The sequence below is a fragment of the Streptomyces sp. NBC_01298 genome (assembly GCF_035978755.1).
Taxonomy (GTDB): domain Bacteria; phylum Actinomycetota; class Actinomycetes; order Streptomycetales; family Streptomycetaceae; genus Streptomyces.
On record NZ_CP108414.1, the window covers coordinates 910,123 to 966,752 of the forward strand.

Sequence of the window (56,630 nt, forward strand, 5' to 3'; positions counted from 1 at the left end):
GGGCGCGCAGGCGCTCTGCGCGGCGGACAACTCGTGTCTGATGCACCTCGGCGGGACCATGTCCCGGCTGAAGGTGGACATGCGACCGGTCCACATAGCGGAGATCCTCGCGAGCACGGAAGAGAGGTCCGCGCGGTGAGCGGAACCTTCCTAGGAATGCCGGCGTTCCCGAAAGCAGCCCGTGAGGCCGTCGGGGACGAGCGGCTGCGTGCCAACCTCCGGCACGCCACCCACACCATCCGCGACAAACGGGCCCGCGCCGTCGGCGAACTCGAGGACTGGGAAGCCCTGCGGGAGGCGGGGAAGCAGATCAAGGACCACACGCTCCGTCACCTCGACCGTTACCTCGTCCAGCTGGAGGAAGCCGTCACGGCCGCCGGTGGCATCGTCCACTGGGCCTGCGACGCCGCCGAGGCCAACCGGATCGTCGCGGACCTGGTGAAAGCCACCGGCGAGACCGAAGTCGTGAAGGTCAAGTCGATGGCCACCCAGGAGATCGGCCTCAACGAGGCCTTGGAGGCCGAGGGCATCCGGGCCTACGAGACCGACCTCGCCGAGCTCATCGTCCAGCTGGCCGACGACCGGCCCTCTCACATCCTCGTCCCCGCCATCCACCGCAACCGCGGCGAGATCCGCGACATCTTCCACGACACGATGAAGAACTGGGGCCGTCCGGCGCCGGAGGGCCTCACGGACGAGCCGGCCGAGCTCGCGGAGGCGGCCAGACTGCACCTGCGGGAGAAGTTCCTGCGCGCGAAGGTCGCGATCTCGGGGGCGAACTTCATGGTCGCCGAGTCCGGCACCCTCGTGGTCGTCGAGTCGGAGGGCAACGGCCGCATGTGCCTGACGCTGCCCGAGACCCTCATCTCCGTCGTCGGCGTCGAGAAGGTCGTTCCGACCTGGCGGGACCTGGAGGTCTTCCTCCAGACCCTGCCCCGCTCCTCGACCGCCGAACGCATGAACCCGTACACGAGCACGTGGACCGGCACCATCGACGGCGACGGGCCGACCGCCTTCCACCTGGTGCTGCTCGACAACGGCCGCACCGACACCCTCGCCGACGAGGTGGGCCGCCAGGCGCTGCGCTGCATCCGCTGCTCCGCCTGCCTCAACGTCTGCCCGGTGTACGAGAGGGCCGGCGGCCACGCCTACGGCTCCGTCTATCCCGGGCCGATCGGTGCGATCCTCAGCCCCCAACTGCGCGGCACCACCTCCGAGATCGATGCCTCGCTGCCCTATGCCTCCTCGCTGTGCGGCGCCTGCTACGACGTGTGCCCGGTCGCCATCGACATCCCCGAGGTCCTGGTCCACCTGCGGGAGCGCGTCGCCCAGGGAGGCCCGGCGGTCACCCGCGGCGAGAAGGTCGTCCTCAGGCCCGCCCGGGGGCACGCGGCGGAGCGGGCGGCGATGCGCGCGGCCCGCTGGGTGCTGGGCAGCCCGGGCGTCCTGCGCACCGGTCAGCGCTTCGCTGCCCGCACCCGGCGCCTCCATCCCCGTACGCTCCCGGGCCCGGGTCGGGCCTGGTCGGCGAGCCGGGATCTTCCCTCGATGCCGGCGGAGCCCTTCCGCGACTGGTGGCAGCGTACGAACGGTGGAAAGGGAGAGGCGCAGTGAGCAGCAGAGAGATCGTTCTCGGCCGCATCCGGCGGGCGCTGGCCGACGTGCCCGCCGGCGACCACGCGTACGCGGATGCCGTCACCCGCGACTATCTGCGCGAACACGGGACGCGCACCCGGGAGGAGACCGCCGCGCTCCTCGCCGAGAACCTGAGCGAGTACCGGGCCGTGGTGCACCGCACCGATGCCGACGGTCTGCCGGCCCTGCTCGCCCGGTTGCTCACCGAGCGCGGTGCGACGAGCGTCCTGGTTCCACCGGGGCTGCCGGCGGACTGGCTCGGGGCGAGCGAGGTGACCCGTGTCCATGATCGGGCCGCGAGCAGCGCCTACGAACTGGAGAAGGCCGACAGCGTCGTCACCGGATGCGCCGTGGCCATCGCGGAGACCGGCACCCTGGTCCTGGACGGCTCCCCCGACCAGGGGCGCCGTCGCATCACGCTGATGCCCGACCATCACATCTGCGTCGTCCACGTCCCGGACCAGCTCGTCTCCTCCCTCCCCCAGGCCCTCGAACGGCTCGATCCGGCCCGGCCGCTCACCTGGATCTCGGGGCCCTCCGCGACCAGCGACATCGAGCTGGACCGGGTCGAGGGGGTGCACGGCCCCCGCGCTTTGGAGGTGGTGCTGCTCGGTGGGCGCTGACGCACATACCTGTGGACGCCCCCTCACCCGATGGGTGAGGGGGCGTCCACAGGTAATCGGGTACGTTCGTCAGCCCAGTTGGACGGCCTGCTCTCCGGCGAGGCTCCTCGACGAGCTGCCCACAGCGAAGCTGTACGTGCCGGGTGTGAGGGCCCAGGTCCCCGAGTCCCACACGGTCAGGTCCTGGTCGGGGACGGTGAAGGCGAGGCGCGTGGACTCCCCCGCCTTCAAGGTGATCTTGCGGAACGCCACGAGGCGGCGCGGCTCGGCTCGGGCGGCCTCGGGGAGGGTGGCGTACGTCTGGACGACCTCGGTGCCCGGCCGCGAGCCGGTGTTCGTGAGGGTGACCGAGACGGTGGTGCCCGTCTCGTGCCCGCCGCGCGCGACGGCCAGGGAGCCGTACGTGAAGGACGTGTACGAGAGGCCGTGGCCGAAGGGGAACAGCGGCTGCTGCCCCTCGGCGTCGTAGGAGCGGTAGCCGACCGCGATTCCCTCGTCGTAGGAGACGGCGCCGCCGGTACCGGGGTAGGAGGCGGGCGTGGTACCCGGCCCCTGCGAGGGAGCCGCGGGGAAGGTGACGGGCAGCCGGCCGGCGGGGTCGGTGTCGCCGAAGAGGACCTGTGCCAGTGCCGTACCCGTGCCCTGGCCGCCGTACCAGGTGTGCAGGACGGCCGCCACGTCGTCGAGCCAGGGCATGGCCACGGGGCCGTCGGTGTTGAGGACCACGATGGTGCGCGGGTTCGCGGCGGCGACGGCGCGGATCAGCTGGTTCTGGTCACCGGGCAGGTCGAGCTGGTGGTGGTCCATGTCCTCGCCGGCGATCCGGTTGACGACGACCACGGCAGCGTCGGCGGCGCGCGCGGTCTCCACGGCGGCCGGGATGAGGGAGTCGGGCTGCCAGCCGAAGGTCAGGCCGCAGGTGTTGGTGTCCGCGGTGGCGTTGGTGTACTCCAGCTCCACGGTGACCGGGTGGCCCGCGGTCAGCTCGATGGCGCCCTGGAGGGGGTAGTCGTAGGTGCCGAGGAAGAAGCGGCGGCAGTGTCGGGTGCCGGAGACGACGGTGACGCCGTCGATCGTCAGCTTCGCGGTGCCGGCGGGAAGCAGCGAGAGGCGGTGCAGGCCATCGGCGGCGGGCGTCAGCGTGCCGGTCCATGTCGCGGACCAGATCTCGGGAAGGCCCTCGTCCGGTGTGACGGCGAAGTCGACCGTCGCGTCGGTCCTTCTCAGCACGGGGGTGCCGGAGGCGTCGGAACCGGCGTAGTAGGTGCCGTCCAGCCCGGAGGACCCGTCAGCGGTGCGCAGGGAGGTCTGCGGGACGACGGCGAGCGGCAGGTCCCCGAGGGTGCCCTGGGCCTGCGTGACGAGAAGGTCCTCCTGGTCGGCGCGGGCGCGGATGGCCTGGAAGGGTGTGGTCCAGGCACCGGGGTCGACGTAGGTGGACCCGCTGACGCCGGTGAAGGCATCGGTGTCGGCAGGCCCGATGACGGCGAGGGAGGTCAGCCCGGTCGGCAGGGGCAGGGCCGCGCGGCGGTTGGTCAGCAGAACGGTGCTTGAGACCGCGGCCTCGACGGCGAGCGCTCGGTGCGATGCCGTACTGACATCGGCGGCCGGTTCCGTCACGGGGTGGTCGAAGAGGCCGGTGGCGAAGAGGGTGACGAGGATACGGCGCGCGGCGTCGTCGAGCCGGGTCGCGGGGATCGAGCCGTCCGTCAGGCCGCCGGCAGGGATCTTCACTCCGACCGGACCGAGGCCCGCGAGGTCCATGCCCGCCCGGACCGCGGCGATCTGGTCGTCACCGGCCCAGAAGTCGGGCACGGTGTAACCGCACAGTCCGAGGCCGTCCTTGAGGTCCGAGAGCAGTGCGGGGCTCTGCGTCGCGAACGTGCCGTTGATCTTCGGGTAGGCCAGCATGACCGACGTGTACGGGACCGCCGCCAGGACGTGGCGGAACGGGGCCTGGTAGATCTCGCGCAGGGCCCGCTCGGGGACGTGGGTATCGATGGAGAGCCGTCCGGCCTCTTGCGTGTAGGCGGCGAAGTGCTTGACGGTCGCGGTCACGTGGCGGCTCTGCATCCCGGCCGTGAGGGCGGCTCCCAAACGCCCCGCGAGCAGCGGGTCTTCCCCGAGGGTCTCGGCCTGGCGCCCGAAGTGCCAGGTCCGGACGAGGTCGACCGTGGGGCCCAGCAGGTTGTTGAAGCCCTTGGCGCGGCCTTCCTCGCCGATGGCTTCCCCGATCCGGCCTGCCAGTTCCTCGTCGAAGGTGGCGGCTTGGGCAAGCGGAACGGGGAAGGCGGTCACGTTCTGTTCGCCCCGCAGGCCCGCGGACGCGTCGACCATCGTCAGGGCCGGGATGCCCAGCTCCTTCAGGGAGGTGAAGTCGGCGCGTACGAGCGACTCCTTCTGGGCGGCGGTCATGCGCGCGAGCAGAGCACCGGCTCGGTCCTCGGCGGAAGGACGCGAGGTGGTGGAGACCTCGGGTACGGGCTCGGCCGTGTCGGCGGTATCTGTCGTGACCGCTGAGGCGGAGTCGGGCGTGCGGCTGTTCATAGCGGGTCTCCGAACCGGATGTGCGGGCCGTCGTGGGCGGTGAAGAGGGGCCGGCCGTGTGTCAGGGCACGGCCGGCCCCGGCTTGGGTGGGGCCTCTGGCCCCGGGCGGGGACGATCAGGAACGCAACGCCCTCATGCCGCCTTCGGACCGGCGACCGCAGTACTGAGCGTGTGCTCGCCGGGACCCAGACCATGCGGCGGACGGCCGGAAAGTTCCACGGTTCCCGTGCAGCCCGCGGGCACGGTGACCTGCACGGTCATCGTGCCGTCGGCCTGTTCCCAGAACAGTGCCGCGGTACCGTAGGGGGTCTGATGGCGGGTCCGCGCCCAGGTGATGTCGCCGCCGGGACGCGGGCGGAAGACGAGTGCGCGCGAGCCGGGTGCGACGGGGACGATGCCGCCGACCACGCGGTGCAGCCAGTCGGCGACGGCTCCCAGGGCGTAGTGGTTGAAGGAGGTCATGCCGCCCGGATTGAGGCTGCCGTCGGGGCGCAGGCTGTCCCAGCGCTCCCATATCGTCGTGGCGCCCTGGGTCACGGGGTAGAGCCACGAAGGGCACTCGGTCTGCCGCAGCAGCCGATAGGCGACGTCGAGATGGCCGGTATCGGTGAGGGCGTCGCAGATCAGCGGCGTTCCCACGAAGCCGGTGGCGATGCGGGCATCGCCGTCGAGGACGAGTCGGGCCAGCCGGTCACCGGCGGCCGGGCGCTGTGCGGGCGCGAGCAGATCGAAGGCGAGCCCGAGCGCGTAGGCGGTGGGAGTGTCGCTGGTCATGCGCCCGGAGGGCAGTACGTACGCGCGCCGGAAGGCGGATACGACGTCGTCGGCGAGCTTCGTGTACCTCTGGGCGTCGGTCGCGTTGCCGAGTTCCGCCGCGGACCGGGCCAGGTGGCGGGCGGAATGGGCGAAGTACGCGGTGGCGACCAGGTACCGGTCGGTGAGCCCGGCGGCGGGGTCTTCCGGTGGCGCCGCGGGATCGAGCCAGTCGCCGAGCTGGAAGCCGGTGTCCCACAGGTGACCCGGGCCGGCCAGGCGCTCCTGCAGGTGGACCCAGGCCTTGCCCATGGGGTAGTGGCGGCGCAGGAGTTGAAGGTCTCCGAAGCGCTGGTAGAGCACCCAGGGGGTGAGGGTGGCGACGTCTCCCCAGGCGGCGCCCGGCTGGATGGGCGTCCACATGGGTGCGCCGGGGATGACGGGGACGTACCAGGGCACCGTACCGTCGGGCAGTTGTTCCAGGCGGACGTCGGTGAGCCAGGAGTCGAGCATGCCGGCGCAGTCGTAGAGGAAACTCGCGGTGGGGGCGAAGACCTGGATGTCGCCGGTCCAGCCGAGGCGTTCGTCTCGCTGGGGGCAGTCGGTGGGGATGTCCACGAAGTTGCCGCGCATGCTCCACACGACGTTCTCGTGCAGCCGGTTGACCAGCGGGTCGCTGCACTCGAACCAGCCGGTGCGCCGCATGTCGGTGTGGTAGACCCGGGCGGTCACCTCATCGGCATTCAATTCGCCTGGCCAGCCCGCGACTTCCGCGTAGCGAAACCCGTGCAGGGTGAAGCGGGGCTCCCATGTGTAGGGCCCGTCGCCGGACAGGACGAGGGTGTCGGTGGAGACCGCCTCGCGCAGTGGGCGCGTGGCGAGCTCCCCGTCCTGAAGCACTTCGGCGTGGCGCAGGGTGATGGTGGTGTCGGCCGGGCCGTCGACGGTGATCCGGAGGCGGCCGACGAGGTTCTGGCCGAAGTCGAGAAGGTAACGACCCTCGCCGGTACGGGTGATGGCGACCGGGGCGATCTCCTGGGTCCGGCGCACCGGTGGGCCTTCAGGTGCGACCAGGGTGCGAGGGTCTCGCCGCCCGACGCGGACCCGCTTCCAGGAGCCGGTGTCGGCCGCGGACGGCGTGGACCAGGTGGGGTCGTCGAGTCGGGCGTCGAACGCCTCCCCCTCGTAGAGGCCGCTGGTCAGGATCGGTCCGGGGGCGGCGCTCCAGGAGGCGTCCGTGGCGATGACGGTGGTGGTGCCGTCGTCGTGGGTGATCTCCAGCTGGGCGATGAGGGACAGGTCGGTCCCGTAGATGTTGCGGGTGCCGCCGTCGAAGCCGTACCGGCCCCGGTACCAGCCGTCGCCGAGCCAGGCGCCGATGGTGTTGGTGCCCTCGGCGAGGTGATCGGTGACGTCGTAGGTGCGGTAGCGCAGCCGTTTCGGGTAGACGGTCCAGCCCGGGGCGAGTGCGTCGTCGCCGACGCGGCGGCCGTTGATCTCGGCCTCGTACAGTCCGTGCGCGGTGACGTAGAGACGGGCCCGGCTGATGGGCCGCTCGACGCGGAAGTCCTTGCGGACGCGTGCCGGGCGCCGCTCGGCGTCGTGGTCCTCCGGCCAGGCGGCACCGACGGGTACGGCCCGCCAGTCGGCGGGATCGAGCAGGCCAGCCTCGACGGCGGCGGGTTCGCTCCACCGGGACGGCCGGGCCGCGTCGCCGGTCCAGACCCGGACGCGGACGGCCACGCGCTCGCGTGAAGCAAGGTCTTCGCCGGGCCACGGGACGAGGACCGTCTCGGCGCTGTCGATACGGGCGGTGCGGTGGCGGTGGCCGCCGCGGTCGAGTTCGAGTTCGTACGCGTCCTGCGGTCCCGTGCCCGCCGGCAGCTCCCACGTCAGGCGCGGTGCGGCGGCGCCGATGCCGAGGCCGTCCGGCAGGTGCTCGAACGACACCGGACCGGGCTGAGCCGACGCCATGGGAGGCCTTTCCGCGAGCGGGCGGGCGAGGTGGGCGGTGGTGTCTGCCGTCATCCCTTCACCGCTCCGCCGGTCAGGCCCTTCATCACCTTCTGGTTGAGGAAGAGGTAGATCGCCAGGGTGCCGAAGACGTTGATGCAGATCGCCGCGAAGAGCGGACCGTACTGCGTCGCACCGAAGTCGGCCGTGAAGTTGAGCAGGCCGACCTGGACGGTCCGCAGGTCCTGGCTGTTGGTGAAGGTCAGCGCGATCAGCAGGTCGTTCCAGATGAAGAAGAACTGGACGAGGGCGACGGTGAGGACCGCGTTGCGGACCACGGGCAGGCTGATGGTCCAGAAGGCGCGCAGGATGCCGGCTCCGTCGATGGTGGCGGCCTCGAACAGCTCCCTGGGCACGGTCTTGTAATAGGTGGCCATCATGAACACCGTGAGCGGCAGTCCGGTGCCCGTGTAGGTGAGGATCAGCGGCCACAGGGTGCCCGAGAGACCGGTCTGGAAGTAGAGGGTGAACAGGGGCAGGAGGATCATCTGCGGGGGCACCATCATGCCCACCAGGAAGACCACCAGGGTCAGGCTCCGCCCCTTCCACACCATGATCTGCAGGGCGAAGCCGGCAGCGGTGCCCAGGAGCAGGATGAGGGCCAGGGACGGGACGACCGCCATCACGCTGTTCTGGACGTAGAGGCCGATGTTTCCGGTCGTCCACGCCTCCGTGTAGTTCCCCCACTCCCAGGTGGTCGGCAGGCTCCAGCTCGGGTTGTTCAGGTAGTCGGCGTTGGACTTGACCGAGGTGAGGAACATCCACACGAGCGGATAGGTCTCGACGACCAGGAGCAGGGCGACGACGACGCGCATCACCCACGGCCGGGCTCTTCCGCGGCGGCGCGGCGGGCGGCCTGCGGCCGGGAGACCGCGGCGGTGCCCGCGCGGAGTGGACTTCAGGGGTGTGTCAACGGCCATGGGTCAGCCCTTCGTGAGGTCGCGCCGCGTGAGGCGGAAGACGACCAGCGACACCAGCAGGCTCACCACGGTCAGCAGGAGCGCGATGGTGCTGCCGTAGCCGTATTCGCCGTAGGTGAAGGACGTCTGGAACATGTACAGGGTCAGTGGGGTCGTGGAGCTGCCCGGGCCGCCGTTGGTGAGGGCGACGACGGCGTCGAAGATCTTCAGGGTTCCGTTGATGCTGAAGATCAGCGACGACATCAGGACCGGGAAGGACAGCGGCAGCACGATGTGGCGTACGAGTCGCAGGCCCGAAGCCCCGTCCAGGCGTGCGGACTCCAGCACCTCGTCGGGTATGTCCACGAGGCCGGCGAACAGCAGCACGGCGTAGAAGCCCATGGAACGCCAGATCTCCATCACGATCAGCACCCAGAAGGCGGTGCCGCCGCTCGCGAACCAGTCGACCGGTTCCAGTCCGAGGGCGCCCAGGAGGGAGTTGACCGGTCCGGGCTGCGGGGCGACCTGGAACAGGTTCTGGAAGAGCAGTCCCACGGCGACGGTGGGCAGCACCACGGGGAAGAAGACCAGGGTGCGCACGAGCGCCGACGCCCGCTTGAGGTGGAAGACGTACAGCAGGGCGAGCAGGTAGCCGGCGAGCACCTGGCCGATCGTGACGACGAAGGAGAACTTGAGGGTGAACCACAAGGCCTCGTGGACGGCGGGGTCGGTCAACAGGCGCTCGAAGTTGGCCAGTCCGTTGCCGGTGAAGCCGTCGATGGAGTTGCCCTTGGTGAAGGAGTACCCCAGTGACCACACCATCGGGACCAGCATGATGAGGGAGTAGACGAGCAGGGCGGGGCCCAGGAGGATCAGGATGGCCCTGCGGTCACCGAGTACACGGTGCATAGGTGGTGTCCAGTTCGTCGAGGTGGTGGGGCGCGGGCGGCAGGGCTCGGAAGCCCGGGCGATGGCGCCGCGGGACTCCCGAGCCGGTCGGGGCCGCTCGCCGCCCGGCTTGCCGGCCTACGGGCCTACTGGTTCTTCAGGGCGTCCTGGACGGTCTGCATGAACTGCTGGGGGCTCATGCTTCCGTTGACCAGCGACGCCGCGTTGGAGGTGCTCACGGTGGTGGCCTTGGTCCCGAACAGCGCCTCGAACCAGAGGACGTTCTGCTTCGAGTCACCGATGGTCTTGCGGATCTGCGCGGTGACCGCGTTGGCGTCCTGGACGGGCGTGTTCGTCTTGAAGCCCGAGATCGTTCCCGCGTCCTTGAGCGCCGTGCTGCCGTAGTTCTTGGCGATGCAGGCCACCCAGTCCCCCGTCTTGCCGTCGAAGGACTTCGCGCCCAGGGTGATGCCCAGACCCACGTTGGACGGGTACTGGTCGGCGGAGCCCTTGCCGCCGGCGACCGTGGGGAACGGCATGAAACCGATGTTCTCGACGCCGACCGTGTTCACCTTCGGGTCGGCGATGTTGGCCAGCGCCCAGCTGCCCATGTAGAACATGGCGGCCTTGCCGGAGAGGAACTGGTTCATGGCGACGTCGTAGCTGATGGAGGCGACGCCCTCACCGAAGTACCCCTTCTTGCCGAGGTCGGCGATCTCCTGGGCGGCCTTCACGTAGGCGGGGTCGGTGAGCTTGGCCTTTCCGCTCCGGATGTCCTGGAGCGCGTCCGGGCCCAGGCTGCGGTAGAGGTAGCCGCTCAGCACACGGGTCAGCGGCCACCCCTCCTTGCCCGCGGCGGAGAACGGCTGCACGCCGCCGGCCCGCAGCTTCTCCGCGCTCGCGGTGAGCTCGTCCCAGGTGGTGGGAACGGCCACGCCGCGGTCCTGGAAGAGCTTCTTGTTGTAGAAGATCCCCTCGATGTTGTACTCGTACGGCAGCACGCTGACCTTGCCGTCGTACAGCGCCTTGATCGTGGAGACGGCCGCCGGCTGGAGCTGGTCGTACACACCGAGGAGCGACAGCTCTCCTTCCAGGTCCGCGATCTTGCCGGACTTGTCGAGCTGACCGGTGAGGGCGGGAGAGTTGCCCGCGGCGAACTGGACCGGGAGCGCGTCCTGTCCGGCGAGGAGCTGCAGCTTCTGGTCGAGGCTGCTCTGCGGCACGTTCTCGACCTTGAGCGGACGCGCCTTGTTCTCCGCGGCGCACGCCTCCTTGGAGAGGGTGGTCAGCACGTTCTTGACGGTGGTGTTCTCCGTTGCGCTCAGGTAGCTGAACTCCTTGGGCGCGGCCGCGGTGCTGCCGCCGGTGCCCCCGCAGGCGGTGACGAGCAGGGCGACCGAGGCGGTGCCGGCCGTGAAGGCGGTCCGGCGCGCTCGGCGGGCACGGCGCGGGTTGTTGGACACAGAGGTCTCCCTGTCATCGGTACGGAGAGGTGGGTGGTGAGGAGAGAGGAGAGAGGAGAAAGGCCGTCGGAAGTGGCGACGGGCGGACCCTCGGCGAGAAAGTGTGTAGAACGTTCTCCACTCGGGTGGCTCAAACACTGCGCCCCTTCCTCGCGAAGAGTCAAGACACGGATCTGTAACTCCTGCGAAATAAGCCCTTGGCGTTGACGTACTGTGCCGTTAGCGATGTAGACCGTTGCATTGCGAGGCGAGATCGGAGTGATGGCCCATGGACGCGACGCCGAAGCCCAAGAAGCGGGTGACGATCACCGATGTCGCACGGCACGCCGGCGTGTCCACTGCCGCGGTCTCGAAGGTCCTGCGCAACGCGTACGGATCGAGTCCGGCGATGCGGGAGAAGGTCCACGCGGCCATGGCCGAGCTGGACTACCGGCCCCACACCGCGGCACGCGGCATGAGGGGCCGGACCTACACCGTCGGCGTCCTGCTGGACAACATCCGCAACGCGTTCTTCGCCGACATCCTCGACGGAATCCACGACGAGCTGCAGGACGGCGCGTACACCGTGATGATCGGCGCGGCGGGGTTCGGCGCCGAGGCCCAGACCCGGACCGTTCGCGCCATGGTGGACCGCCAGATGGACGGCCTCGTCCTCATCGCCCCGGGCTGCCCGCGTCCCGAGGTCCTGGCGACGGCCGCGACCACACCGACCGTCGTCATCGGCCATCACGACACAGCGGACGCGCACGACTCGGTGGTGGACGCCGACGGCATCGGAGCGGGCCTGGTCGTGGACCATCTCACCGAGCTGGGCCACCGGGACATCGCATTGGTCTCCGCGTCCGGGACCAAGGCCGGCGCCTGGCGGCGGACCCCGGAAGCCGTATTGACCAGCGGTTACCTGGCGGCCATGGACCACCACGGCCTGGGGGCGCACGCCCGTGTCCAGCATGCCGCCTACTCCGACGAGGGCGGCTTCGAAGCGGGCATGGCCCTGCTGACGGCGCGGCGCCCACCGACCGCCATCATGGCGGGCGCCGACGTCGCGGCGCTCGGCATCTACCGGGCCGCGCACGAGCTCGGCCTGCGCATCCCGCGGGACCTGTCGCTGGTCGGCTACAACAACACCGCCCTCGCGGCCCTGGCTCCCGTACAGCTCACCAGCGTCGACCAGGCGGGACACACCATGGGGGCCACCGCGGCACGCATGCTCATCGACCGCGTGGAGGGCCGACGGGACCGGGCCATGCAGACCACCATGACGCCGCGCCTGGTGGTGCGCGGCAGCACGACGGCGCCGCGAGCCCGTTAGACCACGGCCGACACCTCCTCGTTGTCCCGCCTGCGGGGAGGACAGCGCGACGCGCCAGGCAGTGTGTGGGGGCATGGCTGAAGTCCGGAACGCAGGGCCGAGGAAGCGGGAGGGCGAGGTTGGCCCTGGCGCCCGGGCGGCGGGGGTGTCATCGGCGCGTGCGCTCGATGTACACGACTATGGGCGGTCCGAGATGCTTTGCCCACCCACTGCGTGATTCATGTTCCTGATGCTGATCATCTGTCGCATGGATGGGTGCCCCTGGACAGGCCCCGTCAGGTCGGCCCGTGTGGCACCCCGCGCTTCAGGCCCCGGGCGCGTCCCCCATGCGTCGGCCGACGCGCGCGGCCGTCTCGCGCAGCCAGATGTGGGCGGCGTCGTGGGTGTGGACGGGATGCCACCAGAGCGCCTCACGCAGCGGCACCGCCTCGTACGGCGGTTCCAAGACGCGCACGGCCGTGAACGGCGCGAGGAGCTCGGCCAGACGGGCTTGGACCAGGGCGATCCTGCGGGTGCCGGCCACCAGGAGCGGGAGGAGCTGGAAGCTGTCGACGGAGACCTCGACCCGGGGCTCGATGCCGAGCATGCCCAGTTGCCGCACCGCGGGAGCGTCGTACGTCCGCCGGTAGGCGACCCATGGCAGACGGGCGAGATCCTGGCGGGTGAGGTGCTCTTCGACGCTCGGATGATCGTCCGAGACGATGAAGACCCAGCGGTCGTCGTAGAGATCGGTGGCCGGGAAATCACTGATGACCCCGTGCGGCATCAGTACGCCGTCGGTGGCGCTGAGCAGGCTGGCCGTGTCGTCGACGACGGTGACGGGCGTCTGGGTGAAGCGCAGCCGGATGCCGGGGGCTTCCTCGTGTACGACGCGGGCGAACTCGGCTCCGAAGACGGCGACGGCGTAGTCGGACGCCACCAGACTGAACTCCCGGCTCTCCTTGGCGGGATCGAAGCTCGCCTGGCTGGAGAAGAGCCGCTCCAGCACGTCGTATGCGGTGGAGGTGCGGTCGAGCAGCACCTGCCCGAGGGCGGTGAGCTCGTAGTGGCCGCCGACCCGGGCGAGCAGGTCGTCGTCGAAGTGACGGCGCAATCGCCCCAGGGCGGCGCTCATGGCCGGCTGGCTGAGCCCGACGCGCTGCCCGGCCCGCGTGACGTTGCGCTCCTCCAGCAGGGCGCGCAGAGCCACCACGAGGTTGAGGTCCAGACGGGCCAGATTCACGGCATTTCCCCTTGCTGTTCGGGCGCCGACCGTGGGGTATCCATCCGACGGATGACAACCATCCGAACAATCGATTTCCCTGATCAAGGTGGCAGGTCCAGATTAGTCCCATCGCAATCAGGAGGACATGTCCGTGAAACCTGGATCCCCGTCCGCGCTCTTTGCCGGACCTTTCGCCCTCGCGACGCTTTCCGTCCCGGAGGGGCCCGCCTTCCCCGCCCTGCTCACCCCGGACGCCCAGGTGCTCGACCTGCGGATCGCCCTGGGCGATGCGCAGGTGACCGCCGTGGGTCTGCTGGAGAACTGGGAGGCCACGCTGCCGAGGCTGCGGGCCCTGGCCGAAGAGGACCGCACCGATCGCAGGCCCCTTTCGGAGCACCGGGTGCACGCGCCGGTCGAGCCTCGCCAGGTGTTCCAGTCGGGCGCCAACTACCGGCAGCACGTGATCGACCTGCACGTGGCGCACCGGGCCCCGGATGACGAACGCTCCGAGGAGGAACGGCGCGCGGAGGCTGCAGAGATCATGGACCGCCGGGCGGCCGAGGACCTTCCCTACGTCTTCATCGGCCTGCCGAGCTCCCTCACCGGCCCGTACGACGACGTCACCCTCCCCGCCTGGGCCGAGAAGCCCGACTGGGAACTGGAACTGGCGGCCGTGATCGGCCGTCCCGCCTACCGGGTCTCCGTGGAGGAGGCGATGGAACGCGTCGCCGGCTACACGATCGCCAACGATCTGACCGACCGGTCGACCGTCTTCCGCCGGGACATGCCGCAGATCGGCACCGACTGGCTGCGCAGCAAGAACGCGCCGGGCTTCACCCCTCTCGGGCCCTGGATCGTGCCCGCCGAGTCGATCGCGGACACCGGTGACCTGCGGCTGACGCTGAAGCTCAACGGCGACACCATGCAGGACGAGTCCACCAAGGACATGATCTTCAGCGTGGCCCGCGTGGTCTCCTACATCTCACAGACCGCCCGGCTCCTCCCCGGCGACCTGGTGCTCACCGGCTCCCCGGCGGGCAACGGCATGCACTGGGGCCGGCTGCTGCGCGACGGCGATGTCATGGACGGCGCCATCACGGGCCTCGGCGCGCAGCGCACCCGCTGTATCGCGGAGGCGTGATGAGCCTGGACCGCCGCGACCCCGAGGGTTCGATCGCCCGTACCGCCAAGGCTTGCTCCAACTGGGGCCGCTGGGGCGCGGACGACGTACTCGGCACACTGAACTTCCTCGACGAGGCCAAACGCCGTGAAGGCGCCGCACTCGTCCGGCGCGGTGTGAGCTTCTCGCTCTCCCAGCGCTTCGACATCAACGGCCCGCAGAAGGGCTGGCGTCGGCGCACCAATCCGGTGCACACCATGCTGGACACCGGAACGGACGCGGCCCTCGGCAACCAGGGCCTCCCGCACGGCATCGGCGGCGCCGACGACGTGATCGCCATGCCGCTGCAGTGCTCGACCCAGTGGGACGGGCTCGGCCACATCTTCGACCACGGCAAGGCGTGGAACGGCCGCCCCGCCGAGAAGGTCGTCACCTCCGAGGGCGATCTGGTCACCGGCATCGAGCACATGGCTCACCAGATCGCCGGGCGAGGAGTGCTGCTGGACGTGGGCCGCGCCGTCGGCCAGGACGGTGAACTGCCCGACGGTTTCGCGATCACCGCGGAGCACCTGACGGCCACCGCGGAAGCCCAGGGCGTGGCCGTGGGGCGCGGGGACCTGGTCCTCGTACGCACCGGGCAGCTCGCCCGGATACGCCGCGACGGCTGGGGCGAGTACGCGGGCGGCCCGGCCCCCGGCCTGTCCTTCACCAGTGCCGGCTGGCTCCACGGCAGCGAGATCGCGGCGATCGCCACGGACACCTGGGGCTTCGAGGTGCGCCCCAACGAGTTCGAGCACGCCTTCCAGCCCCTGCATCAGGTGGCCATCCCGCACATCGGTCTGCTGATCGGTGAGATGTGGGACCTCGATTCCCTGGCCGAGGACTGCGCGGCCGACGGCGTGTACGAGTTCTGGCTCACCGCCGCTCCCCTGCCGATCACCGGTGCGGTCGGGTCCCCGATCAATCCGATAGCCGTCAAGTAGTCCGCCAACTCATCCGAGGAACAAGGGAGTTCCCATGACCGAAACCCGCACGGTCCTCGTCGTCGGCGGCGGTGCGGCCGGCAACGCCGTGACGATCCTGCTGCGCCGCGCCGGCTTCTCGGTGGACCTGGTCGAGGCCAAGGCCGACTGGAACGCCACCGCCGGATCCGGCATCACCCTCCAGGGCAACGCCCTGCGCGTGCTGCGCGAACTGGGTGTCTGGGACCAGGTGAGGACGTCCGGCTTCGGCTTCGGTTCCGTCGGCATCACCGCGCCCGACGGAAGCGTCCTGCACGTCCACCGCGATCTACGCACAGGTGGTGACGATCTGCCCGCCACGCTCGGCATGCAGCGGCCCGAGCTCCAGCAGATCCTGATCGATGCCGTCCGAGCGGGCGGAACCCGGGTCCGCCTGGGCACCCGGGCCGAGATCCTCGACCAGGACGCGGAGGGCGTCTCCGTCCGTTTCACCGACGGTACGGAGGAGCGCTACGACCTGGTGATCGCGGCCGACGGACTCGGTTCCGCCACCCGAGCGGCCATCGGCGTCACCGCCAAGCCCGAGCCCACCGGCATGGCCATCTGGCGCATCTCCGCGCCGCGCCCCGCCGAGGTGACCCGCACCGATCTCGCCTACGGCGGACCGGCGTACATCTCCGGCTACTGCCCCACCGGCGACACGACCCTGTACGCGTACGTCGTCGAGGCGAACCGGGACCGGGCATCCATCCCGCCGGAGTCGTACGCCGACGAGATGCGCAGACTGGCCTCCGCCTACGGCGGCTTCTGGCCGCAGATAGCCGAGAACATCACGGACCCCGGACAAGTCAACTACACCTGGTTCGACCAGATGCTGGTCGAGGGCTCGTGGCACCGCGGCCGGGTCGTCCTCATCGGCGACGCCGCCCACTGCTGCCCGCCCACCCTCGCGCAGGGTGCCGCGCTGTCCCTCGAAGACGCGTGGGTGCTCGCGCAGATGCTGGCCGGCGCCGACGACTGGGACGACGCTCTGCTCCAGGCGTTCTACGAGCGGCGGATCGCCCGCGTCCGCCCCGTCGTGGAGGCGTCCGTACAGATCGGGCAGTGGCAGCTCGACGGGGTGCGCGACGCGGACGTGCCGGGCCTGATGGGCCGCACCATGACGATGCTGCGGGAGCTGCCGTGAGCCGCGTGCCCAGGCCGGAGCCGCTGACCGCGCCCACGATCGACGTGCACGCCCATGTGCTGCTGCCGGAGGTCGAAGCCCTCGTGGCCGGCCTGCCGGGACTGGCGGAGGCAAGGGCCCTCGATGCCCTGCGCAACGGCTCCGAGACGCTCGCGGTCAGCGGGCCCATGGTCCGCGACCGCATCCCCCGGCTGACCGACCCCGCCGTACGGCTCGCCGCCATGGACGCGCAGGGCGTGGACGTGCAGTTGGTCAGTCCGTCCCCCTCCCACTATCACTACTGGGCGGACGAGGACACGGCCGAGAAGGTGTACCGGCTCGCCAACGAGGCAACCGCGACCCACTGCGCGGCCGCACCCGACCGGCTGCGCGGACTCGGGCTCGTCCCCCTCCAGCACCCGGAACAGGCGGCACAAGCCCTCGACCACGCCGTGGAACACGGACTGGCCGGTGTGGAGATCTCCAGCCACGCACCGGGCCGCGACCTGTCCGACCCGGCGTACGAGCCCCTCTGGGCGCGGGCCGCGGAAACGGGCGCGATCGTCTTCCTGCACCCCTTCGGCTGCACGCTCGACGAGCGCCTGGACCGGTGGTACCTGTCCAACACCGTCGGCCAGCCCACCGAGAACGCCGTCGCGCTCTCCCACCTCATCTTCTCCGGCGTACTGGACCGCCACCCCGGCCTGAAGCTGATCGCGGCCCACGGCGGCGGCTACCTGCCCACCCACATCGGACGCTCCGACCACGCCTGGTCGGCCCGCTCCGACGCGCGCTCCGGCTGCCTGCACCCGCCCAGCAGCTACCTCAGGCGGATCTACTTCGACTCGTTGGTCCATGACCCCGACGTCCTGCGGGAGTTGGTCCGGGTCGTCGGGTCCGAACGGGTCCTGCTCGGATCCGACTTCCCCTTCGACATGGGCACCGAAGACCCGGTCGCCGCCCTCAGGGCCGCGCGCCTGCCCGAGACCGCATTCGACGCCGTCCGCGGCGGCAACGCGGCCACCCTGCTGAACCTCGCCCTCGTCTGAGGAGGTACCCACCATGAACGCACGTCTGCTCACCCACCTGCGGCACGTCGACCTGGCCGTGCCGGACTACGAAAAGCAGCTCGACTTCTACGCCGGCGTCTGGGGCCTGACCAAGGTCGCCGAGGATTCCGGCGTCTCCTTCCTGGCCGCCGAGGGCTCCCCGGAGCAGTACGTGGTGCGGCTGCGCAAGGCCGAGGAGAAGCGGCTCGACCTCGTCTCCTACGGCGCCGCCGCACCCGCCGACGTGGACACCCTCGCCGAGCGGCTCCTGGCCGGAGGCGTCCAGCTGATCTCGCGGCCCGGAATCGTGGACACGCCCGGCGGCGGCTACGGCTTCCGCTTCTTCGACGTCGACGGGCGCACCATCGAGGTCTCCGCCGACGTCGCGGTGCGGCAGCACCGCAAGATCGAGGAGAAGGAGGCCATCCCGGTCAAGCTCTCCCACGTCGTCCTGAACTCCCCCGACCTCGATCGCACCCGCGCGTGGTACGAGCGCCACCTCGGCTTCCGTCTCTCCGACACCCTCAGCTCGCCCCACATGGGCGAGGTCATGCACTTCATGCGGATCAGCAACCAGCACCATTCCATGGCGCTGGCCAAGGGCCCGCACACCTCCCTGCACCACATCTCCTTCGAGATGCGGGGCATCGACGAGTACATGCGCGGCTCCGGCCGCGTGATCAGGGCGGGCCACCACAAGATCTGGGGCCCCGGCCGCCACATGGCCGGCGACAACACCTTCACGTACTTCCTCGACCCGCACGGCAACACCGTCGAGTACACGACGGAGCTGGAGCTGCTCGACGAGGACAGCTGGCATCCGCACGTCTACGACTTCTCCGACCCGGACGTGCCCGACCAGTGGGGCACCGCCAACGCCATGAACGAGATCGTCGCCAAGGAGTCGTTCAACGACCCCGACCGCGGTGTCTTCGTGGCCCCGCCGGTCTGATCCTCCCACCCGGCTCCGGGGATGCGGCGGCCCTGTCAGCTGCCCTGACACACAGTTCCGCGTCCCCGGACCCCGACGCCGGCGAACCCTCCCCGGCCCCCGCCCGCGAACCCGTGCGAGCCCTCACCGCGGCTCCCGCACCGACATCGGCCGAAGCAGCCGTACCCCACTGGCCGACCACTCCTACCGGGAGCCGCACATGCGCTTCGCCTCCTACGAGCACCACCATCACCGCCACGTCGGCGTCGTGGAAGCGGACGGCACGCTCTTCCCCCTGGCCGGCGTCTCCTCGCTCACCACCCTGCTGGAGCAGACCGGCGGTCTCCCCGGGCTCCTCGACGCCGGCGCGGCCGCACGCGACGTACCGCCCGGCCCGCACGTCTCCCAGGTGCGCCTGCTGCCTCCCGTGCAGCCCACGGCCGTACGGGACTTCGTCACCTTCGAGGAGCACGTCGAGGGGGTCCGGCGTGCCGTGGAGGGGAGGGCCGGTGTGCCTGAGCAGTGGTACGCCGCCCCGACCTTCTACTTCACCAACCCGCACGCGATCTACGGGCCGCTCGACGGGATCCCCGTGCCGCCGGGCGCGGCCGTGCTCGACTTCGAACTCGAAGTGGCCGCCGTCATCGGCCGCGAGGGCCGCGACCTCACACCTGAGCAGGCCCGCGAGCACATCGTCGGCTACACCGTCTTCAACGACTGGTCCGCCCGCGATCTCCAGTCGGCCGAGATGAAGATCGGCCTCGGCCCGTGCAAGGGCAAGGACACCGCCACCACCCTGGGCCCCTACCTGGTCACCGCCGACGAGCTGGAGCAGCACCGGGACGCCGAGGGCTTCCTGCGCCTGGCGCTGAGAGCCGAGATCAACGGCGTGACCGTCGGCGAGGACCTGCTGTCCAACATGAGCTGGACCTTCGAGGAGATGACCGCCTACGCCTCGCGCGGCACGGTCGTACGCCCTGGCGACGTCCTCGGCTCGGGCACCTGCGGCAACGGCGGCTGCCTCGCCGAACTCTGGGGCCTGCGCGGCGCGCAGACCCCGCCACCGCTGGTGCCCGGCGACACCGTCACCCTCACGGTCGAGGGCATCGGTTCGCTCACCAACACCATCGTTCCCGGGACCGAGCCCGTACCCCTGCCCGCGGGCCGCCGGCGCAATCGGGAGCGGCCGTGACCACTGCGGCGCCCCAGAGACTGCGGGGCAAGGTCGTGGTGGTCACGGGCGCCGCTCGCGGCCAGGGTGCGGCCGAGGCAGAAGCGCTGACCCGCGAGGGCGCCCACGTCATCGCCACCGACGTGGTCACCGGCAGCGGCTGCCGACACCTCGACGTCAGCAGCGAGGAGGACTGGGCGGGCCTCGCCGCCGAACTGCGCGAGACCTACGGCCAGGTGCACGGCCTGGTCAACAACGCCGGCATCACCTGGCGCGCCCGCCTCGGCGAGGTACGCGCCGAGGACATGGCCCGCGTCCACGCGGTCAACGTCACCGGGCCGCTCCTCGGAATCCAGCACCTCGCGCCGCTCATGCCTCCCGGGGCCTCCATCGTCAACGTCGGCTCGTCGGCGGCCGTCACCGCGCACTACCCGGTGGCCTACACGACCAGCAAATGGGCGCTGCGCGGTCTGTCGAAGACCGCCGCCCTCGAACTCGGCCCGCGCGGCATTCGCGTCAACACGATCCACCCCGGATACATCGAAACCGAGATGACCGCGTCCGCGGCCCCGGCCTTCCGCGAGGCCAACATCCGCGAAACCCCGCTGGGACGCACCGGCACCGTCGGCGAGATAGCACCACTGGTCGTCTTCCTGCTCTCCGACGACTCGTCGTTCATCAGCGGCGCCGAGATCCCGGTCGACGGCGGTCTCACCGCTCACGGCGGCGTCAAGTCCGTCTCGGACGCCTTGCGCCCGGGGGGTGGGGCGTGATGCGCGTGGAAGGCAAGGTCGCCCTGATATCGGACGGCGCCTGGTCCTTCCTCCTGCCCGGTGTCGCCTCATGAAAGGAGCACACACGATGGACAAAGTCATGGGCAGCGCCGCCGAGGCGGTGGCCGACATCCAGCCGGGCGCCTCACTGGCCGTGGGCGGTTTCGGTCTCAGCGGTGTACCCGAGGTCCTGATCCGCGCCCTTCTCGACCAGGGCGCGGACGGCCTGCGGGTCGTCTCCAACAACTGCGGGGTCGACGGACGCGGGCTCGGAGTCCTGCTGTCCGTCGGACGCATCGCGCGCGTCACCGGCTCCTACGTCGGCGAGAACAAGGAATTCGCCCGGCAGTACCTCGCCGGCGAGCTGGAAGTGGAACTCGTCCCACAGGGAACGCTCGCCGAACGCCTGCGTGCCGGCGGCGCCGGCATCCCCGCCTTCTACACCCCGGCCGGCGTGGGCACCCAGGTCGCCTCCGGCGGACTGCCCTGGCGCTACGCTCCCGACGGCTCGGTCTCCGTCGCGTCGCCTGCCAAGGAGACCCGGGAGTTCGCCGGGCGCCGGCACGTCCTGGAGCACGGCATCACCACCGACTACGCCCTCGTACGGGCCTGGCGGGGCGACCGGCACGGAAACCTCGTCTTCCGTAAGTCCGCGGCCAATTTCAACCCCCTCGCCGCCATGGCCGGCCGCATCACGATCGCCGAGGTCGAAGAGCTCGTCGAACCGGGCGATCTGAGCCCCGACGCGGTGCACCTCCCCGGCATCTACGTCCGCAGGGTCGTGGAACTCACCCCGCCGCAGGCGGCGGACAAGCCCATCGAGAAGAGGACGGTCCGTCCCTGATGCCCTGGACCCGCAACCAGATGGCCTCCCGGGCCGCCGCCGAACTCGTCGACGGCTCCTACGTCAACCTCGGCATCGGTCTGCCCACCCTCATCCCAGGGCTGCTCCCACCCGGCGTCCACGTGGTCCTCCACTCCGAGAACGGCATCCTCGGCACGGGCCCCTACCCCGTCGCGGACGAGGTCGACCCCGACCTGATCAACGCCGGAAAGGAGACCGTCACCGTGCTGCCCGGCGCCTCGTTCTTCGACTCCGCCCTGTCCTTCGGCATGATCCGCGGCGGTCACATCGACACGGCGGTCCTGGGCGCGATGCAGGTGTCGCAGTACGGGGACCTCGCGAACTGGATGATCCCCGGCAAGATGGTCAAGGGCATGGGTGGCGCCATGGACCTCGTTCACGGCGCCGGCCGCGTCATCGTCCTCATGGAGCACACCGCCAAGGACGGCAGCCCCAAGATCGTCGAAGACTGCTCCCTGCCCCTCACGGGCGAGCGGTGCGTTCACCGCATCATCACCGACCTCGGCGTCCTAGACGTCACCGAAGACGGCCTGGCTCTCGTGGAGACGGCTCCAGGCGTCACCATCGCCGAGATCATCGCCCGGACCCACGCACCGGTCCGCACGGAGCGTTAGCCGTGACGCCGAGGTGAACTCGCCGCAATAGTCCGTACACCAACGATGTGCGTACGACGTATCCGGCGTGACGGTTTCCGCCTCCCCTCTCCTGCGTTCTGCTCCGATCCCCAAGGAGGCCTCATGTCCGCACTCCCCACCCCACTCCGCATCGCCGTCGTCGGCGGCGGCATCGGCGGACTGGCCGCCGCGCTGGCGACCGCCCGCGCCGGCCACCACGTCACGGTGCTCGAACGCTCCGCCCGGTTCGGCGAGATCGGTGCCGGCTTGCAGCTCGCGCCCAACGCGTCCGCCGCACTGGAACAGCTCGGAGTCCTCCCGGCAGTCCAGCGCAACGCCGTCGCCCCACCGCGCCTGGTGATGATGGATGCTCTGACCGGTGACGAGGTGACCTCCCTCGACCTGCGCAGCGCGGCGTACACCGAACGCTTCACGCACCCTTACCTGGTCACCCACCGCACCGACCTGCACACCGCGCTCCTGGACGCCTGCCGGGACCATCCCGCCATCACGCTCCGCACCGGTCACACCGTCACCCACGCCGAGCAGGACGGCGCAGGAGTCCACCTGCGCTTCGCCGGCACCGGGGCGAAACTCACCGCCGACGCGGTCGTGGCCGCCGACGGCCTCCACTCGCGCCTGCGCCAGGCCCTGGTCGGCGACGGCGAACCGGTCTGCTCGCGCTACGTGGCGTACCGCGGGGCCCTGCCGGCCGAGAGCATGACGGGCAGGATGTCGCAGCACGCCGCGTCGGAAGCGGTGATGGTCTGGGCGGGGCCCCGTATGCACCTGGTGCAGTACCCCGTGCGGCGTGGCGAGCTGTACAACCAGGTCGCCGTGTTCGAGAGCGACCGCTACACGCCGGACTCGGATGCCTGGGGCTCCGAAGCCGAGCTCGAAGAACGGTTCGCCGGAGCCTGTCAGCCGGTCCGCGACGCGCTGCCGCTGGTGGCACGCGACCGCCGCTGGCCCCTGTACGACCGTCTGCCCATCGACGACTGGGTGCACGGCCGCATCGTGCTGCTCGGCGACGCCGCCCACCCCATGCTCCAGTACCTGGCCCAAGGCGCCTGCCAGGCACTTGAGGACGCCGTTGCCCTCGGGCAAGCGCTCGGCGGGTTCACCGACCCGGCCGACGCGTTCGCCGCGTACGCCGGGCAGCGCCGTCAGCGGGCGGCGCTCGTCCAGACGAACGCCCGGCGCTTCGGCGAGATCTGCCACCTGGAGGGAATGGGGGCCACCCTCCGCAACGCCCTCTTCTCGACCCGTTCGTCCGAGGACTTCGATGACATGTCCTGGGTGTGGACGCCGGCCCCAGCCTCCGTTCCCGCCCCGTGATCCCGCCACCGCAGGAGGACACCATGAACGACGAACTCGTCTACAAGGCGCTGGAGGGTTCGGGAGCCGCGCCGCTGTGGCGCTTCTACGGCAACCTGTTTCCCGCCGAGCCGAAGAGCCGTGCCGTTCCCCACCGTTGGAGCTGGCAGGAACTGCGGCCCCACCTGCTGCACTTCTCCCGGACCCTCTCCCTGGAGGAGGCCGAACGGCGCGTGCTCATGCTCGTGAACCCCGGTCTGAGCGATCCCCCGGCCACCGTCAACACCCTCTATGCCGGACTGCAGATCATCCTGCCCGGAGAGACCGCCCAGGCGCACCGGCACACGTCCAACGCGTTCCGCTTCATCCTGGAGGGCAGCGGCGCGTGGACCACGGTCAACGGCGAGCGCGTCTTCATGTCCCCGGGCGACCTGCTGCTCACCCCCGGGTGGCACTGGCACGACCACACCCATGAGGGCGACGCGCCGATGATCTGGCTCGACGCGCTCGACTACCCGCTCGTCAACGCCCTGGAAGCCGGCTTCTACGAGAAGTACCCCCAGCGGCTCCAGCCCGTCACGCGGCCCGACGACGCGGGCAGCAAGCAATTCCTGCACGGCCGGCTGACCCCCGCCTGGCTCACCCCCGACGGACCCCACTCCCCCGTGACCCGCTACACCTGGACAGAGACCCAACGGGCCCTGGACGCCGTCGCCGACACCGCCGAAGGCAGCGAGGTCGACGGCATCGTCCTCGAATACACCAACCCGTGGACCGGCGGTCCGGTCATGCCCACGGTCGGCTGCCGCGTCCAGCGGCTGCGCCCGGGCTTCCGGGGCGCCGGGCGCCGGCAGACCGCCTCCACCATCTTCAGCGTCGTACGCGGAGAAGGCGCCACGATCGTGGACGGAAAGCGGCTGGAGTGGTCCGAGAACGACACCTTCGCCGTGCCCGGTTGGACGTCCTACCGGCACCTCAACAGCTCGTCCTCGAACGACGCCGTGCTGTTCTCCTACAGCGACGAGCCCGTCATGCGCTCCCTGGGCCTCTACCGCACGGAAGACGCCGACCCCGGCGCCTGATCCACCCATCCGACACTTCACCAAGGAGGCCACGGTGCGCCTGGCCCTGTTCAACAAAGGACGTATCGGACTCCTCGACGGGGACGACCTCGTCGACGTGACCGAACTGCTCGCCGGCTCCGGCCCCTTCGGCGCGGCCGGAGCACTCCACCACCACATCGAGACCGCCGACCGGCACGGCTCGATGGACCTGGACCTCGACGGCCCCACCCGGATCCCGCTCGCCGAGGCCGTCTTGGAAGCCCCGCTCCCCCGCCCTGGAAAGATCATCGGCGCACCGGTCAACTACCTCGACCACAAAGCTGAGATGGAGTACTCGACGTCGGTCGCCGACCTCGGAGTCTTCCTGAAGGCCAATTCGTCGGTCATCGGACCGGGCCAGGACATCCTCCTGCCCTACTCCGACAAGCGCACGGACCAGGAAGGCGAGCTCGGCGTCGTCATCGGCCGCACCGCCGCAGACGTCAGCCCCGAAGAGGCCCTGGACCACGTCTTCGGCTACACGTGCCTGCTGGACATCACCGTCCGCTCCGGCGAAGACCGCTCCACCCGCAAGTCGTTCGACACGTTCACCCCCATCGGCCCCTGGATCGTGACCGCGGACGAGATCCCGGACCCGGACTCCCTCGACCTCCGCTGCGACGTGGGCGGCGCCACCCGACAGCACACCAACACGGCCCACCTGATCTACGGCATCCGCGACCTGATCGCCTACACCTCCTCCGTCATGACCCTCCACCCCGGCGACGTGATCGCCACGGGCACCCCCGCCGGAGTCGGCCCGCTGAGTCACGGAGACCGCGTGGTCGTGGAGATCGAGCGGGTCGGCCGCCTGGAGGTCGGCGTCGACGGTTCCCGTGCCACCCCGTACGAGGAGCGTCCCGGCCGTAGGGACCACTGACCGAACGGTCACGCGCAAGGTGGTGCCGGCGCGGTGGCCCTCGGCCGCCTGGACCCGAGAGAGCGGGACCGACCACTGACGGCCGGACCGGCTTCCCCCCGATCGCCGTCCGTCGCGATGCCGGCAGGGCGGCCTGCCAACTGGGCAAGTTGGCAAGCGAATTGTTGGCGAACCCGGCTTCAGGTGGCGGAACTCGCGGGTACGCTCCCCGGGCGGTACGGGGAGCGGGCGCCAAGGGGGAGTGTCGGGTGGGCGGGGAGACAAGGGTCGTGGAAGAGCCACGCCTGGTCGTCGGGCGTCCGGTGTCCTCCCGGTGGCCCAGACGCGGGCTGCTGGCGGTCCTGCTGCCCGCGCTGGCGGTCGTGCTGGTCGGCGGCGCGGTGCTGGCCCAGTCGGGGAACGCTGCCCTGCCCACCGAGCGCATCGTCACCCTGGAGGGCAGGATGGCCTCCAAGCGGGATTTCTTCGAGGACCCGGAAGTCCAGCGCATTTTGATGAGGCATCACATGCGACTGCACATCACGAGCGCCGGATCGCGGGAGGTCGCGGTCCGCGATCTGTCCGCGTACGACTTCGTCTTCCCCTCCGGTCAGCCGGCCGGCGACTTGATCACGAACCGGCGCGCGGCGGAGAACAAGTACGCCAAGGTGCACCGGCCCTTCGTCAGCCCCATCGTGCTCGCCACGTATCGCGAGTACGCGCAGACCCTGCGCGACGCGGGGATCGCCACTCCGCAACCGGGCTCCTCCGCCGCGGCCGGCCCGGACCAGCCGCTCTACTACGAGCTCGACATGGCCAAGTTCCTCGCCGCGATCGACAAGGAGCGGCGCTGGAACGACCTGGGCATCCAGGCGCAGGGGATAGCCAACGCCAACCGGATCGTGGTCCAGTCCCCGGACGTCTGCAATTCCAACTCGGCCGCAACCTACCTGGCGTTGGTCTCCTACACCTGGCGCGGAAACGGCAGCGAGGTACCCGCGACCGACCAGGAGGCCGACGACCGCGCCCGGTCCATCAAGCACCTGATGGAGCAGGGACTGCCGGCCGACGACGTGTTCCGTACGTACATCTCCCCGGAAGGCAAGGGGATCGCCCCGCTCGTCGTGGCGTACGAGCACCAGTACCTCACCTATCAGGCGCAGGTGCAGGCCGAGTCGAAGCGGCTGGACACGCAGCGGGTGCTGCTCTACCCCTCCACCCAGTTCGTCACCCAGCCGGAGTTCATCGCACTGAACCGGGACGGCGACCGGCTCGGCGAACTCCTCACCCACGACTCGGGGTTGCGCCGCCGCGCGATGGAGCTGGGCTTCAGGATCCTCGACCCGGCGGGCAAGGTCGCGGGCGACCAGCTCACGCACTTCCTGGAGGAGCGCCGCATCCCCGTGCCCTCGGTGGGCGGCAACGACACCCGGTCCCCCCTGCCCCGCATCCGGTACCTGGAGCGGATGATCTCCCTGATCGGCGAATGTCCGGACATCGACGTGTCGGGCGGGGCCCCCGAGTGAGGGGCCGCCGCCGGACGGCCGGGCTGCTCGCGCCGTGCCTGGCCTTCCTCTGGCTCTTCGCGGCGACGGCCTGCTCCACGGGTGGGGACGAGCCGGTCACCTTACGGGTGCTGGCCAGCTCGGAACTCGAAGACATGCGGTCCCTGCTGGACGACCTCCGCCGTGACACGGGGATCACGCTGAAGATGGACTACCGGGGTACGGAAGACGCGACCCGGGAGCTCGGCGCAGGCCACTACGAGCACGACCTCGCCTGGCTCTCCTCCGACCGCCCCCTCCAGCTGAGGCTGAAGGCCGCCGGCATCCGTACCGAGAGCCCGCTCAGCACCAGCATCATGCGGTCCCCGGTGGTGATCGGGCTCAAGCCGGCCGCCGCGGACCGGCTGCGCGGGCGTGCTCCCGACGGCCAGATCTCCTGGGCCGACGTGGCCGACGCTGCCGCCGACGGCTCCCTGGCCTTCGGCATGGCCGACCCCCGGCACACCGACAGCGGCCTGGCCGCGCTGGTCGGCGTCGCGACCGCCGCCGCGGGAACCGGCGCCGCCCTGAGGCCCGAGGACGTCTCCTGCGATCGGCTGAACGGATTCTTTACCGGGCACCTGCTCACGGAGGACTCCTCGACTGCCCTGGCCGACGGATTCGCGAGGCGGCAGGGCGAGTTGGACGCGCTGGTCACCTACGAGTCCGAGCTTTTGGCACTCAACGCCGGCGGGCGGCTGCGCGAGCCGCTGGAGATCGTCCACCCGAAGGACGGCATGGTGCTCGCCGACTACCCCCTCCTGCTCCTTGATCCGGCGAAGCGGGCCGCGTACGACCGGCTCGTGGACTGGCTGAAGAGCGGACGGGTACAGAAGAAGATCATGGAACGGACCCTGCGCCGGCCCGTCGACCCGGCCATGACCCGGATCGCGTCCCTGCGTCCGCCCATCGGCAACGCCCTCTACTTCCCCGACCGGCAGGAGGTGCTCGACCGGTTGCTGTCCGACTACGACAACGCCAAGAACACAGCCCCTGCCCGGGTTTTCCTCGTCCTCGACTTCTCCACGTCGATGAAGGGTGAGCGCATCGCCGCACTGCGCGCCACCTTCGCCGGGCTCGGTGGCGAGGACGGCTCTCGTTCGGGCAAGTTCCTCCGGTTCCACCGGGGCGAGTCGTTCACGCTGATCCGCTTCGCCGGCCGGGTGCTCGACGAGCGGACGATCACCTACCGCACACAGGCGGATCTGGACCTGCTGCGGGCGTCGGTGGCCTCCGACGGCTTCGGCGAGGACACGGCCGTCTGGTCCGCCCTCGACCGCGCCTACGGGCAAGTGGGCGAGCTCGTACGGGCGTTCCCCGGACAGGGGGCCTCGATCGTCCTCATGACGGACGGCGAGAACAACGCCGGGATCGGGCTCGACGCCTTCCTCGAACGGTACCGCGCGCTGCCCCCCGCGGCGCAGGCCGTCCACACGTACACCGTTCGCTACGGTGACGCCGACCCGCGGGAACTCGACCGGGCGGCGCGAGCCACCGGCGGACGCATGGTCGACGCCATCGCCCAGTCCCTACTGAGCGCGTTCAAGGAGACCCGTGGCTGTACTGAGTGAGGAGTGGTGGGCGGTCTGGTGGCCTTGGATGCTCCTGTGGCTGCTGACGGCGGGCTGCGCGTTGACCCTCGTGGCGCTCGCCGTGTACTGGTTCACCCGCGGCGGCCGCTCCGCCGGGCAGAACCTCACGTACAGCATCTGCTTCTATCTGCACGACAAGTCGGTCATGGACCACTACCAGATGCGCGGGTACGCGGCGGCGCTGCGCCGAGAGGTCGAGCAGCGGACCAGCGACAGCAAGGACGGGGTGGTCCGGACGAGGGTCTTCGGGGTCGGAGCGGACGCGGGCCGGCGGGAGAACCGCGAGATCGTCAGCAGGTACCTGGAGGTCGCCGAGCCCATATCGGTGATCGGCCTGGTCATGGACGTGCTGGAGGAGAAGGACGTGATCGTCCACGTCGATCTCGTCAACCAGACGGTCCTGCGCAACAAAGCCCTGACCAAGGCACTCGCAGCGGCTCCCGGAGCCAGGGCTCCCGAGGCCCGGACCGCGCGTCCCGGACCGGCGCACCCGGACGTACGGCTGCGTGACATCGAGGACTTCGTTCTCATCCGGGGCCGGTTCCGCAAGATCGGCGACACCCCGGAGGGCACGGTCTTCCTCGCCCCCTACGGCGATCCCGAGGACCCCGCACGCGGACCGCGGGTCCGCGTCACCTGTGCGGCGGAGGGGCTGCGCACCGAGGTGCCGAAGGGCACCTTCTCCGCGCGCTGCCTGGGCAAGGTCCAGGACTGGAACGCCGAGGAGGGGGTTCTCGAAGTCCAGGCCATGGCGATCTTCCGCTGACCGGGGCCGTCACGCCGCCTGCGCCATTAAGTATGTTGACATAGGTATCTCGTCATACTTATATTGCCCGTATGGCCACCCCCAGCGCGTCCGAGCAGGACATCCGGCAGATCGCGTCAGCGATGTCGGCCGTCCTGCCCGCGCTGAACCGGGCACTCGACCGGCGTCTCGCCCAGGACTTCCCGCACCCCAAGCCGCCCGAGAGCCAGCTGGCGCTCCTGCGGCTCGTCGGCGAGCGTGCCGGTGTCACGGTGCGCGAGGCCGCCGAAGTCCTGCTGATGAAGCCGAACAACGTGAGCGCCCTGGTCACCCAGCTCGCGGGCCAGGGGCTGCTGGAGCGCAGGCAGGACCCCGCGGACAAGCGGGTCGCGCATCTGCACCTGACGGCCGAGGCCCGGCAGCGGCTCGACGAGGTCGGGAGCCTCCTGGACGGATACCTCGTCGAGGCGCTGCACACCCTCACCGACGGGGATCTCGACGCCATCGGGTCCGTGCTCGGCGCGCTGCGGGGCTTGGCGCGGCACATTCACCCCGCCGCCCACTGACGGCGCACGCGTACGCGCGTCCCGTCGACCTCCATCCGTACGAGGAAGCAAGGCACCTCCATGTCCTCCACCGCCGTGGACAGCTCTCCCCTGCCCGCACACATCCGCCCCGCCGCTCCGGTGGGCCGCCGCGCCAATCCCTGGCTGACGCTCGTCGCCGTAGCCTTCGGCCTGTTCATGGTCGGTCTGGACGGCTCCGTCGTCGCGATCGCCAACCCGGAGATCGGCCGGGACCTGAACGCCTCCACCGCCGACCTGCAATGGGTCACCAACTCCTACCTGCTGGCCCTGGCCGCAGCCCTGATCCTCGGCGGGAAGCTCGGTGACCGCTTCGGCCGGCGCACCTTCTACCTGGTCGGCGTCGTCGGTTTCACGCTCGCGTCGGTCGCCATCGGCCTGGCCGGTTCGATCGAGGGCGTCATCGCCTTCCGCGCCGTACAGGGCTTCTTCGGCGCACTGCTGATGCCCAACACGCTCGGACTGCTGCGCGCGGTGTTCCCGCCGAAGAAGTTCGGCATGGCCGTGGGCATCTGGGCGATGGTGTCGTCGGTGTCCACCGCGCTCGGCCCCATCGTCGGCGGCCTGCTCGTCGAGCACGTCAACTGGGAGTCCGTCTTCTACATCAACGCTCCGATCGGCGTCGTCGCGCTCGTCTTCAGCGCACTCGTCCTGCCGCAGAGCAAGAACGCCTCCGCCTCCGGCGACCAGCGCTTCGACGTCCCCGGTGTGATCCTGCTCGCGGTCGGACTGCTCGTCGTCGTGTTCGGTGTGGTCAAGGGCGAGACGTGGGGCTGGAGTTCCGGCCCGACGCTGGGCGCGCTCGCCGCCGGACTCGCGATCCTCCTGGTGTTCGGCTGGTACGAGACGCGGGTGGAGCACCCGCTGCTGCCCATGCGGCTGTTCCGCAACCGCGCGCTGACCGTCGGCACGATCATCACGGCGATCAACTTCTTCGTCCTGCTCGGCGTGATCTTCTTCGTGATGCTGTACCTGCAGAACGTACGCGGCTTCACCCCCGTCGAAGCGGGCGTGCGCACCCTGCCGCTGAGCCTGGCCTCCGTGATCGCCTCACCGCTGGGCGCGAAGCTCACCGAGAAGTACGGCGCCGGGCTGTCCATGCCGCTCGGCATGGTGCTGCAAGGCGGCGCCGCCTTCGGCGTACTCGCATGGGGCGTGGACTCGCCGTACGTCGCGATGTGGCCGCCCTTCATCGCGCTGGGTCTCGGCGTGGGCATGGTCATGGCCGCCTCCTCCGACGCCATCGTGGGCAACTCCCCCGTCAAGGACGCCGGTGTCGCGGGCGGCCTCCAGGCCACCGCACTCCAGATCGGCGGCGCGCTGGGCACCTCCGTACTCGTGTCCCTGATCAGCAGCCGGGTCAACTCGACCCTGACCACCGAACTCACCACCGCCGGAGTACCCGCGCCCATGGCCGAGGGCCTGCACGAGGCCAAGGACGCGGTGGCGATGGGCATCTCACCCGTCTCCGGCGACATGCCGGCGCAACTGAAGGCAGCGGTGATCGAGGGCAGCGGCCAGGCCTTCATCAACGGAGTGCACACCGCCGCGCTCGTCACCGGCGCCCTGTGCGTCATCGGAGCCGCCCTCGCCGCAGTCGGCGTACGACGCAACCCCGAGGGCGCCCGGCTGTCGGGGGCGGTGCCGTCCCACAGGGCCAGGTGCTCCATCGAACCCGGCACCCCTGACCACGACGCCATGCTCCTGCTCGACATGAACGCCCCCCACACCGCCGAGCCTGCGCCGTCCGATCCGGATCAGGCCCGACCCGGTCACCGGCTTCCGCCTGTGTGAGAGCAGCACGTAGTGTCACTTCGTCGCGTCCGCAGACCGTGCCGGCAGGGCCGCACGGCCGGCCTCCAGGCGGGCGACGGGGACGCGGAACGGCGAGCAGGATACGTAATCGAGTCCGGCCTCGTGGAAGAAGTGCACGGAGCTGGGGTCACCGCCGTGTTCCCCGCACACGCCGATCTTGAGGTCGGGTCGGGCCGCACGCCCTTCACGGACCGCGATCTCCACCAGGCGTCCGACTCCTTCCCGGTCGATCGTCTCGAACGGGGAGGTCTCGAAGATTCCCTTGTCGAGGTAGGCAGCCGACCTGATCTTGTCGCGGCCGGCGGAACGGTCGTTCTTCCCCTCCTCGAGCCCTGGTCCTATGCTCCCAGTGGGAAGTGGTCCCGGCGCGGTGCAGCCCGCGCGAGGTGCCGCTCTTCCCGGGCTCCCAGTCCCCGAGCCGGAACGGATTACCGAGGCCGGGCCGGAGCCCTATCGCAGAACGCCGACGCGCAGAACGCCGACCTCCGTCCTGCGCGCGTTCGAGACGGAGTGCCGGTCACCGGCTCCGTAGACGCGGAGGACACCTGCGGGGACGCGACAGCGGCGCTACCGCGTCCCCCCTGCGCACGGCCACCGCCTTGGGGGGCGGCGGCCGTGCGTCCAGGCACACCCCGGCCGGGCCGCGTGGCCTCAGTCGGAGACCTCCCGGCCCGGGCCGGTGACGCGGTCCACGTGGAAGCGGGGAGCCCCCCAGGCCTCGAACAGTGTGCGCTCGTACCGGCCGACGCCCGCTCCTCGTCCGGGTGGAGGCTTTCCCGCTCCTGGGTAGCTTGCCCCGATACTGCCCTCTACGGGGAGGGCAGGACCTCGTACCAGCTCGGGACCAGTGCGGGGCTGCGTGACTCGACCAGGGCCAGTCGGCGGGACACTGGCGGCGGGAAGCGGTCTCCGTACAATTCCACGGCCACGGCGATCTGCGCACGGGCGAAGGTGGCGGCCGGGCACCTGCGCGGTCCGAGGCCGAACGGCAGGAACCAGTGTGGCCCCGGCGTCGTCTGCCATCGGTGCGGGATGTACTCCTCGGGCCGGGCCCAGGCCCGCCTGTTCCGGTGGATGAGCCAGGGGCTGACGAGGACGAGGTCCCCCGCGGCAAAGGGGAGGGCCCGGCGCGGCTCCACGATCCGCCTGGCGATCATGAAGCTCGGTGGGTACATCCTGAGGACCTCGTCGAGGGCCGGGCGGGTGCACTGCGGGCCGACCCCCAGGGAGACGGCGCTCAGGACCGCCGCCGTCGTACTGCCCCAGCCCGCCAGGACCATGGCCCGGAGCTCCTCGGTGATGCGGGGCATGGTCCAGCCCTCGTCGCGCAGGTGCCGGGTGAAGCCGGAGCCCGAGGTCTCGACCAGCGCGTGAACGAAGGACGCGAGGTCGTCCTGGGGGCCACCGGGGCCACCGGGGCCGTGAGCGGCCGGCCCGGCAGGCCGTTCCAGCCGTGCCCAGCTCGTCCGTACGAGCTCCCGGAGCCGTCCGCCGTCCACCGCACCCGGCCTCTGCCCGGTGAGCTGGGCGAGCAGGGAGGCGGACAAGGCTTCGGTCAGAGGCCCCGGTCCCGGTGGCTCCCGCCCGCGGAGCGCTGCCGTGAGATGTTCGGCCAGCAAGTGCCGCTGCCGGGCCTCCTGTCCCATGGCGGTGATGAGGCGGCGTTTGACGCCGCGTACCCGGTCGGCGTGCAGGACGCCGACGCCGCCCAGCAGCCGTTGGGAATCCGCGGGCCTCGACTTCTGCCCGGCGGACGAGGTCAACAGGTCGCGGGCGGTGGGCAGGTCTGAGACCAGCCAGCCGCTCTCGCCGCCGAAGGCGCACGGCGATACCGGTCGCGCGGACGCCGTGCCGTGAGTCCTGATCGCCTCGAAGAGCTCGGGCCGCTGCGCCAGCGACAGACCCGGGAAGAGGAGGCCGGGGCTCATACGGGTCCTACCGCACGCGGGCTGGGGGACCCGCCGGCCTTGAAGCGCAGCAGCGTACGGGTGCTGGGTTCCTTGATGGCGGGGCCGCGGTGCAAGGCTGAGTGGTTGTCGAAGACGAGCACCCGGGAGGGGGCGACCACTGCCTCGTACCAGCACGTCGCCCCGCCCACCGCGCGTTCCAGCGACCGGCAGGCGAGGGATACGGCGGGCGGACCGTGGTCGATCACTTCGTCCAGCGCGGGGCGGAACCAGCGCGGTACGGCGCCCCGCACCGGAGCGTGGAGCTGGGCCAGTCCGGGGTAGCGCAGGCGCCATGCGACCTCGTGGTGTCGAAGGACTCCCAGTGCCTCGGCCGCACCGGGCCATGCCGCGTCGACCTCGTCCCACGGCAACACGCCGGTCGCAGGCTCGCGCAGGGCAGGGTCCGCACGCAGCAGGCCGAGGACGGTCCACCGATTGGGCGTGGCCCAGGGGGTGCTGTCGGTGTGCCAGTTCTGCTCGTAGCGGTCTGACCCGCCGGTCGGTACCTCGGAGACCGAGCCGCCGAGCGTGGGGTCGGCCGGGTGCCCGACATGCCCGAGCAGGGCGCCGACGGTCGATACCACGGCGAGTGTCCACCGGGGTTCGGAGAAGCTCAGCGTGACGCTCCGCGCGGGTCCGGCCAGCGCCGCGCGCAGCGTGGCGGTGAAGTCCGGGTACTGTCCGTCGGCGCGACGCAGCTCGTCGAGCCGTCCCGAGCAACGGGCGGTCTCCAGCCCATCCACCAGCTGTGACGGTAACCGTGCGGGCCAGTCGTCCAGAGTCCACGCCCAGCGAGCTGGAACGGGCAGGTCCGGGACGGGCAAAGGTGGCATCTCAGTTCACGGCCCCTTGCCCGAAGTGTCGGGACAGGAGCCCTCGAACCTGTTCGATGCTTCGCGTGCTGGCCTGCTCGGTGACGAACACGTCGAGGTCCTCGTGGTGGGTGACCTCGCCCCAGGCCCCGTCGAACGCCTGTGACATCCCGGTCAGCATGCTGAGCCCGAAGGAGGGATAGGCCGAGTCCATGGCGTGCGCGAGGAAGAACGCGAGGCTCCGCTGACGGGTGGTGTGGGGATCGCGCTCCCGGTAGTTCTCCAGGCTGAAATTCGGGTGGCAGGCGTCGAGCAGCAGCTTCGGTGCCTTCCATACGGGCATCACCACGCGGTGCCTGCCGACAGTGCGGACCGGGTAGGAAAGCGGACGCCGGCCGTTCATCACCATGAACATGGCCTCGGCCAGCAGGTCCTCGCGGTTGTATCCGAATGCCAGGTCGCGCAGACCCTGCTCGTCGGCGAGTTTCCGTGCCGTGCGAAGGATCAGGAAGGTCCCGAAGAAGTGCAGCGCCTCGTGTGAGAAGGTGTCGCTGAAATCCTTGTAGAGCGCGTCCATGGACGTTCTGACGCCGAGCAGTTCCCCTATGTCATCGGGTTGCAGAACGCGGTGGTCAATTCCGAGGTCCTGGCACAGCACTCCCGCCCGGACCGCGGCCTCCGGAGAGAATACAGCTCCGAATACCAGGGTGAAGGCTACAAGACGGTCCCGCGGAACGGAATTGGCCAGCCCGTAAGCCAGTGCGTTGCTGTCGCCACCCCCGGATATGCCGAATACGCAGCCGCCGGCGGAAATCGCGTACTTCTCCTCGAATTCGGCCACCTGCGAGGCGACGATGCTCCGGGCCTCGTCCTGCCCCACCACCGCGTGGACTTCGTGTGCCGATCCGTCCGGCGCCGTGCGCACTGACCGGAAGCCGATGCCCGAGCCCGGCGGGCCGGCGGGTGCCAGGGGTTCCCGGCCCGTGGGCAGCACGGTGGGGAACAGCGTGTTGCGGATGGCCCGCACGATCAGGCGTTCGGCGTCTTCGGGAAGGTCGTCCAGCCGTGTCGTCAGCGGGACCGGTGTCGTGGTGGCCCCCCTGACCACGTAGGGCTGGAACATGGTCTCCGGGAGACGGTTGGCGGCGAGCAGCTCACCGATCGTCAAGTCCGCAAGCTCCAGGGTGCGGGTGCCGAGTACGTCCTCGAGATGGACGGGCAAATGTCGCGACACGCAACCGCTCCTCAGTCAGGGTCCGGGGTCAGACCTGGGCGGTGAGCGCGGAGGTGCAGAGGACGAATTCGACGCCCTCCGCGGTCATCCGGTCCATTCCGAGGGAAGGCAGTGTGGCGAAGACGACGTCTTCTGCTCGGAGGTCGTCCTTGGTTTCCATACGATCAACGAGTTCCATGAACATTGACGCCTCCAGGGGTGGTCGACATTCAGGCCCTCCGTGAGCCGGGGCTCACCGTAGCACCGAATTACGAGGATCATGACGGGCCACAAAAATCGGCTGATTTTCTTTTCGGCAACCCAGTGGGGCGCATGTTCCACAGGGATAGCAGAGTTGCCGCGAGGGGCATTGACACCTCAGGGCTTCCGGAGGGACATCCCTCAGGTTCACGCGGCAGGAATTCGTTCTCTGCGGCGTCTCGTGAGCGTCGCGTTTCGAGCGCCGCGGGGCCGTGGACCTGAACTCGGCCCACCACGACTTCAACCCGGCTGGTGGGGGCACTGGAGAAGGGTGTACGCCGCTCACGCGGCGAGGGGCTGCGACACCGGGCGGACCCCGGGTCCGGGGCGGGCCTGAGCCGGTCCCGTGGTGATGCTACCGATCTGTGTCCATGTGGAGGCGGACGGTCGTGCCCTGGTCGTGGGTGGAGCGGATCTCGACGAGGTCGCAGAGCTGGTGGGCCAGCCAAAGCCCGCGGCCACCGATCTGGCCTTCGGTTGGACGGGTACGTCCGGCCATGACGTCGCTGATGTGGCCGTCGTCGCGGAACTCGCAGAGGAACGTGGCGCCCTGGGTCCAGGTGCGCAGAGTTCCGTGTCCCCCGCCGTGGCGGATGCTGTTCGTCGCGATCTCCGTGACGGCGACCGCGAGTTGAGCCAGCCTGTCCTCGGGCACGCCGGCATCGGAGGCGCATTGAGAGACCTTGGCGCGAATCGTGGCCAGGTCGCCGCGCGTGTAACTCAGCTCCTGGAACGGATCGCAGGGAGCGGCCAGGACCTCGAACGGGTAGTCCACGTCGGCGAGGTAGCCGTCGTTGGTCGTGTGCTGCCCGCCCTGTCGGATCAGTGGATGGCAGCGGGACATGGCGGCCAGGGCCTCCGGGTCCTGGCCGGCGTCGTCGTAGGGACACAGCATCGACCAGGTGGAGCTGCGCGCGAAAGCCCGGTTCAGCAGCCATTCGTGATAGCGCAGCTCCCCGAGGTGCGCGGGGTTGCGGGCCTGGCGCCAGGCGGTCTCTCCGATGCCCCGCACGGGGCGGTTCCCCTCGCCGCGTTCCTTCATCCAGGACGCCCAGGCGGCGACGAGCCGGCCGGGGTTGGGTCCGGCCGTGGTCGTGTCGACGAAGGTGACGGCGGCCTCACCCCCGAGCTCGTCGCGCAGGAGCGACGTCTTGTCGGAAGGGACTGCGACGACCACTGCCTCACCGCCGTCCAGGGCTTCGTGGATGAAGGCCAGCGTCCCTGAGAGGAATTCCTCGTCGCCGCGGTAGGGGTAGAGCTCGTGCCGGAAGGAGGCTCCTTCCGGGCCAGGCGGAGTCGGAGGCAGCAGCGTCGTGGTCATGGCGCCATCACAGCCGGTGCCCCGGCAGCCTCATATCCCGCGCGTTCCCAGCACAGGCGCACGGTCTCGTTCGCACCGTCTGCGAAGATCCGCCGGTCCGGGTGGTGGCGGGCCGCAGCGACGAGGGCGTGCACATCGGCGGCTTCGATCATCGCCAGGGCATCGCACCGAAGCGTCGCGGCCGGTGCGTGCACGAGCGCGGCCCTCGCCGCGGCGTTGGACACCTCCGCACCCTCCGAGTCGATCACACCGTCCACGCTCCACTCGTCCGTGCCCTTGCTGAACATCCGAGAGACGGATGCACCCCCGTCTGCCCACCTCCTGCGGACGCACGCACGCCACCCGCTCCACCGCAGGCGGGCCCCCCAGCGATCGATGGAACGCGCACACCATGATCGCGCCGGGGATCATGAAACCGGCCGGAGGATGACCGGGCGCGGGACGTCTCACACCATGGCGACTGCCCGGTCCACGAAAGATCAGTCGTGGGCCGACTTCGGAGGCAGACCCCACGGAGCACATGAAGGACCAGCCCAGGGCGCGTGGACGGGTGTGGCGAGCGGCCCGTATGCACTGCGTGACCGTTCGTGGGCGCTGGTGATCTGCGGTGTCAGCCCGGCCTGGGACCCGGGTTCGCACACCGGAGAAGCCCGGATCTTGATGGACCATGCGACGGAGTTCCAGCACACCGAGGACCTGCGCCGGTCCTGCATCAGCGCCCCGTGGTGGGGAACGGTGAACTGCTGCAAGGGCGTGCCGTGGCGGTCGACTACCTCCCTCACAACCGCGACAGGCACGTCGTCCACACCGGCGGGGAGCACCCGTCGTATCTGCAGCTCCCCCGCCAGGGAGCATGAGCCACTCAGGCGTGAGCGGTCCGGCGGTCGGGACTGAGCAGGTAGGCGATCGCCATATCGCCGAGTTCGTCCGCGTAACGTCGCTGGGCCGCCTCGCCGGTGGCGCTGTCGGGGCGCAGGGTGTTGTGGAAGGAGGCGCCGAGGATGGAGCGCGCTACGGTGTCCAGCGCCGCTTCCGGGTCGGCTCGCCTGATCTCACCGGCATACGGAGTCGCCGCTTCGATCAGGAGGCGGTGGATCTCGGTGATGGTGTGGGCTCCGCGGTCCAGGGACTTGGGTCCGCGCACACGCAGGAGTTCGGGGAAGAGGTTGCTGCTGTCGGCGAAGGACTGCAGCAGCGCGTGCGCGTAGGCGTCCATGACGCCGGAGAGTGACGGTTCGGCCGCGCGCAGTCGCTCGGCCACGTACTGCTCGCGGCGCTCCAGCATGCGGTCGACGAGTGCGTTGATCAGCTGTTCTTTGTCTTCGAAGCGGCGGTAGATCGTGCCGACGGCGACGCCGGCGCGCTCCGCGACGCCGGTCATCGTCATCTCCTCCAGCCCGGCCGAGCAGGCGATGTCCTCGGCTGCCTGCAGGACGCGGGCCAGTGTCGCGGCGCTGCGCGCCTGCCGGGGCTCCCGGTAGGGCGGCACGGGGCGGCTCGGCTCGTCGTTCATGTCCCGCATGGTATCCGCGGCGGTCTCACCAGGTTCTCTTGACAAGTGGTCCACTCCCGGGGTTAACCTCGTAAAGCGAACGTGAATTCACATTCACATCATACGGAGGTTCCACCATGACCGACAACCAGACTTCCCAGCCCGTGACCGTCTCGCTCGAGTCGGGACCCGCCGGCGCCGGGAGCATCGACGACTTCGAGCTCTTCTACGCCCGCCGCGCCGTGGACCGCTTCCGGACCCTGCTCGGACGCGAGGGCCTGCTCGACCTCCTGGCGGCGGACATCGAAGAGGGCAACGCCTTCCTGCGCGACAGCGCCCTCGCCTCCGACGGCCAGTTCAAGGCGGGCACCACCGTGCTCGCCACCAAGGGCCTCACCTCGGCCGAGTTCCTGGCCTGGATGGACAAGGCCTTCGCCGGCGACGAGCAGCCGCTCCTCGCGGCGCACCCCGAGCACTACGCGATGGGCACCGACGAGACCGGCGCGCGCGTGGTGGAGAACATCGGCCCCCACGTCGCCTCCTTCTCCATGGGCGGCTGGGGCACCGACGCGCTGGACTGGGCCAAGGACGCGGCCGAGCTCCTCCCGGAGTCCGAATATCCCCGCAAGATGTCCTCGAACCTCTTCCTGACCGACGGCACCGTCGTCGGGCGGGCCCTCATCCAGTTCGGCGACACCGCCGAAGGCTTCACCTCGAACCTGACCGTCTACTTCCCCGTCGCCTGCCCCGACGAGATCCTGGACCACCACCTGCGCCACTACGCCGTCGAGTTCCGGAACTGGATCGTCGCCGCCGCGGCCGCCCGCGCCTGAGCACCACGCCCGGACGTCGGCCCTCGGAGCCCAGCGGGACCGATCGGCCGACGTCCAGTCCGCAGGCGCACATGCCCCGCGCCCACCCCCAGCGGCACGTCGGCGGCAAGCCGGCGCGCGGGCTCGGGTAGCCCGCAGGACAGTGGAGGCATGACGTACGACGAAGGGCTCGCCCAGCGGATCCGGGAGCGGCTCGGTGAGCGGGCAGCCGTCACCGAGAAGCGGATGTTCGGGGGGCTCGCGTTCCTGCTGCACGGCAACATGACCCTGGCCGTGTCCGGCGAGGAGGTCGCCGTCCGTGTGGGTCCGGACCGGAGCGAACAGGCTCTCGCCCGCCCCGAGGCCCGCCCCATGGACTTCACCGGCCGCCCGATGCGCGGCTGGGTGACGGTGAGCGGCCCGGCGCTGGCGAAGGACGCCGTGCTGGACCACTGGATCACGACGTCAGTGGCGTTCGCGGACACGCTGCCACCGAAGTGACATCGGCCCTGACTGCCGGCTCAGACGGGCTGGTCTTGGGCGTGGGCGCGCAGAGGAGTGCGATCCAGCCGCGTTACGGGCGCCAGGCGTCGGCGATCTTGGCGAGACGGGTGGTGTCGGCGGCGGCGCATGGGGCCAGGCCGTAGGCGGCAGCCATGGCCTTGTGGACGCGGGGCTCCGCCATAGGGAAGACGTCGGGGTGTCCGGCGCCACGGATGAGGATCAGCTCGGCGGAGAACGGGCCGATGCCGGGCAGCTCTTTGAGGTCGGTGAGGGCGAACTCGGCGGGCTGCTCGCGGAGACGGGCGGCATCGAGGCGTCCCTCGAGTGCCGCGTCGGCCAGTGCGTGCAGGCGCTCGATCTTGACTTCGGTCAGGCCGGGGAACCCGGTGATGCGCCGCAGTTCGGCCGGGGCGGGGAAAGCGTGTAGCTGGCGGCCCGCGACGTCGAGGGCTTGGCCGTACTGCTCGGCGAGGCGGGCTTTGATGTGGGCGGCCTGGGTCATGCGGATGCGGTTGCCGATGACGGTCAAGGCGGCGGCCTCGGAGAAGCCGCGGCGGAGTCGGGCATCGCGGTACGGCGCCGACGGGTGACCCGCCTCGCCCGGGCCGGGCCGGGCTCCTGCGCGTGCCCGAGCGCCGCGCGGTCGACCTCATCCGGTCGGCCGGCACGGGCAGCGTGTTCACCCTCATCGACCAGCCCGAGGACGAACGCGACATGACCCTCGCCGACCTCGCCTGGCAGGCGCTCCGCACGGCCATCCTGGCCGGCGCGCCCGCCGCGGCACCGGCCGGTCCGGGCGCCGCGGCCGTCACCCTGCGCGCCGCACTGCCCGAGCTCACGTAGCTCACCCCCAGCGAACGCGCGCTGCTCGGCGACTGGCTGGACCGCGTCTCCGGCCCATAGGGGCCGCACCGCCCAGACCGCCCGCTCCGCCCCAGGAAGACGGCCGCCAAGGGGTCGCACGGGCTTCACGCCCTGTTCCGTCGCCCGGCCCGATCCAAAAACGCGCAGGTCAGCACCCGTCCACCTGCATTCAGCGGCCTCGGCGGAAGTTGCGGAGCGGGATCGGGGCCCGTCGTAGCCCTTCACTTCGCCGTACCTCGCACCTTCGAACAGGTCAACCAGTCGACCAAAACGTACGACCGGCTCAAGCACCGGAGGCCGGTGGTGCCGTCGCCTCCAGCCGGGGCCCATCCGCGACGGGGGGACTGCGCGGCCCGCACCACGGCGGGGGACGCGGCGGGGGACGCCACGGCGGCCCGAGTGCGGCTCGCGTTGCCGGGGGCGCATGGTCGGCGTTGACTGGGTAGGCGGGGGGATACTTTCCGGCGCCCGCCGGAAGGTGATCATCCAACCTCTGGGGAGGACGCCCCGTGACGCAGGACGCGCAGCAGACCCCGTACACGACGAACAACGTCGGAATCCCGGTGGAGAGCGACGAGCACTCCCTCACCGTGGGATCGGACGGCCCGATCCTCCTCCAGGACCACTACCTGATCGAGAAGATGGCCCAGTTCAACCGCGAACGGGTACCCGAACGGGTGGTGCACGCGAAGGGCGCCGGGGCGTACGGCGTCTTCCAGGTGACGAACGACGTCAGCGCCTTCACCAAGGCCGACGTCTTCCAGCCCGGTCGCCGCACGGAGATGCTGGCCCGCTTCTCGACGGTCGCGGGGGAGCAGGGCTCCCCGGACACTTGGCGGGACCCGCGCGGATTCGCACTGAAGTTCTACACCGAACACGGGAACTACGACCTGGTCGGCAACAACACCCCGGTCTTCTTCGTGCGCGACCCGAGCAAGTTCCAGGACTTCATCCGCTCGCAGAAGCGCCGCCCCGACAACGGACTGCGCGACCACGACATGCAGTGGGACTTCTGGACCCTGTCGCCCGAGTCCGCGCACCAGGTCACCCTGCTGATGGGTGACCGCGGCATCCCCAAGAGCTACCGGCACATGAACGGCTACGGCTCCCACACCTACCTGTGGGTCAACGGCGCCGGCGAGAAGTTCTGGGTGAAATACCACTTCCACACGGACCAGGGCATCGACTTCCTCACCCAGGCCGACGCCGACCGGATCGCCGGCGAGGACCCCGACTACCACCGCCGCGACCTCACCGACGCGATCGCCGGCGGCGAGCCCCCGAGCTGGACGCTGTTCGTGCAGGTGATGCCCTTCGAGGACGCGCCCGGCTACCGGTTCAACCCGTTCGACCTGACCAAGGTGTGGCCGCACGCGGACTACCCGCTGATCGAGGTCGGGCGGATGACCCTCGACAAGAACCCGGACGACTACTTCGTCCACATCGAGCAGGCCGCCTTCGAGCCCTCGAACCTGGTGCCGGGCATCGGACCGTCACCGGACAAGATGCTCCTCGGGCGGCTCTTCTCCTACCCGGACGCGCACCGCTACCGGGTCGGCGCGAACTACACCCAGCTGCCCCCCAACCGGGCCCGCTCGCTGGTGTCCTCGTACGCGAAGGACGGTGCGATGCGCTTCCAGGCATCGAACGCGGCCCGCCCGTACGCGCCCAACTCCTACGGCGGCCCCGCCGCCGACACCGCCCGCTTCGGCGAGCCCGCGGGCTGGGCCTCGGCGGGCGAGATGGTCCGGGAGGCCTACGCGCTGCGCAGCGAGGACGACGACTGGGGCCAGCCGGGCACGCTGGTCCGCGAGGTGATGGACGACGCGGCCCGCGAGCGGCTCGTGTCCAACGTCGCCGGACACCTGGCGGACGGCGTCAGCAAACCCGTCCTGGAACGGGCCCTCCAGTACTGGCGCTCCATCGACCAGGGGGTCGGCGACAAGATCGCCGCACACTTCTGAGCCACACCTTCGCGAGGAGTGGCCGCACGGCCGAGGGCCCGAACCCCATGGGGTTCGGGCCCTCGGCCGTGCGGCGGCGTCCGGTGCGGTCAGCAGTTGACGACGGCCTTCCGCCGGCGGCGGAGCCGGGCCCGGAGCCGGTCCAGCCGGGGGTGACGGGCGCGGCGCTCGTGGGCGTGGCGGTCCAGCTCCTCCAAGAGCCGCTCGGAGCGCTTCTCGACGCTCAGTTCGTCCAGGACCCGGTCGGCCTCGGCGAGGAGCGCCCCGTAGAGCTGCCACTCGGCGGGATGGCGGTCGATCTGTCCGGGTAGCAGGGCGGCGAGCCGGCCGCGGCTGGTCCGGGCGGTTTCGAGCTCCTCGATGAGCCTGCCCTCGGCCTCCTCGGCGTTGGAGGTCACCTGGGCCGTGATCAGTTGCGCGAAGGACTCGACGGCCGCGGCGGTGTGCCCGTACAGGTCCCGGAGGGCGGCGGCCACCGGTGGAGGGAAGGCCGGTTCGTCACCGTGCGCCTTCGCGAGGTCCGTGAGCGTACGGCAGGACACGCGCAACACCACCGCACAGATCTCCAGGGTGTCGAGGCCGGTGCGCAGAACGAGACGGAAGAGGACGCCTTCCCGCACGCGGGGGTTCAGGCGCAGGCTGTCCTCGGCCTGGCGCAGGGCGGCGTCGACATCGGAGATGTCGTTGTCGAGCCGACGGGCCTCGTGCAGCCGGGCCGCCGCCTTCTCCACAGTGGTGGCGTTCCCGGACTCGCTGCCGATGTGCACGAGCAGCGTCCCGATGCGGGCTGCGAGGTCGGTGATCGCGTCACTGGCCGGCCGGATCCAGACGGGCGGCACGAACAGGACGTTGAAGCCGAGGCCCACCGCGGCGCCGATCAGGGTCTCCAGGACCCGGTCCCATGCGGTGTCCGCGACCTGGGTCACCCCGAGGACGAGCATGGCGCTGATGGCGACTTCGGGGACGAACTCGCCGGCCCGCACGACGCGTCCCACGACGAGCGAGGCGAGGATGATCAGACCGAGGCTCCACCAGGTCAGACCTACCAGGGCGCTGAACCCGATCGCTATCAGGACCCCGGCGACGACGGCGTTGACGCGGCGAACGCCGGTGGTGAGCGTCGAGTAGAGCGTCACCTGAACCACGAGCAGCGCCGTCAGCGGCGCGGTGAGGGGCGCCGGTTCGCTGCTGAGGCGCAGCGCGACGACGTAGGAGACGACGGCCGCCGCGGTCGAACGGACGGCCTGGACGACGGCGGGCTCCCGGTGCCGTCGGACGAATTTCAGAAGGGGGGCAAGTGCGTCTGACATGTACGGCCCCTGCCCCCGCATCCGGGAAACATCACCGCGGAGCTGACCACCGTCGCCGGCCCTCCACCGGAGCCGGGGGCGCCCCGTCGATCACGGCGGGCCCGATCCTCCGTACACCGGGGTCGTCGGCAGCTGCCGTACACGCGGCGCCGAGGGACGGAGGGTGGCCTGATCGAAGTCGCTCACGCACACGATGACGCGGATCCCGTCCACATCCAACGGCATCCCCGCCTGCGCCTGCTGCCCCCTGGCCCGTTGACCGGCCGCTGTCGAGGAGCACGAACGATCAGGATGCGGGAGGCGGGGGCGGCAACCGGTCGGTTGCCGCCCCCGCCTCCCGCATCCGTCTCCGCCCCTGTCACAGACGGTGCGGCCCGTCGTAGTAACCGCCGACCTGACGGTGGTAGTCGGCGTCGCCGAGGTGCTTGTCCTGGTCGAACTCGGAAGCGTTCTTGATCTGCTCCTTCGTCCGGTCCACGAAGATCTTCTCGTCGCTCGCGTCGATCCGGCTGATCGTGCCCGCGGGCAGCAGGACTTCCTTGCCGAAGATCCACGGGCCGGTGTCGACCACGATGTAAGCGGACCCGACCTCGTAGGAATGCTTGTCGACCTTGCCGATGGAACCGTCCGTCGCCTCGACCTTGTATCCGGTCAGATCGGCGCCGGCCAGACGGCCGGAGGCCTCACGGTAACCCCACACATTCTCAGTCATGCGAAAACAACTCTTCCATCCGGTAACGCAAAACCGCAGTCTCCGCGCACCGACGTGCCGGTGGCCTGCCTCCCCCGGCGGGGGGAGGCAGGCCACCGGCACACCACATCTGACCTGTGCCGCTACAGAGCGGCTACCAGCGATACCATCGGCCGCTGCCGCTCTTCGGGCGAGCGACAAATCCGATCAGCCACAGTACGAGGACCGCTATCGCAACCCACCAGAGAATCTTTATCGCGAATCCCGCACCGGCAAGAATCAGAATCAGCAGAAGAACAAGAAGCAGGGGAACCATGTTTATCAACCTCCGGGACATCGCATGCCCACCCATTGCCTGACCATGCGTACGAACTCGAAAGCGGAACGTCGGTCGATTATTCGAGTACCGGAACACGTCCGGGCCGCCGACTCTGACCGTCGGGCCGGTCCCTGGGGATGGGGTGGCTTTCGCGTGGGTTGATCGCCGGCCGGTCACTACAAGCTCCAGCGAGCACCCTCGGCCGGGAACACCGCGGCTTGCAGTCCCTGCTTCTCGCCGCGGTCAGTGGGACGGTTGAGCTCGGGCCGCCGGGGCGCGCAGATGTTGGCAGACCCCATTGCCGTCGAGGACGCGTGATCGGCTGAGGAGGTCGCGGGTGCCGCGCAGATTCAGCGTGCTGTGCCAGGCGAGTCCCGGATGACGTGCCCGCAGGTGGGACAAGGCTCGGGTGTCCAGGCCCGTGCCGAGGAAGCGCGGGTCGATGTCGACTGCGGCGATCACGGCCTGGGCGCAGGTGAGGCACATCCGGTAGTGGACCTCCCCGACGACCTTGCGGACGTGGACGAGGAGCAGGACCTCGTCGCCGGTGCCGGTGTCCCCGGGGATGCGCGAGGACAGCAGCTCGACGTGCTGGTAGGCGAGGATCCGGCGGCGCAGCCGGCGAAGTATCCCTCCCCCGCCCGCGTGCCGACCCGCGCCCGCCGCGGACTCCTCGCGGGACTGAGTCGTACGGAACAAGGTGCTCGTGGGACGCGCATGATGTCCGTGCATGCCGCACGCGTACCCCCGCACCGACGGCGCATGCTCCTGTCGGGCGGATCCCGCCCTCAGTCGGGCATCGTCATACTCCCCCGCCAAGCTCCTCAGACCGTGGGCAGCGCCCGGACCTGGCGAGACATCTGAAAGGACCAGTTCAGAGCCGGGCTGACATCAGCCTCGGGCGACGGGGCAGCCGGGCGTACATGAACACCACGCCCCTGCGTGCCGTCGCCCTCGCCTGCACCCTGAAGACCGGAATCAGCACCGACCTCGGCGACGGCGACACCTGGCCCGAGATCCGCGACACGATCCTGGGCGCCGACATCCTCATCCTGTTGACACCGACCTGGCTCGGACACCCCTCCAGCATCGCCCAGAAGATCATGGAGCGGCTCAACGCGGAGATCTCCGAAACCGCTGACGAAGGCCGCATGCTCACCTACGGAAAGGTCGCCTCGGTCCGCGTCGTCGGCAACGAGGACGGCGCGCACAAGATCAGCGCCGATCCCTTCCAGGGCCTCGACGACGCCGGTTTCTCCCTCGCCCCCAACGCCGTCACCTACTGGGGCGGCGCCACCCGTTCCCGAAGCCCGCTGAGTCCTCGGTGCCCGCCGCCGTCCGCCGGTCCCTCGCCCGCGCGTGACGCTCCGGTAGTCGACGCGTTCCTCCTCCGGCTCGATGTACACGGAGGGCTGCTCGTCGGTGTCTCGGCGGCCACTGGACGTCGGCCTCGGATCGCCCGGACGAGACGGTGCGCGCGTGCAGCACGCCGAGCACCATGGCGAAGCCTCTGACGACTACGCTCCGTACAACCCGACGCACCGCGTCCGAGGCCCTCGCCCAGGACTCCTTCGCGACCCCCGGAAACGACGAAGCGAGCTGACGAACTGTCACCAAAGTCGGCATTGGGTCAGCATTGGTCCTGGCGAAGCTGACCTCAGCTGGCCATACCTGGGAAACGCCGAGAGGCCGAAGAGGGCCTCCGGCAGGCCCCGCCACTCCCTCTGCGGGAGCGATCTCCGCAGGATTGGCAGTCTCTCCTCGGCCGGTCTCGGCTGATCCAGCCGCTTCAGAAAAGCGCAGTTCAGCGCACCCGACCGCGTGCCTTCAGGGGCACCGGCGGCAGTTGCGGCGCAGGGATCGGCGGGCCGTCGTAGCCCTTCACTTCGCCGTACCGGGAGCCTTCCATCCAGTCCTTGCGGGCTTGTACGATCTCCTCGTTGCTCCGGCCGATCCAGTTCCAGAACATCACGATCTCCTCCTCGAACGGCTCGCCGCCCAGCAGCATCAGGCCGGCGTCCGAGACCGCGCGCAGCGGGAGGTCCGTGCGGCCGCAGCCGAGGTAGAGCATCGCGCCCGGGAGGAGGGGGACGCCGTCGACGTGGGCTTCGCCCGACATCGACAGGACGGCGTACTCGAAGTCCGGGTCCAGCGGGAGGCGGGTTTCCGTGCCCGCCGCCAGGGCCAGGTCCGCGCCGACGATCGGGCTGTACGCGGTTCCGGGCGAGGTCGCCGAGTCCAGGGTGCCCAGGATGACCGTCGCCGTCAGGCCCGGGGCGGTGACCTGCGGGAGGTCCGCGTGGTGCTGGAAGTGCGGGTCCACGTCGCGGTGCGCGTCCGGGAGGGCCACCCACAGCTGCGCGCCGTGCAGGAGGCGGGCGTGCGGGCGCGGGCTCTCCTCGGAGTGGCTGATGCCCCGGCCGGAGGTCATCAGGCCGAGCTCGCGCGGGCGGATCGTCGCCAGGCTGCCGACGCTGTCGCGGTGCAGCACCTCGCCCTCGTGGAGCCAGCTCACGGTCTGGAGCCCCGAGTGCGGGTGGGGCGCGACCTGCATGCCCGGCTCCTCGGCGATGTCGTCGGGACCGTAGTGGTCGACGAAGCACCAGGCGCCGACCATGCGGCGGCCCAGGTTCGGCAGGAGGCGGCGGACCTCGGTGGACCCGCCGAGTTTGACGGTGCGCGGGCTCAGGAGCTCGCGTACGGGCTCGGCCACGACGAACCCGCGTCCGCCGCAGGTGGAGAGAGCGGGCTGGCGATCGAGATTGCTCATACCGCACAACTTAGTCCTGGCGCAGCCGCCGGGGTGATGGGAATGTGCGTACGGATCCGCGTGTTGAGCAGCCCGACAGAGCGACGAAGGGATCCGATGGACGTCATGGGCGTGACCGACGGGCAGCAGGGCTACCTGGAGCACGGGACCGCCGCCGAGCGCTGGGACCGCGGCCGGCTCTTCTTCGAGGCGAAGGAGTACGCGAACGCCGCCCGTGTCCTGCGCGGCGTGGCGGCCGAGGCCCCCGAACTGCTGGCTCCGCGGCTGCTGCTGGCCCGTGCCTACTACCACTCCGCCCAGCTCTCCAGGGCCGAGCGCGAGCTCCGTGCCGTTCTTGAGCGCTGGCCCGTGGAGGATTACGCGCAGCTGATGCTCGGGCGGACCCTGGAGCGCCAGGGCCGGGCCGCCGAGGCGGCTCCGTACCTGCGGATCGCCGCCGCGATGGCCGGGGACTTCCCGGAGTAGGGGCCCGCTCTCCCCACCCGGGGCGGGGCCGTGGGCCGCCCCGCCCACTCTCCCGGCCCCGCCCGTGCGGGACCGGGGCGGTCCCTCGGTTAGCCTGGGGGCAATATGAACCGTCTGACCACGCCCTTCGGCTCCTACGAGCTCGCCCGCTTCCCCGAGGACCCGCGCGACCGGCTCTTCGCATGGGACGCCGCCGACGAGTACCTGCTGCGCCACCTCGAATCCGGTACGGGTGAACGCGGGCCGGTGGATCTGGCCGGCGCCGGCCAGATCACCGTGATCGGGGACCGCTGGGGAGCCCTGACGACGGCACTGGCCGCGCACCACCCCACCCAGATCACCGACTCCAGCCTGACCCGATCCGCCACCATGGCGAACCTGGACCGCAACGGGATCGGCACCGCCAAGGGCACCGTGACCCTGCTGACCACCCAGGACGCGCCGCCGGAGCGGATCGACGTGCTCCTGGTGCGGGTGCCCAAGAGCCTGGCGCTGCTGGAGGACCAGCTGTACCGGGTGGCCCCTCACGTGCACGCGGGCACGGTCGTCGTCGGCGCCGGCATGGTGAAGGAGATCCACACCTCCACGCTGCGGCTCTTCGAGAAGATCCTGGGACCGACGAAGACCTCCCTGGCCGAGAAGAAGGCCCGTCTGATCTTCTGTACGCCGGGCAACCCGGGGGCGACCCGTCCGGCGACCCCCGGACCCTGGCCGCTGACGTACGTCGTGGACGAGGACGGCGGCTCGGGCGCCGGGCTGACCGTCGTCAACCACGCGGGCATCTTCTGCGCGGACCGCCTCGACGTCGGCACCCGCTTCTTCCTCCAGAGCATCCCGACCAATACGGACGGAGCCCGGGTCGTCGACCTGGGCTGCGGCAACGGGGTCGTGGGCACGGCGGTCGCGGTGGCCGACCCGCGTGCGGAGATCGTCTTCACCGACGAGTCGTACCAGGCGGTCGCCTCGGCCAAGGCGACGTTCCGCGCCAACGTCACGCACGAGCGGGAGCGGGCGGACTTCCTCGTCGGCGACGGGGTGGCGATGCTGGACCCCGGCTCCGTGGACCTGGTGCTCTGCAATCCGCCCTTCCACTCCCACCAGGCGACGACCGACGCGACGGCGCTGCGGATGTTCGCGCAGTCGCGCAAGGTGCTGCGCCCGGGCGGCGAGCTGTGGGTGGTGGCCAACCGGCACATGGGGTACCACACCCACCTGCGGCGCCTCTTCGGCAACAGCGAAGTGGCCGCGAGCGAGCCGAAGTTCGTGGTCCTGCGGGCGGTCAAGCGGCGCGAGCAGCCCCGCGGCGCGTAACCCGCGCGTACGGCCCGCCGGTCCCGGAGTGCTCCGGGGCCGGCGGGCCTTCGCGTGCCTGGGCCTCAGCGGTGGGCGGGGAACTCCACCACCTGCTGATAGGTGGGCCGGTTCTGCCAGTTGATCTGCGGGTGGGCCAGACCGCCCACCGGACGCTGCACGATCGAGTCCGCGCACCACTGGTTGCCCGCGGCGCAGGTTCCGTCCGCCGGGTAGACGGCGGCGGGGGTGGCGGCCGCGGCCTGTTTGAGCGTTGCCGCCATCGCGTCCCGGCACCCTGCGAGCGAGCCGCCCCCGCAGTAGGGCCGGGCCAGGGGTCCGGACACCGGGCGGCCGAGCAGCGTACGCAGGTCCTTGTCCACGTAGCTCCACCAGCCGTACTGGAAGGCCGAGCCGGCGTGTGAACTGGTGGGCCCGTGGCCTGCGTTGGGCGCCTCGTCGATGGTGAGCGAGGCGCGCAGGGCATCGTAGAGTGGCGCCCCGAGGCCGGGCTTGAACTCGGCCTCGACGAGCAGCGGCCACCAGGCGTCCATGATCCGGACGGCGTCCGCGTGCGCGTACGTCTTCGAACCGGGTGCGGTCTCCTTGCGTTCGGTGCCCGCGGCCTGCCACGCGGCGAGCTTGTCGATCGCGGCCCCGACGGCCGGATCGGTGACGGGCGCGCCGCGCAGCACCGCCAGCAGCTCGGGCAGCAGGTTCTCGGCGCGCAGGTCGGTGACGGCCGCGTCGGCCATGGCCTGGGTGAGCTTGGCCCGGGTCACGCCGCCCGCCGCGACGAGCGGTTCGACGCGCTGGTCGAGGAGGTCTCCGCGGTGCACGGAGCCCATGCCGAATCCGGCCGCGGTGTATCCCTTGGCCTGCTTGTTGTTCCAACTGATGTAGTAGTCCTGGCCGATGGACTGCGGGTGCTCGGCGGGCGGGGTGTAGTCGGCCGTGTTGGCGGCCGGGTCGAAGCCCCGCCATTCGTAGCCCTGCTCGCCCCGGACGGGCAGCGCCGCGTCGACTCCGGCCGCGCGGACCGGGTTCGACCCGCTGTTGTAGTACGCGGCTTCGCGCGAGTCGGCGTAGAACCAGTTGAAGGCGTAGCCGATGTGCCGGGCCGCCTCCTGGAAGGTGCGGGCGTCCTTCACGTAGGAGGGGTCGTTGAACATCTGGAAGCCGATGATCGAGTCGGCCTCGTGGCGGTACGTGGAGCGCAGCGCGGTGTAGGCCACGGGCTTGCCCGCGATGGTCGCGCGGTGCGTGACGACGCCGTAGTTCGTGCGCCACACCCGCATCCGGTAGGAGCCGCCCGGAGTCGGGTCCGCGACCGAGGACTTCCAGGTGTTGGTGTGCTCCAGCTTCTCCATGGGCGTGCAGGCACCCCGGTAGACGTACGAGGTGCTCGCCTTCGTGGGGGCGCCTCCGCCGGGCTCGCACAGTTCGACGGCGAAGGTGTCGGTGATGTCCTGGCCGGCGGAGGTGGCGCTCCAGGCGTAGTCCTGGCCGCGGCCGAGCTGGACGTACATGCTGACGCCGGCGAAGGAGGCGCCGCGCGCGCTGATCCCCGGGCCCTGGAGCTCCTGGAGCATGAGGAGTTGGGGCGCGAGGTAACCGGTCTGCGGGCCGAAGACGGCGACCGGGTGACCGCTCGCGGTCTTCGCGCCGGAGACGAGCAGGGCGTTGGACATGCTCTGCTTCACCGGCTTGGGCGGGTTCGCCGCGGCGGCGGTCGCGGCCGAGCCCGTACGGTCGTACACGAGCTGCTCGGCGGTGACCGAGCCGGCGTCGGGCAGGGCCGCGCCCTGGGGGGCTGCGGGCTTCTGCGCGTAGGGGAAGCTCGTCCCGTCGTGGACGGTGAGCACGCTTCCGGGTCCTCGCGCTGGCGGAAGGACTCCCAGACGCGGGTGCCCTCCTCCAGGCCGTACGTCTGCTGCGCGGACAACAGGGAGAGCGCGGACTGTACTTCGCCGCCTCCGCCGCCGCCGAAGAGGCCGCCCACGACGGAGGCGAGGGCGATCAGGTCGGTGAGTTTGAAGGGCTGGATCTCACCGGCGTTGGTGATCGAGTTGATGTGCCCGGTGAGCACGTACTCGCCGGGGAAGTAGCGGCCGTTCTTGGACTGCACGCGGTAGGTGTTGATGCCGTCGATGTAGGCCTGGGCATCCTCCATCGCGAGCCGTCCGCGCTCGCCCTCGGCGGTGCGGATCCGGTCCACCTGGGCCTGGAGGTCCGCCTCGGTGTACGGGGCCTGCGGCCAGAACTGCTGCTCCAGGCCCTGGTTGGCGAGGGCGCCGCCCGCGAAGGGGGTGAGGTCGCCCCGGCCGACGTGCCGGAAGAGGTCCATCTGCCAGAGCCGGTCCTGGGCGGCCGCGTAGCCGGCGCCGAAGGAAGTCCCGTAGCGGGTGGTGCCCTTGATGTGCGGCACGCCGCTCTTCTTGTCCCGGGTGATGGTGACGTCGGAGCGCGGGCTCGTGGTGGACTCGACCTGGTCGGCCGGGACGCCGAAGGAGGCGTCGTTGAAGAACTCGTTGACCTTGGCGTCGGTGAGGCCGGGATAGCCGGCCACCAGGGAGTCGTAGCGCGCCAGTTGGTCGGAGGTGTGGGCGGGCAGCGTGCCGAAGGCCTTGTGGGCGAGGATCTGCGCGAGGGTGGCGTTGCCGCTCTGGCCGGGCGGCAGGATGTCCGCGCACTGCTGTCCGCAGTAGTCGGCGTAGTCGGCGACGGCGAGCGGCACCGGGGCGCCGGCCCCCGATGCGGCCGCGGCCGGGGTCAGCAGGGCCGCTCCGAGGGCGATCAGTGCGGTGGCGACGGCAGTTCGCGTACGGGCTTTCGCGTGCGGGGTGGGGCGTCGCATACGTGCTCCTCCGTGGGGGGCAGGAACCGGTCACGGGGAGGGTACTTGCAGGTGCTACCGCGCGGTAAGATGAACGACCGTCACTTTTTGCCCGTGCGGAAATCCGTGCGGAAACCCGTGTGGAGCCCGTACGGAAACCCCGAGCGGAGGCCCCGCGCGGAAAATGCGTTGCCCCGGGGCGGCCGGCCGGGTGAAGCTCCACGACATGTCACAAAGCACCGCAGGGACCAGCACGCGCACCGGGCGCGGCGTCGCCGACCTGTTCACCGCCGACGGCCGGCTCGCGGCCATCCCGCGCAAGGCCGCCCGGCGCGAGCAGCTGCTCGCCCACCTCGCCGAGACCCTCTTCGCCGCGGACCGCGCGTACACGGAGTCCCAGGTGAACGGGTTGCTGCGCACCGTCCACGAGGACTGCGCGGCGCTGCGGCGGTACCTGGTCATCGCCGGGCACCTCACCCGCACCCGCGACGGCTCCGGCTACCGGCGGGCGACGACCACCTTGTAGTGGGTCGTCAGCCGGCCGTCCTCACCGATCACGTGGAAGGCCACGGCCGGCGGCTCGTCCGTGTGGATGTACTCGTTCTCCCCGGACGCCGCTTCCCACGGGAGCCGCGTCGTGGACACCACGCCCGGAGCCACGAGCAGCGGCCGCCCGGCGAAGGTGGTCGCCGCGCCGGTGTGGGCGTGCCCGCACAGGAACGCCGTCAGGTGCGGGTGGCGCCCGGCCAGCTCCGCCAGCCGCTCCTCGCCGAACTGCCGGATGCCGTCCACGTACGGGATGTGCAGCGGGACGGGCGGGTGGTGGAAGGCGACCAGGACGGGCACCTCGTGCGGGGTGTCGGCGAGCACCCCGTCCAGCCAGGCGATCGTCGAGTCCTCCAGGTATCCCCGGTGTGCACCGGGTACGGACGAATCGCACACCGCGAGGACGAAGCCCTCACCGCGCAGCACCTGGTCGACCGGGGCGGCGGAAGCGCGGTCCTCCCCCAGCAGGCCGCGCCGGAAGGCCGTGCGGTCATCGTGGTTGCCGGGGCAGACGAGCAGCGGATGGCGGGAGCCGAGGGCCTTGCGCGCCTCCTCGTACTCCTCCGGGCGCGCGTGATCGGCGATGTCGCCGCTCACCAGCACCGCGTCGAGCTCGTACGGAAGCCCCTCCAGGTACTCCATGACGGCGCGGGTCCGCTCGGCGGCCCGGTCCCCACCGTCGAGGTGGATGTCGCTGAGGTGGGCTATCACGATCACGGGCGGCGGCTCCTTCGGTCCTGAGGCCGGGAGTCTACGCGGAGGATTTTCTTGACCCCCAGGTCAAGAATCGATAGCGTGGCGTCATGGGCAGGCCGAAGAACTTCGAACCGGACGCGGTCATCGCACAGGCGATGGAGGCGTTCTGGACCAATGGCTACGCCGGCACCTCCCCCGCCGACCTCGCGAAGGCCACCGGAGTGGCCAAGGGCAGCCTCTACCACGCCTTCGGATCCAAGCGCGAACTGTTCGGAAAGGCCCTGGAGCTCTACGCCCGCGCCGGCTCCGAGATGACCGAGGAGTTCCTCGCCCGGCCGAGCACCACGAAGGAATGCGTCCGCGACTACCTGACCCTCCTCGTGGACACGGACCTGGGCGGACCGGTCAGGCGCGGCTGCTTCGGCGCCAACACCACACTGGAACTCGGCGGACGGGACGAGGAGGCGACCCAGGCGGTCCACCGCATGGGACAGCGCACCATCCAGCTCCTCACCGACCGCATCGAGCAGGGCCGCCGCGACGGGGACGTCGCCCCGGAGGTGGACGCCCGGGCGCAGGCGCAGTTCCTCCTGAACACGATCGCGGGGCTGCGCGTCATGGCCAAGACCTTCGACCGGCCGACCCTGCACGGGATCATCGACACCGCCGTGGCGGGTCTCTGATCCGCCACGCCCCCTCGGGGGCGTTTTTTGCGCCCTAATTTTTGACCTGTAGTTCAAGAAAACTCGCCCACACCTCGAGAAAGCGGCGTCATGGACCTCGGAATCAACGGAAAGACCGCCCTCGTCACCGGCGCCGGCCGCGGCATCGGCCTCGCCATCACCCAGGCGCTGTCCGCGGAAGGCGTGCGCGTGGTGGGTGCGGCACGCACCATCACGCCCGAACTGGAGAAGGCCGCCGCGGCCACCGTGTCCGTCGACCTGAGCACGCGGGACGGAGCGACGCGGGTGGCCCAGGAGGCGATCGACGCGGTCGGCGGGATCGACTTCCTGGTCAACAACGTCGGCGCGGGCGATCCGGAGGGCCTGTCCCTGGGCGGCTTCCTCGACGTGGACGACGAACAATGGCAGGCCGTCTTCGACCTCAACCTGTTCAGCGCGGTCTGGACGACCCGGGCGGCGCTGCCGAGCATCCTGGAGCGACGCGGGGCGATCGTCAACATCTCCTCCATCAACGCCCGCGTCCCCGCCGGTTCACCGGTCGGCTACGCCGAGGCCAAGGCGGCACTGAACCAGCTCAGCAAGCGGCTCAGCGAGGAACTGGCACCGCGCGGCGTGCGCGTCAACACGGTCTCGCCCGGCTTCGTCGCGAGCCCGCTGTGGACCGACCCGAACGGCTTCGGCGGCAAGGTGGCCGAGGCGTACGGCGTCAGCCACAGCGACCTGCTCGCGAACATCCCCGGGCAGTTCGGCCTCGCGTCGGGACGCATCACCAAGCCCGAGGAGGTGGCCGACCTGGTCGCCTTCCTACTGTCCGAACGGGCCGCCAACATCCACGGCGCCGACCACGTCATCGACGGCGGCACCCTCAAGGCCGGTTAGACACAGCCCCGTTGCCGCCCTGGACGGCGGAGGATCGTCGTCTTTCCGGCGCCGAGGAGGCCGGGCTGCCCGGGTGCCGCGGTGCCCGGTCACCCCGTCGTCGCGCACGGCGGCCTCGGCGATCACCAGGTCGCCGTCGGCGATCCCGGGCCGGATCGCCCCCGCCGTGCCGAACCTGATGATGGTGCGCACGCCCGCTTCGGCCAGCTCCTGGAAGAGCAGGATCGCCCCGGGGGCGCCGACCCCGTGCGAGGCGACCACCACCGCGAGTTCGCGTCAACTCCCGCTGAAGGCGCGGTACTCGCGGCGATGGGACACCTCCACGGCGTCTTCGAGCAGGCCCGCGACGGCTTCGGCCCGCGCCGGGTCACGGCGTGCGCGGCTGCGGCCGCCCTGGTGACGGTGGTCCGGGAACAATCGACCCCGCCGGGACGGTTGCACCGACAGAGGGGCCGACACCGTCGCGCACGCTCAGGCCACACCGTTTTTCTGTAGGAGGACTGCTTTTCATGACTGACCGGCCCTTGACGCTCATGGCAGTACACGCCCACCCCGACGACGAGGCCACCAGTACCGGAGGGGTCCTCGCGCAGTACGCGGCGGAAGGCATCCGCACGGTTCTCGTGACCTGTACCGACGGCCGTTGTGGTGACGGGCCGGGGGGTTCCAAGCCGGGCACCCCCGGGCACGACCCTGCGGCCGTGGCCTCGATGCGCCGCAAGGAGCTCCAGGAGAGCTGTGGCGTGCTGAAGATCAGCGATCTGGAGACCCTGGACTACGCCGACTCCGGGATGATGGGCTGGCCGAGCAACGAGGCCCCCGGAGCCTTCTGGCAGACCCCCGTCGAGGAGGGCGCCGCCCGGCTCGCGGAGCTCATGCGGCACTACCGGCCCGACGTGGTCGTCACCTACGACGAGAACGGCTTCTACGGCCACCCCGACCACATCCAGGCCCACCGCATCACGATGGCGGCCCTGGAGATGACCGACCTGACACCGAAGGTGTACTGGACGACGATGCCCAAGTCGGCGATCCGGCGCTTCGGGGAGATCATGCGCGAGTTCGCGGAGGACATGCCGGAGCCGGATCCCGCCGAGACCGCCGCGCTGGCCGAGATCGGCCTCCCGGACGACGAGATCACCACCTGGGTGGACACCACCCCGTTCAGCGGCCAGAAGTTCGACTCGCTGGCGGCGCACGCCAGCCAGGGCGAGAGCATCTTCTTCCTCAAGATGGGCAAGGAGAGGTTCGGCGAGCTGATGGGCGTGGAGACCTTCGTGCGCGTCAAGGACGCCACCGGTGCCGCCGTACCCGAGACCGATCTCTTCGCCGGACTGCGCTGATCCACGGGTCGCCGCGCGGAGCTCGGTGACCGCCTCCCTCCACACCCGCGCCGGAGGGAGGCA

At 70.5% G+C, this 56,630-nt stretch carries 52 protein-coding genes and 3 pseudogenes (1 of these 55 running past the window's edge); 32 read left to right on the forward strand and 23 right to left on the reverse strand.

Annotated features, from left to right (window positions below; all coding sequences use genetic code 11):
• The 3 genes in view from OG730_RS04065 to OG730_RS04075 are tightly spaced (each overlapping or abutting the next) and all read left to right on the forward strand, a layout consistent with a single transcriptional unit that may run on beyond the window.
• Positions 1 to 139: the 3' portion of a (Fe-S)-binding protein gene (locus OG730_RS04065; RefSeq protein WP_327302853.1), read on the forward strand. It extends 617 nt beyond the left edge of the window; 139 of the gene's 756 nt are visible here — the last part of the coding sequence; the start codon falls outside the window, past its left edge; its stop codon occupies positions 137 to 139.
• On the forward strand, positions 136 to 1,614 hold the full coding sequence (locus tag OG730_RS04070) for a lactate utilization protein B (protein ID WP_327302854.1): 1,479 nt from the start codon (positions 136 to 138) through the stop codon (positions 1,612 to 1,614). The genes OG730_RS04065 and OG730_RS04070 overlap by 4 nt, the downstream gene beginning before the upstream one ends.
• Positions 1,611 to 2,258, forward strand: a complete 648-nt coding sequence (locus OG730_RS04075; RefSeq protein WP_327302855.1) for a LutC/YkgG family protein — start codon at positions 1,611 to 1,613, stop codon at positions 2,256 to 2,258. The genes OG730_RS04070 and OG730_RS04075 overlap by 4 nt, the downstream gene beginning before the upstream one ends.
• 69 nt (positions 2,259 to 2,327) lie before the next feature.
• Here the strand turns inward: OG730_RS04075 and OG730_RS04080 are convergent, their stop codons facing one another.
• From OG730_RS04080 to OG730_RS04100, 5 genes are all read right to left on the reverse strand, one after another.
• Positions 2,328 to 4,805, reverse strand: coding sequence for a glycoside hydrolase family 3 protein (locus OG730_RS04080; RefSeq protein WP_327302856.1), 2,478 nt, complete (start codon positions 4,803 to 4,805; stop codon positions 2,328 to 2,330).
• Positions 4,806 to 4,938: 133 nt separating this feature from the next.
• Positions 4,939 to 7,587 carry a family 78 glycoside hydrolase catalytic domain gene (locus OG730_RS04085; RefSeq protein ID WP_327302857.1) on the reverse strand — a complete coding sequence of 883 codons (2,649 nt, stop codon included), beginning with the start codon at positions 7,585 to 7,587 and terminating at the stop codon, positions 4,939 to 4,941.
• A complete protein-coding gene (locus OG730_RS04090) occupies positions 7,584 to 8,492 on the reverse strand; it encodes a carbohydrate ABC transporter permease (RefSeq protein ID WP_327302858.1) in 909 nt (302 codons plus the stop codon). The genes OG730_RS04085 and OG730_RS04090 overlap by 4 nt, the downstream gene beginning before the upstream one ends.
• Positions 8,493 to 8,495: 3 nt before the next feature.
• Complete coding sequence (locus OG730_RS04095; protein ID WP_327302859.1) at positions 8,496 to 9,380, reverse strand: carbohydrate ABC transporter permease; 885 nt, start codon at positions 9,378 to 9,380, stop codon at positions 8,496 to 8,498.
• Positions 9,381 to 9,505: 125 nt separating this feature from the next.
• Complete coding sequence (locus OG730_RS04100) at positions 9,506 to 10,822, reverse strand: ABC transporter substrate-binding protein (protein ID WP_327302860.1); 1,317 nt, start codon at positions 10,820 to 10,822, stop codon at positions 9,506 to 9,508.
• Positions 10,823 to 11,090: 268 nt separating this feature from the next.
• On the opposite strand from OG730_RS04100, the gene OG730_RS04105 reads away from it, so the two are divergent.
• A complete protein-coding gene (locus OG730_RS04105; RefSeq protein WP_327302861.1) occupies positions 11,091 to 12,134 on the forward strand; it encodes a LacI family DNA-binding transcriptional regulator in 1,044 nt (347 codons plus the stop codon).
• 304 nt (positions 12,135 to 12,438) lie between these two features.
• On the opposite strand, the gene OG730_RS04110 is transcribed toward OG730_RS04105, so the two are convergent.
• Positions 12,439 to 13,356, reverse strand: a complete 918-nt coding sequence (locus OG730_RS04110; RefSeq protein WP_327302862.1) for a LysR family transcriptional regulator — start codon at positions 13,354 to 13,356, stop codon at positions 12,439 to 12,441.
• 127 nt (positions 13,357 to 13,483) lie between these two features.
• On the opposite strand from OG730_RS04110, the gene OG730_RS04115 reads away from it, so the two are divergent.
• The 17 genes from OG730_RS04115 (at position 13,484) to OG730_RS04195 (ending at position 31,526) form a co-directional block, all read left to right on the forward strand.
• Positions 13,484 to 14,479 (forward strand): fumarylacetoacetate hydrolase family protein, encoded by a 996-nt coding sequence (locus OG730_RS04115; protein WP_327302863.1) that lies wholly within the window; start codon positions 13,484 to 13,486, stop codon positions 14,477 to 14,479.
• Positions 14,479 to 15,441: a cyclase family protein gene (locus OG730_RS04120; RefSeq protein ID WP_327302864.1), complete on the forward strand. Its 963-nt coding sequence runs from the start codon at positions 14,479 to 14,481 to the stop codon at positions 15,439 to 15,441. Before OG730_RS04115 ends, OG730_RS04120 begins: the two co-directional genes overlap by 1 nt.
• A gap of 34 nt (positions 15,442 to 15,475) precedes the next feature.
• Positions 15,476 to 16,606: an FAD-dependent oxidoreductase gene (locus OG730_RS04125; protein WP_327302865.1), complete on the forward strand. Its 1,131-nt coding sequence runs from the start codon at positions 15,476 to 15,478 to the stop codon at positions 16,604 to 16,606.
• A 23-nt stretch (positions 16,607 to 16,629) separates the two neighbouring features.
• Entirely contained in the window at positions 16,630 to 17,634 is a 1,005-nt protein-coding gene (locus tag OG730_RS04130) for an amidohydrolase family protein (RefSeq protein ID WP_327309145.1), read from the forward strand.
• 13 nt (positions 17,635 to 17,647) lie between these two features.
• Positions 17,648 to 18,586, forward strand: coding sequence for a VOC family protein (locus OG730_RS04135; protein ID WP_327302866.1), 939 nt, complete (start codon positions 17,648 to 17,650; stop codon positions 18,584 to 18,586).
• A 199-nt stretch (positions 18,587 to 18,785) separates the two neighbouring features.
• Complete coding sequence (locus OG730_RS04140; RefSeq protein ID WP_327302867.1) at positions 18,786 to 19,757, forward strand: fumarylacetoacetate hydrolase family protein; 972 nt, start codon at positions 18,786 to 18,788, stop codon at positions 19,755 to 19,757.
• Positions 19,754 to 20,509: an SDR family NAD(P)-dependent oxidoreductase gene (locus tag OG730_RS04145; protein ID WP_327302868.1), complete on the forward strand. Its 756-nt coding sequence runs from the start codon at positions 19,754 to 19,756 to the stop codon at positions 20,507 to 20,509. The genes OG730_RS04140 and OG730_RS04145 overlap by 4 nt, the downstream gene beginning before the upstream one ends.
• Positions 20,510 to 20,597: 88 nt before the next feature.
• The gene (locus OG730_RS04150; RefSeq protein ID WP_327302869.1) at positions 20,598 to 21,353 is read left to right on the forward strand and encodes a CoA transferase subunit A; all 756 of its coding nucleotides are present in this window, start codon (positions 20,598 to 20,600) and stop codon (positions 21,351 to 21,353) included.
• The gene (locus OG730_RS04155; RefSeq protein WP_327302870.1) at positions 21,353 to 21,988 is read left to right on the forward strand and encodes a CoA transferase subunit B; all 636 of its coding nucleotides are present in this window, start codon (positions 21,353 to 21,355) and stop codon (positions 21,986 to 21,988) included. The genes OG730_RS04150 and OG730_RS04155 overlap by 1 nt, the downstream gene beginning before the upstream one ends.
• A gap of 123 nt (positions 21,989 to 22,111) precedes the next feature.
• The gene (locus OG730_RS04160) at positions 22,112 to 23,326 is read left to right on the forward strand and encodes an FAD-dependent monooxygenase (RefSeq protein WP_327302871.1); all 1,215 of its coding nucleotides are present in this window, start codon (positions 22,112 to 22,114) and stop codon (positions 23,324 to 23,326) included.
• A 23-nt stretch (positions 23,327 to 23,349) separates the two neighbouring features.
• Positions 23,350 to 24,387 (forward strand): cupin domain-containing protein, encoded by a 1,038-nt coding sequence (locus tag OG730_RS04165; protein WP_327302872.1) that lies wholly within the window; start codon positions 23,350 to 23,352, stop codon positions 24,385 to 24,387.
• 34 nt (positions 24,388 to 24,421) lie between these two features.
• Positions 24,422 to 25,288: a fumarylacetoacetate hydrolase family protein gene (locus tag OG730_RS04170; protein WP_327302873.1), complete on the forward strand. Its 867-nt coding sequence runs from the start codon at positions 24,422 to 24,424 to the stop codon at positions 25,286 to 25,288.
• Positions 25,289 to 25,557: 269 nt separating this feature from the next.
• Complete coding sequence (locus OG730_RS04175; RefSeq protein WP_327302874.1) at positions 25,558 to 26,793, forward strand: hypothetical protein; 1,236 nt, start codon at positions 25,558 to 25,560, stop codon at positions 26,791 to 26,793.
• Positions 26,790 to 28,382 (forward strand): vWA domain-containing protein, encoded by a 1,593-nt coding sequence (locus OG730_RS04180; protein WP_327302875.1) that lies wholly within the window; start codon positions 26,790 to 26,792, stop codon positions 28,380 to 28,382. The genes OG730_RS04175 and OG730_RS04180 overlap by 4 nt, the downstream gene beginning before the upstream one ends.
• Complete coding sequence (locus OG730_RS04185) at positions 28,366 to 29,169, forward strand: hypothetical protein (RefSeq protein WP_327302876.1); 804 nt, start codon at positions 28,366 to 28,368, stop codon at positions 29,167 to 29,169. Before OG730_RS04180 ends, OG730_RS04185 begins: the two co-directional genes overlap by 17 nt.
• 71 nt (positions 29,170 to 29,240) lie before the next feature.
• Complete coding sequence (locus OG730_RS04190; RefSeq protein ID WP_327302877.1) at positions 29,241 to 29,714, forward strand: MarR family winged helix-turn-helix transcriptional regulator; 474 nt, start codon at positions 29,241 to 29,243, stop codon at positions 29,712 to 29,714.
• A 60-nt stretch (positions 29,715 to 29,774) separates the two neighbouring features.
• Positions 29,775 to 31,526: an MFS transporter gene (locus tag OG730_RS04195; RefSeq protein ID WP_327302878.1), complete on the forward strand. Its 1,752-nt coding sequence runs from the start codon at positions 29,775 to 29,777 to the stop codon at positions 31,524 to 31,526.
• A 15-nt stretch (positions 31,527 to 31,541) separates the two neighbouring features.
• Here OG730_RS04195 and OG730_RS04200 read toward each other — a convergent pair.
• The 8 genes and pseudogenes from OG730_RS04200 to OG730_RS04235 form a co-directional block, all read right to left on the reverse strand.
• Positions 31,542 to 31,823 (reverse strand): annotated as a pseudogene (locus OG730_RS04200) (putative PEP-binding protein); the annotation flags it as partial.
• A gap of 533 nt (positions 31,824 to 32,356) precedes the next feature.
• Complete coding sequence (locus OG730_RS04205; RefSeq protein ID WP_327302879.1) at positions 32,357 to 33,475, reverse strand: cytochrome P450; 1,119 nt, start codon at positions 33,473 to 33,475, stop codon at positions 32,357 to 32,359.
• Complete coding sequence (locus OG730_RS04210; RefSeq protein ID WP_327302880.1) at positions 33,472 to 34,239, reverse strand: TauD/TfdA dioxygenase family protein; 768 nt, start codon at positions 34,237 to 34,239, stop codon at positions 33,472 to 33,474. Before OG730_RS04210 ends, OG730_RS04205 begins: the two co-directional genes overlap by 4 nt.
• 91 nt (positions 34,240 to 34,330) lie before the next feature.
• Positions 34,331 to 35,542 (reverse strand): tRNA lysidine(34) synthetase, encoded by a 1,212-nt coding sequence (locus OG730_RS04215; RefSeq protein WP_327302881.1) that lies wholly within the window; start codon positions 35,540 to 35,542, stop codon positions 34,331 to 34,333.
• 28 nt (positions 35,543 to 35,570) lie between these two features.
• Positions 35,571 to 35,720 (reverse strand): hypothetical protein, encoded by a 150-nt coding sequence (locus OG730_RS04220; RefSeq protein ID WP_327302882.1) that lies wholly within the window; start codon positions 35,718 to 35,720, stop codon positions 35,571 to 35,573.
• A 417-nt stretch (positions 35,721 to 36,137) separates the two neighbouring features.
• Positions 36,138 to 37,103 carry an anti-sigma factor RsbA family regulatory protein gene (locus OG730_RS04225; protein ID WP_327302883.1) on the reverse strand — a complete coding sequence of 322 codons (966 nt, stop codon included), beginning with the start codon at positions 37,101 to 37,103 and terminating at the stop codon, positions 36,138 to 36,140.
• Positions 37,100 to 37,390, reverse strand: coding sequence for a hypothetical protein (locus OG730_RS04230; RefSeq protein ID WP_327302884.1), 291 nt, complete (start codon positions 37,388 to 37,390; stop codon positions 37,100 to 37,102). The genes OG730_RS04225 and OG730_RS04230 overlap by 4 nt, the downstream gene beginning before the upstream one ends.
• 575 nt (positions 37,391 to 37,965) lie before the next feature.
• The gene (locus OG730_RS04235) at positions 37,966 to 38,616 is read right to left on the reverse strand and encodes a TetR/AcrR family transcriptional regulator (RefSeq protein ID WP_327302885.1); all 651 of its coding nucleotides are present in this window, start codon (positions 38,614 to 38,616) and stop codon (positions 37,966 to 37,968) included.
• A gap of 116 nt (positions 38,617 to 38,732) precedes the next feature.
• Between OG730_RS04235 and OG730_RS04240 the strand changes: the two genes are divergently transcribed.
• Positions 38,733 to 39,428: a hypothetical protein gene (locus OG730_RS04240; protein ID WP_327302886.1), complete on the forward strand. Its 696-nt coding sequence runs from the start codon at positions 38,733 to 38,735 to the stop codon at positions 39,426 to 39,428.
• A gap of 150 nt (positions 39,429 to 39,578) precedes the next feature.
• The gene (locus OG730_RS04245) at positions 39,579 to 39,908 is read left to right on the forward strand and encodes a TfoX/Sxy family protein (protein ID WP_327302887.1); all 330 of its coding nucleotides are present in this window, start codon (positions 39,579 to 39,581) and stop codon (positions 39,906 to 39,908) included.
• 73 nt (positions 39,909 to 39,981) lie between these two features.
• Here the strand turns inward: OG730_RS04245 and OG730_RS04250 are convergent, their stop codons facing one another.
• Positions 39,982 to 40,440, reverse strand: coding sequence for a DNA-3-methyladenine glycosylase family protein (locus tag OG730_RS04250; RefSeq protein WP_442814822.1), 459 nt, complete (start codon positions 40,438 to 40,440; stop codon positions 39,982 to 39,984).
• Between the two features lie 95 nt (positions 40,441 to 40,535).
• On the opposite strand from OG730_RS04250, the gene OG730_RS04255 reads away from it, so the two are divergent.
• A complete protein-coding gene (locus OG730_RS04255) occupies positions 40,536 to 40,754 on the forward strand; it encodes a hypothetical protein (protein WP_327302888.1) in 219 nt (72 codons plus the stop codon).
• A 530-nt stretch (positions 40,755 to 41,284) separates the two neighbouring features.
• Positions 41,285 to 42,739 carry a catalase gene (locus tag OG730_RS04260; RefSeq protein WP_327302889.1) on the forward strand — a complete coding sequence of 485 codons (1,455 nt, stop codon included), beginning with the start codon at positions 41,285 to 41,287 and terminating at the stop codon, positions 42,737 to 42,739.
• A gap of 89 nt (positions 42,740 to 42,828) precedes the next feature.
• Here the strand turns inward: OG730_RS04260 and OG730_RS04265 are convergent, their stop codons facing one another.
• From OG730_RS04265 to OG730_RS04280, 4 genes are all read right to left on the reverse strand, one after another.
• Positions 42,829 to 44,049: an FUSC family protein gene (locus tag OG730_RS04265; RefSeq protein ID WP_327302890.1), complete on the reverse strand. Its 1,221-nt coding sequence runs from the start codon at positions 44,047 to 44,049 to the stop codon at positions 42,829 to 42,831.
• A 358-nt stretch (positions 44,050 to 44,407) separates the two neighbouring features.
• Positions 44,408 to 44,761: a PRC-barrel domain-containing protein gene (locus OG730_RS04270; protein ID WP_327302891.1), complete on the reverse strand. Its 354-nt coding sequence runs from the start codon at positions 44,759 to 44,761 to the stop codon at positions 44,408 to 44,410.
• Between the two features lie 133 nt (positions 44,762 to 44,894).
• The gene (locus OG730_RS04275) at positions 44,895 to 45,077 is read right to left on the reverse strand and encodes a hydrophobic protein (RefSeq protein ID WP_327309146.1); all 183 of its coding nucleotides are present in this window, start codon (positions 45,075 to 45,077) and stop codon (positions 44,895 to 44,897) included.
• A gap of 225 nt (positions 45,078 to 45,302) precedes the next feature.
• Complete coding sequence (locus OG730_RS04280) at positions 45,303 to 45,791, reverse strand: hypothetical protein (protein WP_327302892.1); 489 nt, start codon at positions 45,789 to 45,791, stop codon at positions 45,303 to 45,305.
• A gap of 191 nt (positions 45,792 to 45,982) precedes the next feature.
• Here OG730_RS04280 and OG730_RS04285 point away from each other — a divergent pair, with 191 nt between their 5' ends.
• Positions 45,983 to 46,573, forward strand: a complete 591-nt coding sequence (locus tag OG730_RS04285) for a flavodoxin family protein (RefSeq protein ID WP_327302893.1) — start codon at positions 45,983 to 45,985, stop codon at positions 46,571 to 46,573.
• Positions 46,574 to 46,863: 290 nt separating this feature from the next.
• On the opposite strand, the gene OG730_RS04290 is transcribed toward OG730_RS04285, so the two are convergent.
• Complete coding sequence (locus OG730_RS04290) at positions 46,864 to 47,829, reverse strand: pirin family protein (RefSeq protein ID WP_327302894.1); 966 nt, start codon at positions 47,827 to 47,829, stop codon at positions 46,864 to 46,866.
• 105 nt (positions 47,830 to 47,934) lie between these two features.
• Here OG730_RS04290 and OG730_RS04295 point away from each other — a divergent pair, with 105 nt between their 5' ends.
• Together OG730_RS04295 and OG730_RS04300 are read left to right on the forward strand one after the other, a co-directional pair.
• Positions 47,935 to 48,294, forward strand: a complete 360-nt coding sequence (locus tag OG730_RS04295; RefSeq protein ID WP_327302895.1) for a tetratricopeptide repeat protein — start codon at positions 47,935 to 47,937, stop codon at positions 48,292 to 48,294.
• A gap of 105 nt (positions 48,295 to 48,399) precedes the next feature.
• Positions 48,400 to 49,605: a methyltransferase gene (locus OG730_RS04300; protein WP_327302896.1), complete on the forward strand. Its 1,206-nt coding sequence runs from the start codon at positions 48,400 to 48,402 to the stop codon at positions 49,603 to 49,605.
• 65 nt (positions 49,606 to 49,670) lie between these two features.
• Here the strand turns inward: OG730_RS04300 and OG730_RS04305 are convergent.
• Positions 49,671 to 52,441, reverse strand: a pseudogene (locus OG730_RS04305) (penicillin acylase family protein).
• 205 nt (positions 52,442 to 52,646) lie between these two features.
• On the opposite strand from OG730_RS04305, the gene OG730_RS04310 reads away from it, so the two are divergent.
• Positions 52,647 to 52,946, forward strand: coding sequence for a DUF2087 domain-containing protein (locus OG730_RS04310; RefSeq protein WP_327302897.1), 300 nt, complete (start codon positions 52,647 to 52,649; stop codon positions 52,944 to 52,946).
• Here OG730_RS04310 and OG730_RS04315 read toward each other — a convergent pair.
• The gene (locus OG730_RS04315; protein WP_327302898.1) at positions 52,919 to 53,683 is read right to left on the reverse strand and encodes a phosphodiesterase; all 765 of its coding nucleotides are present in this window, start codon (positions 53,681 to 53,683) and stop codon (positions 52,919 to 52,921) included. The genes OG730_RS04310 and OG730_RS04315 overlap by 28 nt on opposite strands.
• Positions 53,684 to 53,769: 86 nt before the next feature.
• Here OG730_RS04315 and OG730_RS04320 point away from each other — a divergent pair, with 86 nt between their 5' ends.
• Positions 53,770 to 54,345 (forward strand): TetR/AcrR family transcriptional regulator, encoded by a 576-nt coding sequence (locus OG730_RS04320; RefSeq protein WP_327302899.1) that lies wholly within the window; start codon positions 53,770 to 53,772, stop codon positions 54,343 to 54,345.
• Between the two features lie 90 nt (positions 54,346 to 54,435).
• Complete coding sequence (locus OG730_RS04325) at positions 54,436 to 55,224, forward strand: oxidoreductase (RefSeq protein ID WP_327302900.1); 789 nt, start codon at positions 54,436 to 54,438, stop codon at positions 55,222 to 55,224.
• Here the strand turns inward: OG730_RS04325 and OG730_RS04330 are convergent.
• A pseudogene (locus tag OG730_RS04330) lies at positions 55,150 to 55,593 on the reverse strand (phosphorylase family protein); the annotation flags it as partial. The gene OG730_RS04325 and the pseudogene OG730_RS04330 sit on opposite strands and share 75 nt — an antisense overlap.
• A 140-nt stretch (positions 55,594 to 55,733) precedes the next feature.
• Here OG730_RS04330 and OG730_RS04335 point away from each other — a divergent pair.
• On the forward strand, positions 55,734 to 56,567 hold the full coding sequence (locus OG730_RS04335) for a PIG-L family deacetylase (protein WP_327302901.1): 834 nt from the start codon (positions 55,734 to 55,736) through the stop codon (positions 56,565 to 56,567).
• Positions 56,568 to 56,630: the final 63 nt, after the last annotated feature.

Coding starts and splice junctions, on each gene's coding strand:
- OG730_RS04080 (WP_327302856.1), bottom strand. CDS start 4,805: ATGAACAGCCGCACGCCCGACTCCGCCTCAGCGGTCACGACAGATACC.
- OG730_RS04085 (WP_327302857.1), bottom strand. CDS start 7,587: ATGACGGCAGACACCACCGCCCACCTCGCCCGCCCGCTCGCGGAAAGG.
- OG730_RS04090 (WP_327302858.1), bottom strand. CDS start 8,492: ATGGCCGTTGACACACCCCTGAAGTCCACTCCGCGCGGGCACCGCCGC.
- OG730_RS04095 (WP_327302859.1), bottom strand. CDS start 9,380: ATGCACCGTGTACTCGGTGACCGCAGGGCCATCCTGATCCTCCTGGGC.
- OG730_RS04105 (WP_327302861.1), top strand. CDS start 11,091: ATGGACGCGACGCCGAAGCCCAAGAAGCGGGTGACGATCACCGATGTC.
- OG730_RS04115 (WP_327302863.1), top strand. CDS start 13,484: ATGTCCGTGAAACCTGGATCCCCGTCCGCGCTCTTTGCCGGACCTTTC.
- OG730_RS04120 (WP_327302864.1), top strand. CDS start 14,479: ATGAGCCTGGACCGCCGCGACCCCGAGGGTTCGATCGCCCGTACCGCC.
- OG730_RS04125 (WP_327302865.1), top strand. CDS start 15,476: ATGACCGAAACCCGCACGGTCCTCGTCGTCGGCGGCGGTGCGGCCGGC.
- OG730_RS04135 (WP_327302866.1), top strand. CDS start 17,648: ATGAACGCACGTCTGCTCACCCACCTGCGGCACGTCGACCTGGCCGTG.
- OG730_RS04140 (WP_327302867.1), top strand. CDS start 18,786: ATGCGCTTCGCCTCCTACGAGCACCACCATCACCGCCACGTCGGCGTC.
- OG730_RS04150 (WP_327302869.1), top strand. CDS start 20,598: ATGGACAAAGTCATGGGCAGCGCCGCCGAGGCGGTGGCCGACATCCAG.
- OG730_RS04155 (WP_327302870.1), top strand. CDS start 21,353: ATGCCCTGGACCCGCAACCAGATGGCCTCCCGGGCCGCCGCCGAACTC.
- OG730_RS04160 (WP_327302871.1), top strand. CDS start 22,112: ATGTCCGCACTCCCCACCCCACTCCGCATCGCCGTCGTCGGCGGCGGC.
- OG730_RS04165 (WP_327302872.1), top strand. CDS start 23,350: ATGAACGACGAACTCGTCTACAAGGCGCTGGAGGGTTCGGGAGCCGCG.
- OG730_RS04190 (WP_327302877.1), top strand. CDS start 29,241: ATGGCCACCCCCAGCGCGTCCGAGCAGGACATCCGGCAGATCGCGTCA.
- OG730_RS04195 (WP_327302878.1), top strand. CDS start 29,775: ATGTCCTCCACCGCCGTGGACAGCTCTCCCCTGCCCGCACACATCCGC.
- OG730_RS04205 (WP_327302879.1), bottom strand. CDS start 33,475: ATGAGCCCCGGCCTCCTCTTCCCGGGTCTGTCGCTGGCGCAGCGGCCC.
- OG730_RS04220 (WP_327302882.1), bottom strand. CDS start 35,720: ATGGAACTCGTTGATCGTATGGAAACCAAGGACGACCTCCGAGCAGAA.
- OG730_RS04225 (WP_327302883.1), bottom strand. CDS start 37,103: ATGACCACGACGCTGCTGCCTCCGACTCCGCCTGGCCCGGAAGGAGCC.
- OG730_RS04230 (WP_327302884.1), bottom strand. CDS start 37,390: ATGTTCAGCAAGGGCACGGACGAGTGGAGCGTGGACGGTGTGATCGAC.
- OG730_RS04235 (WP_327302885.1), bottom strand. CDS start 38,616: ATGAACGACGAGCCGAGCCGCCCCGTGCCGCCCTACCGGGAGCCCCGG.
- OG730_RS04240 (WP_327302886.1), top strand. CDS start 38,733: ATGACCGACAACCAGACTTCCCAGCCCGTGACCGTCTCGCTCGAGTCG.
- OG730_RS04245 (WP_327302887.1), top strand. CDS start 39,579: ATGACGTACGACGAAGGGCTCGCCCAGCGGATCCGGGAGCGGCTCGGT.
- OG730_RS04265 (WP_327302890.1), bottom strand. CDS start 44,049: ATGTCAGACGCACTTGCCCCCCTTCTGAAATTCGTCCGACGGCACCGG.
- OG730_RS04270 (WP_327302891.1), bottom strand. CDS start 44,761: ATGACTGAGAATGTGTGGGGTTACCGTGAGGCCTCCGGCCGTCTGGCC.
- OG730_RS04275 (WP_327309146.1), bottom strand. CDS start 45,077: ATGTCCCGGAGGTTGATAAACATGGTTCCCCTGCTTCTTGTTCTTCTG.
- OG730_RS04280 (WP_327302892.1), bottom strand. CDS start 45,791: ATGCACGGACATCATGCGCGTCCCACGAGCACCTTGTTCCGTACGACT.
- OG730_RS04285 (WP_327302893.1), top strand. CDS start 45,983: ATGAACACCACGCCCCTGCGTGCCGTCGCCCTCGCCTGCACCCTGAAG.
- OG730_RS04290 (WP_327302894.1), bottom strand. CDS start 47,829: ATGAGCAATCTCGATCGCCAGCCCGCTCTCTCCACCTGCGGCGGACGC.
- OG730_RS04295 (WP_327302895.1), top strand. CDS start 47,935: ATGGGCGTGACCGACGGGCAGCAGGGCTACCTGGAGCACGGGACCGCC.
- OG730_RS04300 (WP_327302896.1), top strand. CDS start 48,400: ATGAACCGTCTGACCACGCCCTTCGGCTCCTACGAGCTCGCCCGCTTC.
- OG730_RS04310 (WP_327302897.1), top strand. CDS start 52,647: ATGTCACAAAGCACCGCAGGGACCAGCACGCGCACCGGGCGCGGCGTC.
- OG730_RS04320 (WP_327302899.1), top strand. CDS start 53,770: ATGGGCAGGCCGAAGAACTTCGAACCGGACGCGGTCATCGCACAGGCG.
- OG730_RS04325 (WP_327302900.1), top strand. CDS start 54,436: ATGGACCTCGGAATCAACGGAAAGACCGCCCTCGTCACCGGCGCCGGC.
- OG730_RS04335 (WP_327302901.1), top strand. CDS start 55,734: ATGACTGACCGGCCCTTGACGCTCATGGCAGTACACGCCCACCCCGAC.